This is a genomic window from Nocardia sp. NPDC057227, assembly GCF_042669725.1.
Taxonomy (GTDB): Bacteria; Actinomycetota; Actinomycetes; order Mycobacteriales; family Mycobacteriaceae; genus Nocardia; species Nocardia asteroides_A.
Map to the genome: position 1 here is coordinate 1 of NZ_JBHUXA010000014.1, position 55958 is coordinate 55958.

General features: G+C 71.4%; 52 protein-coding genes and 1 pseudogene (1 of these 53 running past the window's edge). 26 read left to right on the forward strand and 27 right to left on the reverse strand.

Annotated features, from left to right (window positions below):
- Positions 1–36: 36 nt before the first annotated feature.
- The 3 genes from ACFUJ1_RS20085 to sucC form a co-directional block, all read right to left on the reverse strand.
- Positions 37–1191, reverse strand: a complete 1155-nt coding sequence (locus ACFUJ1_RS20085) for a DUF5336 domain-containing protein (protein WP_378647651.1) — start codon at positions 1189–1191, stop codon at positions 37–39.
- A gap of 176 nt (positions 1192–1367) precedes the next feature.
- Positions 1368–2282: a succinate--CoA ligase subunit alpha gene (gene sucD, locus ACFUJ1_RS20090; RefSeq protein ID WP_067653234.1), complete on the reverse strand. Its 915-nt coding sequence runs from the start codon at positions 2280–2282 to the stop codon at positions 1368–1370.
- Between the two features lie 12 nt (positions 2283–2294).
- Positions 2295–3461 carry an ADP-forming succinate--CoA ligase subunit beta gene (gene sucC, locus ACFUJ1_RS20095; RefSeq protein WP_378647653.1) on the reverse strand — a complete coding sequence of 389 codons (1167 nt, stop codon included), beginning with the start codon at positions 3459–3461 and terminating at the stop codon, positions 2295–2297.
- A 635-nt stretch (positions 3462–4096) separates the two neighbouring features.
- On the opposite strand from sucC, the gene ACFUJ1_RS20100 reads away from it, so the two are divergent.
- Complete coding sequence (locus tag ACFUJ1_RS20100) at positions 4097–5317, forward strand: M23 family metallopeptidase (protein ID WP_378647828.1); 1221 nt, start codon at positions 4097–4099, stop codon at positions 5315–5317.
- A 24-nt stretch (positions 5318–5341) separates the two neighbouring features.
- Here the strand turns inward: ACFUJ1_RS20100 and ACFUJ1_RS20105 are convergent, their stop codons facing one another.
- A complete protein-coding gene (locus tag ACFUJ1_RS20105) occupies positions 5342–7903 on the reverse strand; it encodes a UvrD-helicase domain-containing protein (RefSeq protein ID WP_378647655.1) in 2562 nt (853 codons plus the stop codon).
- A 292-nt stretch (positions 7904–8195) separates the two neighbouring features.
- On the opposite strand from ACFUJ1_RS20105, the gene ACFUJ1_RS20110 reads away from it, so the two are divergent.
- The gene (locus ACFUJ1_RS20110) at positions 8196–8513 is read left to right on the forward strand and encodes a chorismate mutase (RefSeq protein ID WP_233021020.1); all 318 of its coding nucleotides are present in this window, start codon (positions 8196–8198) and stop codon (positions 8511–8513) included.
- A gap of 183 nt (positions 8514–8696) precedes the next feature.
- On the opposite strand, the gene ACFUJ1_RS20115 is transcribed toward ACFUJ1_RS20110, so the two are convergent.
- Positions 8697–10148, reverse strand: a complete 1452-nt coding sequence (locus ACFUJ1_RS20115) for an NAD-dependent succinate-semialdehyde dehydrogenase (RefSeq protein WP_378647658.1) — start codon at positions 10146–10148, stop codon at positions 8697–8699.
- A gap of 51 nt (positions 10149–10199) precedes the next feature.
- Positions 10200–11399: an NAD(P)/FAD-dependent oxidoreductase gene (locus ACFUJ1_RS20120; RefSeq protein ID WP_378647660.1), complete on the reverse strand. Its 1200-nt coding sequence runs from the start codon at positions 11397–11399 to the stop codon at positions 10200–10202.
- Positions 11400–11475: 76 nt separating this feature from the next.
- On the opposite strand from ACFUJ1_RS20120, the gene pgi reads away from it, so the two are divergent.
- Positions 11476–13116 (forward strand): glucose-6-phosphate isomerase, encoded by a 1641-nt coding sequence (pgi, locus tag ACFUJ1_RS20125; RefSeq protein WP_378647662.1) that lies wholly within the window; start codon positions 11476–11478, stop codon positions 13114–13116.
- Here pgi and ACFUJ1_RS20130 read toward each other — a convergent pair.
- From ACFUJ1_RS20130 to ACFUJ1_RS20145, 4 genes are all read right to left on the reverse strand, one after another.
- Positions 13085–13594 carry a potassium channel family protein gene (locus ACFUJ1_RS20130; RefSeq protein ID WP_378647664.1) on the reverse strand — a complete coding sequence of 170 codons (510 nt, stop codon included), beginning with the start codon at positions 13592–13594 and terminating at the stop codon, positions 13085–13087. The genes pgi and ACFUJ1_RS20130 overlap by 32 nt on opposite strands.
- A 66-nt stretch (positions 13595–13660) precedes the next feature.
- Positions 13661–14311 carry a nucleoside/nucleotide kinase family protein gene (locus ACFUJ1_RS20135; RefSeq protein ID WP_378647666.1) on the reverse strand — a complete coding sequence of 217 codons (651 nt, stop codon included), beginning with the start codon at positions 14309–14311 and terminating at the stop codon, positions 13661–13663.
- A gap of 55 nt (positions 14312–14366) precedes the next feature.
- On the reverse strand, positions 14367–15989 hold the full coding sequence (locus ACFUJ1_RS20140) for an acyl-CoA dehydrogenase family protein (protein WP_378647668.1): 1623 nt from the start codon (positions 15987–15989) through the stop codon (positions 14367–14369).
- Positions 15990–16000: 11 nt separating this feature from the next.
- Positions 16001–16600, reverse strand: a complete 600-nt coding sequence (locus ACFUJ1_RS20145) for a TetR/AcrR family transcriptional regulator (RefSeq protein WP_378647670.1) — start codon at positions 16598–16600, stop codon at positions 16001–16003.
- 61 nt (positions 16601–16661) lie between these two features.
- On the opposite strand from ACFUJ1_RS20145, the gene ACFUJ1_RS20150 reads away from it, so the two are divergent.
- On the forward strand, positions 16662–17423 hold the full coding sequence (locus tag ACFUJ1_RS20150) for a crotonase/enoyl-CoA hydratase family protein (protein ID WP_378647830.1): 762 nt from the start codon (positions 16662–16664) through the stop codon (positions 17421–17423).
- A complete protein-coding gene (locus ACFUJ1_RS20155) occupies positions 17420–18742 on the forward strand; it encodes a hypothetical protein (RefSeq protein ID WP_378647672.1) in 1323 nt (440 codons plus the stop codon). Before ACFUJ1_RS20150 ends, ACFUJ1_RS20155 begins: the two co-directional genes overlap by 4 nt.
- Here ACFUJ1_RS20155 and ACFUJ1_RS20160 read toward each other — a convergent pair.
- Positions 18729–19400, reverse strand: a complete 672-nt coding sequence (locus ACFUJ1_RS20160) for a pyridoxamine 5'-phosphate oxidase family protein (protein ID WP_378647674.1) — start codon at positions 19398–19400, stop codon at positions 18729–18731. The two genes, ACFUJ1_RS20155 and ACFUJ1_RS20160, sit on opposite strands and share 14 nt — an antisense overlap.
- A gap of 188 nt (positions 19401–19588) precedes the next feature.
- On the opposite strand from ACFUJ1_RS20160, the gene ACFUJ1_RS20165 reads away from it, so the two are divergent.
- From ACFUJ1_RS20165 to ACFUJ1_RS20180, 4 genes are all read left to right on the forward strand, one after another.
- Positions 19589–20959, forward strand: a complete 1371-nt coding sequence (locus tag ACFUJ1_RS20165) for a PLP-dependent aminotransferase family protein (protein WP_378647676.1) — start codon at positions 19589–19591, stop codon at positions 20957–20959.
- Positions 20960–20969: 10 nt separating this feature from the next.
- Entirely contained in the window at positions 20970–21215 is a 246-nt protein-coding gene (locus ACFUJ1_RS20170) for a DUF2630 family protein (protein ID WP_233020549.1), read from the forward strand.
- 2 nt (positions 21216–21217) lie between these two features.
- Positions 21218–22657, forward strand: a complete 1440-nt coding sequence (locus ACFUJ1_RS20175) for a dihydrolipoyl dehydrogenase family protein (protein ID WP_378647677.1) — start codon at positions 21218–21220, stop codon at positions 22655–22657.
- A gap of 88 nt (positions 22658–22745) precedes the next feature.
- Positions 22746–24257, forward strand: coding sequence for a carboxylesterase/lipase family protein (locus ACFUJ1_RS20180; protein ID WP_378647679.1), 1512 nt, complete (start codon positions 22746–22748; stop codon positions 24255–24257).
- Here ACFUJ1_RS20180 and ACFUJ1_RS20185 read toward each other — a convergent pair.
- The 4 genes and pseudogenes from ACFUJ1_RS20185 to cobF all read right to left on the reverse strand — a co-directional run.
- Positions 24250–25116 (reverse strand): Fpg/Nei family DNA glycosylase, encoded by an 867-nt coding sequence (locus ACFUJ1_RS20185; RefSeq protein WP_378647681.1) that lies wholly within the window; start codon positions 25114–25116, stop codon positions 24250–24252. The genes ACFUJ1_RS20180 and ACFUJ1_RS20185 overlap by 8 nt on opposite strands.
- A 162-nt stretch (positions 25117–25278) precedes the next feature.
- Positions 25279–25833: a hypothetical protein gene (locus ACFUJ1_RS20190; RefSeq protein WP_378647683.1), complete on the reverse strand. Its 555-nt coding sequence runs from the start codon at positions 25831–25833 to the stop codon at positions 25279–25281.
- Between the two features lie 133 nt (positions 25834–25966).
- Entirely contained in the window at positions 25967–26395 is a 429-nt protein-coding gene (locus ACFUJ1_RS20195; RefSeq protein WP_378647832.1) for a VOC family protein, read from the reverse strand.
- Positions 26375–27100 (reverse strand): annotated as a pseudogene (gene cobF / locus ACFUJ1_RS20200) (precorrin-6A synthase (deacetylating)); the annotation flags it as partial. The pseudogene cobF and the gene ACFUJ1_RS20195, both read right to left, overlap by 21 nt.
- A gap of 22 nt (positions 27101–27122) precedes the next feature.
- On the opposite strand from cobF, the gene ACFUJ1_RS20205 reads away from it, so the two are divergent.
- The 11 genes from ACFUJ1_RS20205 to ACFUJ1_RS20255 all read left to right on the forward strand — a co-directional run bounded on the left by ACFUJ1_RS20205 (position 27123) and on the right by ACFUJ1_RS20255 (position 34859).
- Complete coding sequence (locus ACFUJ1_RS20205; RefSeq protein WP_378647685.1) at positions 27123–27929, forward strand: thymidylate synthase; 807 nt, start codon at positions 27123–27125, stop codon at positions 27927–27929.
- The gene (locus ACFUJ1_RS20210) at positions 27926–28423 is read left to right on the forward strand and encodes a dihydrofolate reductase (RefSeq protein WP_378647687.1); all 498 of its coding nucleotides are present in this window, start codon (positions 27926–27928) and stop codon (positions 28421–28423) included. Before ACFUJ1_RS20205 ends, ACFUJ1_RS20210 begins: the two co-directional genes overlap by 4 nt.
- A gap of 70 nt (positions 28424–28493) precedes the next feature.
- Complete coding sequence (locus ACFUJ1_RS20215; protein WP_378647688.1) at positions 28494–28823, forward strand: cupin domain-containing protein; 330 nt, start codon at positions 28494–28496, stop codon at positions 28821–28823.
- 27 nt (positions 28824–28850) lie between these two features.
- On the forward strand, positions 28851–29873 hold the full coding sequence (locus tag ACFUJ1_RS20220; RefSeq protein ID WP_378647689.1) for a Dyp-type peroxidase: 1023 nt from the start codon (positions 28851–28853) through the stop codon (positions 29871–29873).
- Entirely contained in the window at positions 29870–30670 is an 801-nt protein-coding gene (locus tag ACFUJ1_RS20225; protein ID WP_378647690.1) for a family 1 encapsulin nanocompartment shell protein, read from the forward strand. The genes ACFUJ1_RS20220 and ACFUJ1_RS20225 overlap by 4 nt, the downstream gene beginning before the upstream one ends.
- A gap of 11 nt (positions 30671–30681) precedes the next feature.
- The gene (locus ACFUJ1_RS20230) at positions 30682–31215 is read left to right on the forward strand and encodes a hypothetical protein (RefSeq protein WP_378647691.1); all 534 of its coding nucleotides are present in this window, start codon (positions 30682–30684) and stop codon (positions 31213–31215) included.
- A 44-nt stretch (positions 31216–31259) separates the two neighbouring features.
- A complete protein-coding gene (locus ACFUJ1_RS20235) occupies positions 31260–32672 on the forward strand; it encodes a TerD family protein (protein WP_378647834.1) in 1413 nt (470 codons plus the stop codon).
- A gap of 21 nt (positions 32673–32693) precedes the next feature.
- A complete protein-coding gene (locus tag ACFUJ1_RS20240) occupies positions 32694–32999 on the forward strand; it encodes a WXG100 family type VII secretion target (RefSeq protein ID WP_378647692.1) in 306 nt (101 codons plus the stop codon).
- A 105-nt stretch (positions 33000–33104) separates the two neighbouring features.
- Positions 33105–33296, forward strand: coding sequence for a WXG100 family type VII secretion target (locus ACFUJ1_RS20245; protein WP_378647693.1), 192 nt, complete (start codon positions 33105–33107; stop codon positions 33294–33296).
- A 1-nt stretch (position 33297) separates the two neighbouring features.
- Positions 33298–34545, forward strand: a complete 1248-nt coding sequence (locus ACFUJ1_RS20250) for a polymorphic toxin type 37 domain-containing protein (RefSeq protein WP_378647694.1) — start codon at positions 33298–33300, stop codon at positions 34543–34545.
- A 5-nt stretch (positions 34546–34550) separates the two neighbouring features.
- Positions 34551–34859 (forward strand): hypothetical protein, encoded by a 309-nt coding sequence (locus ACFUJ1_RS20255; protein ID WP_378647695.1) that lies wholly within the window; start codon positions 34551–34553, stop codon positions 34857–34859.
- A 42-nt stretch (positions 34860–34901) separates the two neighbouring features.
- On the opposite strand, the gene ACFUJ1_RS20260 is transcribed toward ACFUJ1_RS20255, so the two are convergent.
- Positions 34902–35780 carry a LysR family transcriptional regulator gene (locus tag ACFUJ1_RS20260; protein WP_378647696.1) on the reverse strand — a complete coding sequence of 293 codons (879 nt, stop codon included), beginning with the start codon at positions 35778–35780 and terminating at the stop codon, positions 34902–34904.
- A gap of 70 nt (positions 35781–35850) precedes the next feature.
- Here ACFUJ1_RS20260 and dapA point away from each other — a divergent pair, with 70 nt between their 5' ends.
- Positions 35851–36744: a 4-hydroxy-tetrahydrodipicolinate synthase gene (dapA, locus tag ACFUJ1_RS20265; protein WP_378647697.1), complete on the forward strand. Its 894-nt coding sequence runs from the start codon at positions 35851–35853 to the stop codon at positions 36742–36744.
- Between the two features lie 51 nt (positions 36745–36795).
- On the opposite strand, the gene ACFUJ1_RS20270 is transcribed toward dapA, so the two are convergent.
- Positions 36796–37455 carry a TetR/AcrR family transcriptional regulator gene (locus ACFUJ1_RS20270; RefSeq protein ID WP_378647698.1) on the reverse strand — a complete coding sequence of 220 codons (660 nt, stop codon included), beginning with the start codon at positions 37453–37455 and terminating at the stop codon, positions 36796–36798.
- Positions 37456–37661: 206 nt separating this feature from the next.
- Between ACFUJ1_RS20270 and ACFUJ1_RS20275 the strand changes: the two genes are divergently transcribed.
- From ACFUJ1_RS20275 to ACFUJ1_RS20290, 4 genes are all read left to right on the forward strand, one after another.
- Entirely contained in the window at positions 37662–39176 is a 1515-nt protein-coding gene (locus ACFUJ1_RS20275) for an amino acid permease (RefSeq protein ID WP_378647699.1), read from the forward strand.
- Positions 39177–39384: 208 nt separating this feature from the next.
- Positions 39385–40137, forward strand: a complete 753-nt coding sequence (locus ACFUJ1_RS20280) for a DUF1989 domain-containing protein (RefSeq protein WP_378647700.1) — start codon at positions 39385–39387, stop codon at positions 40135–40137.
- Complete coding sequence (locus ACFUJ1_RS20285; protein ID WP_233020569.1) at positions 40134–40751, forward strand: urea amidolyase associated protein UAAP2; 618 nt, start codon at positions 40134–40136, stop codon at positions 40749–40751. The genes ACFUJ1_RS20280 and ACFUJ1_RS20285 overlap by 4 nt, the downstream gene beginning before the upstream one ends.
- Entirely contained in the window at positions 40748–42742 is a 1995-nt protein-coding gene (locus tag ACFUJ1_RS20290) for a 5-oxoprolinase/urea amidolyase family protein (protein ID WP_378647701.1), read from the forward strand. Before ACFUJ1_RS20285 ends, ACFUJ1_RS20290 begins: the two co-directional genes overlap by 4 nt.
- A 43-nt stretch (positions 42743–42785) precedes the next feature.
- On the opposite strand, the gene ACFUJ1_RS20295 is transcribed toward ACFUJ1_RS20290, so the two are convergent.
- From ACFUJ1_RS20295 to ACFUJ1_RS20315, 5 genes are all read right to left on the reverse strand, one after another.
- Positions 42786–43082, reverse strand: coding sequence for an MTH1187 family thiamine-binding protein (locus ACFUJ1_RS20295; protein WP_378647702.1), 297 nt, complete (start codon positions 43080–43082; stop codon positions 42786–42788).
- Positions 43083–43112: 30 nt separating this feature from the next.
- Positions 43113–44459, reverse strand: coding sequence for a hypothetical protein (locus ACFUJ1_RS20300; RefSeq protein ID WP_378647703.1), 1347 nt, complete (start codon positions 44457–44459; stop codon positions 43113–43115).
- Between the two features lie 550 nt (positions 44460–45009).
- Positions 45010–46398, reverse strand: a complete 1389-nt coding sequence (locus ACFUJ1_RS20305) for a glutamate decarboxylase (RefSeq protein WP_378647704.1) — start codon at positions 46396–46398, stop codon at positions 45010–45012.
- 100 nt (positions 46399–46498) lie between these two features.
- Positions 46499–47341 carry an SDR family NAD(P)-dependent oxidoreductase gene (locus ACFUJ1_RS20310; protein ID WP_378647705.1) on the reverse strand — a complete coding sequence of 281 codons (843 nt, stop codon included), beginning with the start codon at positions 47339–47341 and terminating at the stop codon, positions 46499–46501.
- 7 nt (positions 47342–47348) lie between these two features.
- The gene (locus ACFUJ1_RS20315; RefSeq protein WP_378647836.1) at positions 47349–48482 is read right to left on the reverse strand and encodes an MCE family protein; all 1134 of its coding nucleotides are present in this window, start codon (positions 48480–48482) and stop codon (positions 47349–47351) included.
- A 198-nt stretch (positions 48483–48680) separates the two neighbouring features.
- Between ACFUJ1_RS20315 and ACFUJ1_RS20320 the strand changes: the two genes are divergently transcribed.
- Positions 48681–50033, forward strand: a complete 1353-nt coding sequence (locus ACFUJ1_RS20320; protein WP_378647706.1) for a cytochrome P450 — start codon at positions 48681–48683, stop codon at positions 50031–50033.
- A 62-nt stretch (positions 50034–50095) separates the two neighbouring features.
- Here the strand turns inward: ACFUJ1_RS20320 and ACFUJ1_RS20325 are convergent, their stop codons facing one another.
- The 5 genes in view from ACFUJ1_RS20325 to ACFUJ1_RS20345 are tightly spaced (at most 31 nt apart) and all read right to left on the reverse strand, a layout consistent with a single transcriptional unit that may run on beyond the window.
- Positions 50096–51322, reverse strand: a complete 1227-nt coding sequence (locus ACFUJ1_RS20325; protein ID WP_378647707.1) for a cytochrome P450 — start codon at positions 51320–51322, stop codon at positions 50096–50098.
- A gap of 26 nt (positions 51323–51348) precedes the next feature.
- Positions 51349–52524: a dihydrodipicolinate reductase gene (locus ACFUJ1_RS20330; RefSeq protein ID WP_378647708.1), complete on the reverse strand. Its 1176-nt coding sequence runs from the start codon at positions 52522–52524 to the stop codon at positions 51349–51351.
- Complete coding sequence (locus tag ACFUJ1_RS20335) at positions 52521–54182, reverse strand: acyl-CoA synthetase (protein ID WP_378647709.1); 1662 nt, start codon at positions 54180–54182, stop codon at positions 52521–52523. Before ACFUJ1_RS20335 ends, ACFUJ1_RS20330 begins: the two co-directional genes overlap by 4 nt.
- A gap of 31 nt (positions 54183–54213) precedes the next feature.
- A complete protein-coding gene (locus tag ACFUJ1_RS20340; protein WP_378647710.1) occupies positions 54214–55461 on the reverse strand; it encodes a hypothetical protein in 1248 nt (415 codons plus the stop codon).
- 4 nt (positions 55462–55465) lie between these two features.
- Positions 55466–55958, reverse strand: partial view of a nuclear transport factor 2 family protein gene (locus ACFUJ1_RS20345; protein ID WP_378647711.1) — the 3' portion only. 59 nt of this gene lie beyond the right edge of the window; only the last 493 of its 552 coding nucleotides appear in the window; its start codon lies beyond the right edge, outside the window; the stop codon is at positions 55466–55468.

Below are 55958 nucleotides of genomic sequence, written 5' to 3' on the forward strand. Positions count from 1 at the left end.
ATCGTCAGGCGCGCCGGGGCCGGTGCGGCCGCGCTACTACTTGTTGTCGTCCGAGGGGCGGAAGGCCCTGGTGGCCTCGGCGGCCGGGTCGGCGCCCTGTTCCCCGCCGAACGGCTGCGGCTGGGCCTGGCCGCTCTGCGGCTGGGCGGACTGGGCGGGCTGGCTCTGCTGCCCGGCCTGCGGCTGAGCGGACTGCTGCTGCCCGGTCTGCGGCTGGCCGTAGCCCTGGGCGCCGTACTGCGGCTGCTGCTGCCCGCCGAAGTGCTGGGTGGCCTGATCCGAACCGGGGAACGAGCCCTGCTGCGCGCCGTACCCCTGCTGCTGCTGGCCGTACTGCTGGCCGTAGGGCTGCTGCTGCTGCCCGTAGGCGGGCTGGCTCGGCTGGCTCTGCCCGTACGGCTGCTGCTGCTGGACCGGGTACTGCGCCCCGCTCTGCTGGCCGAATGCCTGGGTGGACGGGCTGCCCTGCTGCCCGAACCCGGCCTGCTGGCCCTGCTGCCCGTAGCCGCCCTGCTGGCCGTACCCCGCCTGCTGACCCTGCTGGCCGTACGCGCCCTGCTGACCGTAGGCGCCCTGCTGCCCGAAGTTCTGCTGGCCGAAGTTCTGCTGCGCCGGAGCGGCCGGACGCGGCGCGGGCGGCTTGATGATGCCGAGCTCGAAGAGCACCGCGGCGACCGCGATGGCGGCCTGCACGAAGAGCAGCACCAGGATCACCCAGGCGCCCCACTTCAGCTCCAGCCCCTCGCCCAGGTTGAACGAGACGAAGAGCAGCGCGAAGAACGCCACCACCGCGGCGGCGGCGGCAGGCGGCAGCCAGGCCTGCTTCGGCAGCAGGGAGAAGGCCGCGAGCAGCCCGGCGAAGAGCGCGAAGCCGAGGATCGCCGCCCCGAACGCGGTGTCGAACAGGCTGTTCGACACGTCCGACTCGATCGAGGTGTCGCCGAAGCTCACCGGGGCGGTGGTCAGGAACGGCAGGAAGCCGAGCAGGAAGTTCAGCACGCCGAGCGCCGCGACACCCACCGTCAGCAGGAAGGGCAGCCCCTTGCCCGCAACGCCGGTCGCCGAGGTGCTGGTGGCCGCGCCGGTCGCGCCGGCGCCGGTGCTCGGCGTACCCGCCTGCTGCCCGGTGCTCGGAGTGGCGGAGGGCGGGACGGGGTTGTTATACCCGGAGCCCCCGGTCGGGTAGGACATGTCGTCGTCTCCTTGTCGATGGGTCGAGCGGCGCGGGCCGGTCGAGTCGTGCACGGCTTTCGACGGGTGATTACCCCCGACGCTACTGCAACCCACACCTCGGGTCATCACCAGCCGAGAACAGCGAAGGCCGTCTCCCCGCGGGGGAGACGGCCCTCGATGGCACCCGGTGTGGATCAGGCCGTCACAGCCGCCTTCTCCAGGATTTCGCGGGCCAGCGCGGCGGTCTCGGACGGCGTCTTGCCGACCTTCACGCCCGCGGCCTCCAGCGCTTCCTTCTTGGCCGCCGCGGTGCCGGAGGAGCCGGAGACGATGGCGCCCGCGTGGCCCATGGTCTTGCCCTCGGGGGCGGTGAAGCCCGCGACGTAGCCGACGACCGGCTTGGTGACGTTGGCCTTGATGAAGGCCGCGGCGCGCTCCTCGGCGTCGCCGCCGATCTCGCCGATCATCACGATGAGCTCGGTCTCCGGGTCCTTCTCGAACGCCTCGATGGCGTCGATGTGGGTGGTGCCGATGACCGGGTCGCCGCCGATGCCGATGGAGGTCGAGAAGCCGAAATCGCGCAGCTCGTACATCATCTGGTAGGTCAGCGTGCCGGACTTGGAGACCAGGCCGATCGGGCCCTTGCCGGAGATGTTGGCTGGGGTGATGCCGACCAGCGACTCGCCGGGGGTGATGATGCCGGGGCAGTTCGGGCCGATGATCCTGGTCTTGTTGCCCTTCTCCAGGTTGTAGGCCCACGCGTACGCGGTGTCCTGCACCGGGATGCCCTCGGTGATGACCACGAGCAGCGGGATCTCCGCGTCGATGGCCTCGATGATGGCGTCCTTGGCGAACTTCGGCGGGACGAAGGCGATCGACACGTCGGCGCCGGTCTTCTCGATGGCCTCGGCCACCGAGCCGAACACCGGCAGCTCGACGTCGCTGCCGTCCTTGGCGACGTGCGCGACGGTGGTACCGGCCTTGCGGGCGTTGACGCCGCCGACGACCTGGGTGCCCGCCTTCAGCATCAGCGCGGTGTGCTTGGTGCCCTCGCCGCCGGTGATGCCCTGGACGATGACCTTGGAGTCCTTGTTCAGGAAGATAGACATTGCCGTTATTCCTTACTTGGCCGCGGCCAGTTCGGCCGCCTTGTCGGCGCCTTCGTCCATTGTCTGCGCCAGCGTCACCAGCGGGTGCGCGGCAGCGGCGAGGATCTCGCGACCCTCGTCCACGCGGTTGCCGTCGAGCCGGACCACCAGCGGCTTGGTGGCCGCGTCGCCCAGGATCTCCAGCGCCTTGACGATGCCGTTGGCCACGGCGTCACAGGCGGTGATGCCACCGAACACGTTGACGAACACGCTCTTGACCTGCGAGTCGCCCAGGATGACGTCGAGCCCGGCCGCCATCACCTCGGCCGAGGCACCGCCACCGATGTCGAGGAAGTTGGCAGGCTTGACGCCGTTGTGCGCCTCGCCCGCGTAGGCCACCACGTCGAGGGTGGACATGACCAGCCCCGCGCCGTTGCCGATGATCCCGACCTCGCCGTCCAGCTTGACGTAGTTGAGGTCGTTCTCCTTGGCCTTGAGCTCCAGCGGATCGGTGGCGTCACGATCGGCGAAGGCGTCGTGGTCGGCGTGCCGGAACGAGGCGTTCTCGTCCAGGGTGACCTTGCCGTCCAGCGCCAGGATCTCGTCCTGCGGGGTGCGGACCAGCGGGTTGACCTCGACCAGGGTGGCGTCCTCGGCGACGAAGACCTCCCACAGCTTCTGGATGGTCACGGCCGCGGCGTCGAGCACCTCGGCGGGCAGGTGGCCCTGCTCGGCGATGGAGCGCGCGAAGGCCAGGTCGACGCCCTTGACGGCGTCGACGGAGATCCGGGCCAGCCGGTCCGGCTTGGTCTCGGCGACCTCTTCGATCTCGACGCCGCCCTCGACCGAGCACATGGCGAGGTAGTTGCGGTTGGCGCGGTCCAGCAGGAAGGAGATGTAGTACTCCTCCGCGATGTCCTTCGCCTCCGCGACCAGGACCTTCTTGGTGATGTGGCCCTTGATGTCGAGGCCGAGGATGTTCGTCGCGTGGGTGAACGCGTCGTCCGGGGTGGCGGCGTACTTGACGCCACCGGCCTTGCCGCGGCCGCCGACCTTCACCTGGGACTTGATCATCACCGGCTTGCCGATTTCCTCGGCGATGGCGCGCGCGTCCTCGGCCGTGTCCGTGACGCGGCCCTCCGACGAAGGCACTCCGTGCTTAACGAAGAGCTCCTTCGCCTGATATTCGAAGAGATCCATGTACTCACCGTCTCGTCTGCGTTGTGATGACAACGTCTTTGTTGGGGCCCGACGTCGCAAGCGGGTCGGCTCGGACTCTAATCAGCCGCGCGGAGCGGGAATCGACCGCGTACCACTCGAGTGGCGCAGGTCACGGGGGCGCGGCCGGAGCGGCAAAACCCCCGGTCAACGCTACCGGCGAGTAGGTAGGCAGGTAGAGCCACGGGAGGGTGGGGAGCAGCGCGAGCGCGACACCGACGGCTCGCGTACCCTCACACCGGTGCCCGGCGGGCTGTGCGTCGTTACCGTCCCGTGCGGTGATCAATCTCACATGCTTGGACAGAATGAGCCGAGCACTTGAAGCCTTGTAGTCATTTCGTTACCGTTATGCGGTCGATGTCACAGCAAGGTCACGACACGTGCCAGGTCACGAGGAGGACGGCAAGCTTGTCACAGCACACCACTCCGCAGGTGCACTGCCGCTCTCTCAATGACCGGGTGCCCGGTACCAGGACGATTTACACCTCGATGCTTCTCCTCACCTCCGGTCGGTCCGTCCGATGACCGACGCGCTCTCGTTCGACGCCTTCGCGGGCACCCGCCGCCGTCAGGTCGGCTCGCTGCACCGCTACCGGGACGCCGAGCCGACGGCAGCCGTGCTCCCCTTCCGGCCCGCCGCCCCCGACGACCGAACCGGCCACTGCCTGCCGCACGACGGCACGCCCGGCCACTGGCAGGCCACCGACGGCCGCCAGGCCGGCTCCCGCGATCACGACGCGAGCCGGGGCGGTGCCTGGAACGACGGTGCGCCCGCCGCTCCCGCGTGGGGCGCCGAGCAGGCATGGAACGCCGAGCAGAACTGGAACGACGCTCCCACCTGGAACGCCGACGCCGCATGGGGTGAGCAGCCCGCCACCCAGGAGTGGCACGAGGGCGCCGCCTGGGATTCCGAGCGCAACTGGGACGGCGGCTACGACGAGCCGAGCTGGGGCGCCGACCAGGCGTGGAACCCCGAGCCGCAGTGGAGCCCCGAGCAGACCTGGAGCCCGGACGAGCGCTGGGACGCCGAGCCCGAGGAACCGGCCGAGGAGGCGGGGCCGCGGCCGCGCTACATCGGCTCGCGCGCGGGTCACAAGGCCGGCACCGGCGCACACCGCCTGCCCGCCCCTCCCGGATCGCTCAAGGGCAGGGCCGCTGTCGTCGCCGTCGCCGCGGGCGCTGTCGTCGCCGCCGGTCAGGCCGCGCTGGCCGCCCCCGGTCAGTCCGCGCAGGCCGTCGACTACGAGGCCGCCGGGCAGGTGCACGAGATCGCCGCGCAGTCGATGAGCGTCGCCGACCCGACCACCGCCTCGCCGGAATCGCCGCAGATGCTGAACATCTCCGCGCCAACCGGGCTCGACCAGTTCAGCGACATCCTGCAGAAGGGCGCCAGGTACGCGGAGGATCTGGCAGCGGCCGAATCCGCCAAGTTCCGGCCGCTCTTCGCCAAGTTCACCTCCGGCACCTACACCTCCGGCTACGGCGCCCGCTGGGGCGTGCAGCACCTCGGCCTCGATATCGCCGGGCCGATCGGCACCCCGATCTACGCGGTCGCCGACGGCACCGTGCTGGAGTCCGGGCCCGCCTCCGGCTTCGGCATGTGGGTCCGGCTGCTGCACGACGACGGCACCGTCACCGTGTACGGCCACATCGACACCGCGACGGTGTCGCAGGGCGAGCGGGTGCTGGCGGGCGATCAGATCGCGACTATGGGCAACCGCGGCTTCTCCACCGGCCCGCACTGCCACTTCGAGGTCTGGCTGAACGGCTCGAACAAGATCGACCCGCAGCCCTGGCTGGCCACCCGCGGCATCAGCCTCGGCCAGATGGGCGACTGAGCAACCGCGCCGATCCCGAGCCGGTCAGAGCTTCATCAGTGACCGGCTGAACTGCGGGATGAGGCGGATGGTGCCCGCGGTGCCGAAATCGATGGTCACCGTCGCCAGCGGCCCGACGCCGTCGGCGGCGACCACCCGGCCGAGGCCGTACTTGTCGTCGGTCACCCGATCGCCCACCGCAAGCACCAGGTCGGTGTTGTTCCGCTTGACCCCGCCGCCCGGTGCGGGCCTGCGCGGCCCGCCGCGCACGCCGGGGCGCTCGTCCCAGCCACTGCCGCGGGTCCAATCCCTGGCCATGCCCTCGTCGTCGCCGCGCCTGCGGCCGCGCCCCGCGACCTGGCTCACCGGCTCCAGCCGCTGCCAGTCGATGAGGTGCTGCGGGATCTCCTGGAGGAAGCGGGATTCCGGGTTGCTCACCGGTTGGCCCCAGCCGGAGCGCACCACCGCGCGGGAGAGGTAGAGCCGCTGCCTGGCCCTGGTGATGCCGACGTACGCCAGCCGGCGCTCCTCCGCCAGCTCGGTCGGATCGCCGAGCGCCCGCATGTGCGGGAACTGCCCGTCCTCCCAGCCGGTCACGAAGACAACGGGGAACTCCAGCCCCTTCGCGGTGTGCAGCGTCATCATGGTGACCACGCCGGTGCCCTCGTCCGGGATCTGGTCGGTGTCGGCGACCAGCGAGACCCGCTCCAGGAAGGCGGCCAGCGAGCCCGGGTCGGGTTCGCCCTCCTCGGCCTCCGGCACCAGCCCCTCGGTGGCCGCCGCCTCGGCGTTGTTGTGCGCCTCGGAGCTGAATTCCCGCGCCACGCTGACGAGCTCGTTCAGATTGTCCAGCCGGGCGCCGTCCTGCGGGTCGTCCGACGCCGCCAGTTCGGCGCGGTAGCCGGTGCGGTCGAGCACCGCGTCGACCACGGTGCCGACGTCGAAGTAGGCGGCGTCCGGCTGGGCGCCGAGCGCGCGCACCTCGTCCAGCAGGTCGAGGAAACCGGCGATAGCGCGCTGCGCCCTGGTGTTCAGCAGCGCGACCTTGCCCTCCGCCGCGTCCCGCAGCGCCGCCCCGAAGCCGAGGTCGCGCTGCTCGGCGTGCACCGCGACGCAGGCCTCCGCCCGGTCGCCGATGCCACGGCGCGGGGTGTTCAGGATGCGGCGCATGCTCACCGCGTCCTCCGGGTTCGCCAGCACCCGGAGGTAGGCCACGATGTCGCGCACCTCCTTGCGCTCGTAGAACCGGACGCCGCCGACCACCTTGTACGGCAGCCCCATCCGGATGAAGATCTCCTCCAGGGCGCGCGAGTTGTTGTTGGTGCGGTAGAAGACCGCGACGTCGCCGTAGTTGGCGTCACCCGCGTCGACCAGCCGATCGATCTCCTTGGCGACGAAGGATGCCTCGTCGTGCTCGTTGTCCGCGACGTAGCCGACGATCAGGTCGCCCTCGCCGGAATCGGTCCACAGCCGCTTCTCGCGCCGGTTCTCGTTGCGCGCGATCACCGCGTTCGCGGCGGAGAGGATGTGCTGGGTGGAGCGGTAGTTCTGCTCCAGCAGGATGGTCTCCGCGTCCGGGAAGTCGCGCTCGAACTCCTCGATATTGCGGATCGTCGCGCCGCGGAAGGCGTAGATGGACTGGTCCGCGTCGCCGACCACGCAGAGCTCGCTCGGCGGCACCTCGCTGTGCAGCTCGCGGCCGTCGGCCCCCTGCTCCGGCGCGCCGGTCGCGTGCCCGACCAGCTCGCGGATCAGCACGTACTGCGCGTGGTTGGTGTCCTGGTACTCGTCGACCAGGACGTGCCGGAAGCGGCGGCGGTAGTACTCGGCCACCTCGGGGTGGTTCCGCAGGATCGCGACCGTCTCGCCGATCAGGTCGTCGAAGTCGAGCGCGTTCGCCCCGCGCAGCCTGCGCTGGTACTCGGTGTAGACCTTGGCGACCAGGGTGGGCAGCTCGGACTCGTCGGACTCCGCGTCCGCCACCGCCTGCGCCGGGCCGATCAGCTCGTTCTTCAGGTTGGAGATCGCGGTGGCGAGCAACCGGGCCGAGTACTTCTTGACGTCGATCTCCATGTCCCGGCTGATCATGGTGAGCAGCCGCCGCGAATCGTCCGCGTCGTAGATGGAGAAGTTGGAGTTCATGCCGGGCAGCAGCGCGGCCTGCATGCGCAGGATCCGCACGCAGCTGGAGTGGAACGTGGAGACCCACATGCTCTGCGCGCGCGGCCCGACCAGCCCGGCCACCCGCTCGCGCATCTCGGCGGCGGCCTTGTTGGTGAAGGTGATGGCCAGGATCTCCCCGGTGTGCGCGCCGCGGGCGGCGAGCAGGTAGGCGATCCGGCGGGTCAGCACAGCGGTCTTGCCCGACCCCGCGCCCGCCACGATGAGCAGCGGCGCCCCGGCGTGCACGACGGCGGCGCGCTGCTGCGGGTTCAGCCCCTCGAGCAGGTGCTCGGCCTCGTCCGCGCGCTTGCGCTCGCGCTCGACGCGCAGCCGCTCGCGCTCGTCCTGGCTGAGCGGGGCCTGCGCGGTGAGCGCGACCCGCTTCGCCGGGGCCGGACCCGTTCGATCCGTGTTCGTTTCGTTCTGCGCCACCGTGATGTCCATTGCCCGTCCACGCTACCGGCGCGCACCGACAGAACCGAGCCCGGACCGGGGCTCTCGCCACACACCGGCCCCGCCGGAGCGGGTATGGCAGACTGGGCGCGTGATCAGCAACCCGACCCGCAGCCCGGAGTTCCGGTTGTCCGCAGGCCACCCTTTCCGCGGATCCTGATCCACGTGTGACCGTGCGGGGGGAGAATACAAGGTCCACCAGGTCTGTTTCAGAGTGAAAGAACTGATCGGTAACGACCAGGGGATGACGACCGATCCACGTTCTGACACGAGGAGATGAATGATGAGCACCCCTGCCACCACCGCCGGGTCGAATTCCGCGCCGTCCCCCGGGTCCGACGCGGCGCTCCCGCAGAGCGAGGCCGAGATCGAGACGCTCCGCAAGGAGATCGATCGGCTCGACGCGGAAATCCTCGCCGCCATCAAACGGCGCAGCGAGATCTCCCGGGTGATCGGCCGGACCCGGATGGCCTCCGGCGGCCCGCGCCTGGTGCACAGCAGGGAGATGAAGGTGCTCGAGCGCTTCAGCGAGCTCGGGCAGGAGGGGCACACCCTCGCCATGCTGCTGCTCCGCCTCGGCCGCGGGCGCCTCGGCCACTGAGCTCGGCCCACCCGGCCGCCGGAGCGAGTAACCCGCGCCGTCAACCGGCTGCCCCCGGCACCGGCCCAGCCACCGAGCACCACCGCCCCCGGCGCTGAACCCGGCCGCAACCGGCTCCCACCCCTCCTCGTGAAAGCCGCCCCGGATCTTCGGATCCGGGGCGGCTTTCACATATTTCTCAACTCAGGTGAGCGCGATGTACTTCGTCGAGAGGTACTCCTCGATGCCCTCACTGCCACCCTCGCGCCCGAACCCGGAGGACTTGACCCCGCCGAACGGCGCGGCGGTATCGGAGATCACGCCGCGGTTCACCCCGACCATGCCGCTCTCCAGCCCCTCCGCGATCCGCAGCGCGCGCTCGAGATCCCGGGTGTAGATGTAGGCGACCAGCCCGAATTCGGTGTCGTTGGCGGCGGCCAGCCCCTCCTCCTCGGTCTCGAAGGTGACCACCGGCGCCACCGGTCCGAAGACCTCCTCGCGCAGGATGCGGGCGTCCGGGGGCAGCTCGGCGAGCACCGTCGCGGGGTAGTACCAGCCGGCGCCATCCGGCCGCTCGCCGCCGATCCTGACCTTCGCGCCCTTCGCGACCGCGTCCTCGACCAGCTCCGAGACCGTGTCCAGCTGGTCCTCGCTGACCAGCGGGCCGAGCGTGGTCTCCGGGTCGGTGCCGGGCCCGAGCACCACCGACTCCATCGCCTTCGCGAACTTGGCGGTGAACTCCTCCGCCACTCCGGCCTGCACGTGGAAGCGGTTGGCCGCGGTGCACGCCTCGCCGCCGTTGCGCAGCTTGGCCAGCATGGCGCCCTGCACCGCGGCGTCGATGTCGGCGTCGTCGAAGACCACGAACGGGGCGTTGCCGCCCAGCTCCATGGAGGTGCGCAGGAGCAGCGGCGCGGCCTGCTCGACCAGCTTCCGCCCCACCTCGGTGGAGCCGGTGAAGGTCAGCTTGCGCAGCCGGGAATCCTCCAGCAGCGGCTTGGTGACCGCGGCCGAGCGGCTGGACGGGATCACCGAGAGCACGCCGTCCGGCAGCCCCGCCTCGCTGCACAGCTTGGCCAGCAGCAGCATGGTGAGCGGGGTCGCCGAGGCGGGCTTGACCAGCATGGTGCAGCCGGCCGCGAGCGCGGGGCCGATCTTGCGGGTGCCCATGGCGAGCGGGAAGTTCCACGGGGTGATGGCCAGACACGGCCCCACCGGCTGCTTGTGCACGATGATCCGGCCGGTGCCGAGCGGCGAGTGCTGGTAGCGGCCGTGCACCCGGACCGCCTCCTCGGCGAACCAGCGGAAGAACTCGGCGCCGTAGCGCACCTCGTTGCGGCTCTCCGGCAGCGCCTTGCCCATCTCCAGCGTCATGAGCAGCGCGAACTCCTCGCTGCGCGCGGTGATCGCCTCGAAGACGGCGCGCAGGATCTCGCCGCGCTCGCGGGACGGGGTCGCGGCCCACTCGGCCTGCACGGCGACGGCGGCGTCCAGCGCCTTGACCGCGTCGCGCGGGCCCGCGTCGGCGATCTCGAGCAGGGTGTCGCCGGTCGCCGGGTTGTGCACGGCGAAGGTGCCGCCCTCGACCGGGTCGGCCGGGCCGCCGATCCACAGCGAGGTCGGGACGGATGCGAGAACTTCGAGTTCGGAGGCCATGTCGCCAGCCTAACTACCGCGTGCGTGGTTACCGGGTGGTCCGGGCCGGGCTCACAGCCTGCCGCGCAGCAGCAGGTTCCAGTAGACGCGCGGCAGGACGTAGCGGTCGAAGGCCCAGGCGCTGCGGCGGGGCCGGAGCGGGTCGAGGAACGAGGGCAGTGCCGAGGAGATGGCGCCGCTCCGGTCGAACTCGGCGGCGATGAGCCGGTGCGCGTCGGTGGCGATCGGTGCCACGGTGTACCCGTCGTATTCGCGCAGTGGGTCCCCGGCGCGGGCGGCGACGATATTGTCGGCGAGCACCGCGATCTGGCGGCGCAGGGCACCGCCGGACGGGTCGGTGGCGACCGCGGCGGCGTCGCCGGCCGACCAGACGTCGTCGAAGGTGCGGTGCCGCAGCGACCCGGGATCGATGTCGACCAGCCCGTGCGATGCGTCGGCGAGCCCGGAGGTCTCGATCCACCGCGGGCCGCGGAACGGGGGGACCAGGTGCAGGAGGTCGTAGGGCAGCCGATGCTCGCTCCCCTCCGCACCGACGGTGACCGCCCGGTCATCGGGGTGCAGGGCGACGACGGTGGTGTCGTGCCACACCCGGACATTCAGGGCGGCCAGGTGGGACAGCAGCGCGTCGTCGAGTTTCCGCACGCCGATCAGGTGCGGGCGGTCGACGACCAGCGCGAGGTCGATGGTGTCCAGGATTCCGCGGCGCCGCCAGTGGGCCGCGGCGAGGAACAGCGGCTTGATCGTCGTTCCGGTGCAGCTCACCGGTGCTCTCGGCACCGTGAAGACGACCCGGCTCCCGGGTTCGAGGGTGCGCACGAGTTCCCAGGTCCGCGCCGCCCGGTCGAGATAGTTGCTGGTCACGCCCGGTGCGTCGAGCGCCGCGTCGAGGCCGGGCAGCGCGTCGGTGTCGGGGACCAGCCCGGGAGCAACGACGAGATCGCGATAGCCGACGACCGCACCGGACGCGCAGCGCACCCGGTGCGCCGACGGCTCGACCGCGACCACCGCGTCGCGGATCCAGCTCGCTCCGGCGGGCGTGACCGAACGCTGGGTCCGCTCCGCCTGCGTCAGGCTCGCCTGCCCGCCGCCGACGTAGGACAGCAGCGGCCGGTAGGTGTGCACCGCGTTCGGCTCGATGACGGCGACATCCTCGATCCCGAGCCGGATCAGCCGGGCGGCCGCGCTGATGCCCGCGTTGCCGCCGCCGATGATCACCACGTCGAAGTGCCGTTCGGGTCTGGTCGCCGTCATCGCCCGGACCTACCCCCGCCCCCCGCGTCGAAACGATCCGTGTGACCGCGGCCCGCCCGCTGTAATGTCGGTGGGCGTGAGCAGCGACATCACCGCGTCGGCGGCCTGGCGGAAACTGCACGATCACCACGAGGGCGTCGGGGGGACCCACCTACGCGAATTCTTCGCCGACGATCCGGAGCGCGGGCGCGAGCTCGTCGTCGGAGTCGGCGACCTGCGCATCGACTACAGCAAGCACCGCGTCACCCGCGAAACCCTCGCGCTGCTCACCGAACTGGCGCGCGAGGCGGATGTCGCCGGGCACCGGGACGCCATGTTCCGCGGCGACCACATCAACACCAGCGAGGACCGCGCGGTCGGGCACATCGCCCTGCGCGCCCCCGCCGGGGAGCCGCTGACCATCGACGGCGCCGACGCCACCGCCGAGGTGCACGACGTACTGCGCCGGATGGGCGAGTTCACCGACGCGGTGCGCTCCGGCGAGTGGCGCGGCGCCTCCGGCGAGCGCATCCACACCGTGGTGAACATCGGCATCGGCGGCTCCGACCTGGGCCCGGTCATGGTGCACCGGGCGCTGCGGCACTACGCCGACGCCGGTGTGGACGCCCGCTTCGTCTCCAATGTGGACCCCGCCGACCTGGTCGCCAAGCTCACCGGGCTCGACCCGGCGCACACGCTCTTCGTCATCGCCTCCAAGACCTTCTCCACCCTGGAGACGCTCACCAACGCCACCGCAGCCAGGCGCTGGCTCACCGCCGCGCTCGGCGAGGACGCGGTGGCCAAGCACTTCGTCGCGGTCTCCACCAATGCCGAGCGGGTCGCCGAGTTCGGCATCGACACCGCGAACATGTTCGGCTTCTGGGACTGGGTCGGCGGGCGCTACTCGGTGGACTCCGCCATCGGGCTCTCGGTCATGGCGACGGTCGGGAAAGAGCGGTTCGCCGAGTTCCTCGCCGGGATGCACGCCGTGGACCGGCACTTCGCCACCGCGCCGCCGGAGGCCAACGCGCCGGTGCTGCTCGGGCTGCTCGGCGTCTGGTACTCGAACTTCTTCGGCGCGGAATCCCGTGCCGTGCTGCCGTACTCGAACGACCTCGACCGTTTCCCCGCCTACCTGCAGCAGCTCACCATGGAGTCGAACGGCAAGTCGGTGCGCGCCGACGGCACCCCCGTGCGCACCTCCACCGGCGAGATCTTCTGGGGCGAGCCGGGCACCAACGGCCAGCACGCCTTCTACCAGCTGCTGCACCAGGGCACCCGGCTGGTCCCCGCCGACTTCATCGGCTTCGCCACCCCCACCGACGACCTGCCGACCAGGGACGGCACCGGCAGCATGCACGACCTGCTCATGAGCAACCTCTTCGCGCAGACCAAGGTGCTCGCCTTCGGCAAGACCGCCGAGGAGATCACCGCCGAGGGCACCGACGCCGCGCTGGTGCCGCACAAGGTCATGCCAGGCAATCGGCCGACCACCACGATCCTCGCGCCCAGACTCACCCCGTCGGTGGTGGGTCAGCTGATCGCGCTGTACGAGCACATCGTGTTCGTGGAGGGCGTCATCTGGGGCATCGACAGCTTCGACCAGTGGGGCGTCGAGCTGGGCAAGCAGCAGGCGCTCGCCCTCGAACCGCTGCTCACCGCTGCCGAGGAGCCCGAGCCGCAGGACGACTCCTCCACCGACGCCCTCATTCGCTGGTACCGCGCATCCCGCGGGTGATCGCCCCGGTGGCGACGGCGAGCAGGATGCCGACCACCACCAGGTCGAACACGATCTGCAGCATGGTGACGATGCGCGCCGCCTGCCCGATGGCGTGCACGTCGCCGAAGCCGACGGTGCCCAGCGTGACGATGGTGTAGTACAGCGCGTCGGTGCGCGTCACCAGCCCGTCGAACTGGCCGGGGTCGTTCGTCGCCAGCAGGTAGTAGGTGAGCGCGAAGAAGACGATGGTCACCGTGAGCAGCAGCAGAATGCCGTCCACCTGCCTGCCCGCCCGCTGCGGGGCCGCGGTCAGGCGGCGGATGTGCCGGTCGATCAGCTGGGCCAGTCCGGCCAGGCCCGCGAGGAAGACGAGCACGCCGATGATGCGGTCCTCGAGGTCCAGGTTCAGCGGGATGCCGTAGTAGACGAGCAGGGCGCAGAGGATCGCGATGCCGTTGCGGAGCAGGCGGGTGCGGTGCGAGTCGGGCGGGGGCATCGGTTCATCATGTGTCCGTTGCGGGAGCCATCGCGGTACCCGCGCCGCAGCGGCGTGCGCTGGATATCAGCCGGTACCACGCGGGAACTCGTGGAGTACGAGATCGGCGCGGTGGCGGGTGCGGGCGATCAGGTCGGCGTTGCGCAGGTCGCTGGCGACGACCTTGTGGTGCGCCTCCTGAGCGCTGCGACCGCCTGCGCGGTGCCGCGCCAGCAACCGTTCGGTGAGGAGGTCGCGCGGGGCGTCGAGGTACCAGACCTCGTCCAGGAGGGGGCGGACCTCGGGCCAGGTCAGCAGGTAGTTTCCTTCGACCAGCGCGATGCGCTGGGTCGTGAAGGTGACGCCCGCCGGTGTCGGCTCGTCCCTGGCGCGGTCGAAGGTCGGCCAGGGAACTCGGGTTTCGCTTCGCAGTGCGCGGAGGTTCGCCACGAATCCCTCGACGTCGAAGGTGTCCGGCTCGCCCTTGCGCTCCCGCGCGCCGCGCTCGTCCAGGACGGCGTTCGGCAGGTGGTAGCCGTCCATCGGGGCGATCTCCGCGTCCGGCGCGAGGGCGGTGCGCAGCGCCTCGGCCAGGGTGGACTTGCCGGTGCCCGGCGGGCCGGTGATGCCGAGCAGGAAGCGGCGGTCTCCCGTTCCGGCGCGGGCCCGGACTCGGCTGGCGAGTTCACCGAGCACCGGGATCGACCCATCGTGCGAGATTCCCCGGGGCCCGGTCATAGCAGGATGTATACACCCGGTTCGGCTACCAGCAGCTGCGGTAGTACTCGCACTGTCAGCTCACGAATGCCCGCTCGATGATCGACTGCGTGTCGACGCCGACCGGGAGGGTGCCGAAGGCGATGCCCCAGTCGTCACCGAGCCGGGTGGCGCAGAAGGCGTCGGCGACGGCGGAGTGGCCGTGCCGGACCAACTGGGCGCCCTGCAGGACCAGGGCCATGAGCTCGATGACGCGGCGGGCGCGGTACTCGATGTCGGAGAAATCCGAGAGCTCCTTGCCGACGCGGTCGATGACGTCGTCCAGGCGCGGGTCGGCGCCGCGGGCGAGCGAGACCTCGGCGAAGTACGCCTCGACCGACTCCGGCTGGCGGGCCATGGCGCGCAGCGCGTCGAGCGCGGCGACATTGCCCGACCCCTCCCAGATGGACATGAGCGGCGCCTCGCGGTAGAGCCGCGGCATCCCGGACTCCTCCGCGTACCCGTTGCCCCCGAGGCACTCCAGCGCCTCGGCGGCGTGCGCGGGGGCCCGCTTGCAGACCCAGTACTTGGTGATGGCGAGCGCGATCCGGCGCAGCGCGGCCTCGGCGGGGTCGGTGCCCGCCCGGTCGGTGGCGCCCGCCAGCCGCAGCATGACGGTGGTGGCGGCGTCCGACTCGATCACCAGGTCGGCGAGGACGTTGCGCATGGCGGGGTGGTCGATCAGGGGCTTGCCGAAGGTCTGCCGGTGCCTGGCGTGGTGCACGGCGTGCACGGCGCCGACGCGCATGCCGGTGGCCGAGCCGATCACGCAGTCCAGCCTGGTCATGTTGACCATCTCGATGATGGTCTTCACGCCTGCGCCCTCGGGGCCGACCAGCCAGCCGGTGGCGTTCTCGTACTCGATCTCGGACGACGCGTTCGACCTGTTGCCGAGCTTGTCCTTGAGCCGCTGGATCCGGATCGGGTTGCGGGTGCCGTCCGGCAGCACCCGGGGCAGCAGGAAGCAGGAGAGCCCGCCGGGCGCCTTGGCCAGGGTGAGGAACATGTCGGACATGGGCGCGGAGGTGAACCACTTGTGCCCGACGATCCGGTACCCGCCGTCCGGCCGCGGGGTGGCGGTGGTGGTGTTGGCTCGGACGTCCGAGCCGCCCTGCTTCTCGGTCATGGACATGCCCGCGATCAGCCCGGTCTTGCCGGACGGCTCGCGCAGCCCGAAGTCGTAGCTGCGCGAGCCGAGCAGCGGCTCGAAACGGGCGGCGAGCTCGGGGTTGTGCCGGAGCGCGGGAATCACGGCGTAGGTCATGGAGATCGGGCACATGTGGCCCGCGTCGGCGACGCCCCAGGTGTAGAACTTGGCGGCCCGCGCGACGTGCGTGCCCGGCCGGTCGTCCAGCCAGGGCGAGCCGTGCAGGCCGTGCTCGACGGCGACCGCCATGAGCTGGTGCCAGGCCGGGTGGAACTCGACCTCGTCGATCCGGTTGCCGTAGCGGTCGTGCGTGCGCAGCACCGGCGGGTAGTCGTTCGCCAGCCTGCCCCACTCCTGCGCCTCGGCGCCGCCTGCGCGCAGGCCGAGCGCGCGGACCTCGGGCTCGGCCCAGCCGCCGCCCTCGCGGTGCAGCCCCTCGAGCAGGGCCGGGTTGCGGGAGACGTCGAACGGGACGAGCTCGGGCACCTGGTTGAAGACGTCGTGGGTGTGCATGGTCGCTCCTCTCAGCGGAGGCCGAGCGCGCGGAGCGCGAAGGCCACCAGGTCGTCGATGACGGCGGCGTCGGCGGGTTCGGCGGCGAGCGGGCCGACCAGCACCTCGCCGATCGCGCCGACCAGTGCCGCCGCGGTCACCGCAGGCCGCTGCGGCGGTAGTTCGCCGCGGGCGATGCCCGCCGCGACCGCGCCCTCGAAGGTTTCGGCGAAGGCGCGCCGGAAGTGCAGCCGCTCGGCGTCGACGGCGGCGTCCACCGGCTCGGCGAGCAGCACGTAGGCCAGCTTGGGGTTGCGCAGGGCGCGGCCGGCGAAGGTGTTGACCGCCGCCGAGACCCGGTCCGCCGCCGAGAGCTCTTCGGCGTTGGCGGCCGAGCGCACCGCGGCGACCTCGCGCGTGACCACCTCGAGGAAGACGGCGCGCACCAGCTCGGTCTTGCCCGCGTAGTGCTTGTAGACGGTGCCGGTGGCGATCTCGGCCTCGGCGGCCACCGCGGCCATCGAGAGCCCGGCGAAGCCGTCGCGGGCGAGCACCCGACCGGCGGCCTGGGTGATCAGCCCGGCCTTGGCATCGAGCCGAGCCTGCACGGCGGGTGTTCTGCGGTACGCCACCCAAGAAGTGAATCATCCGTTCACTTCTTGGCGCAAGGGGTAGGGTCGACCCGTGAATGCTGTGCGGGTAGAACGCTCCGGCCCCGTGACCACGGTGATCCTGGATCGCCCCGAGGCGCGCAACGCGGTGGACGGCCCCACCGCCGCCGCGCTGAGCGCCGCCTTCCGCGAGTTCGACGCGGACGAGGAGGCGGCCGTCGCCGTGCTCTGGGGCGCCAACGGGACGTTCTGCGCGGGCGCCGATCTGAAGGGGCTCGGCACCGAGCGTTCGAACATCGTCACCGAGGACGGCGACGGCCCGATGGGGCCGACCCGGCTGGTGCTGAGCAAGCCGGTGATCGCCGCCGTCGCGGGGTACGCGGTGGCGGGCGGGCTGGAGCTGGCGCTCTGGTGCGATCTGCGAATCGCGGAGGAGGACAGCACCTTCGGCGTCTTCTGCCGGCGCTGGGGGGTACCGCTCATCGACGGCGGAACGGTGCGGCTGCCGCGGATCGTCGGGCAGGGGCTGGCCATGGAGCTGATCCTCACCGGGCGGGCGGTGGACGCCGCCGAAGCGCTCGCCATCGGACTGGCGAACCGGGTGGTCCCGGCCGGGCAGGCGCGGGTCGCCGCCGAGCGGCTCGCGCTGGAGCTGGCCGGGCTGCCGCAGGCGTGCCTGCGCTCGGACCGCATGTCGGTGCTGGAGCAGGAGGGGCTGGACGAACCCGCCGCGCTGCGCGCCGAGTACCAGCACGGGTTGCGGGCGCTCGCGGGCGGCGCGCTGGAGGGGGCGCGGCGGTTCGCCTCCGGGGCGGGCAGGCACGGGGAGACCGCCTCGTCGTGACGGCACGGCTGAGCGTCGTCGACGAGATCTTTCTGCGGACCCATCGCGGGCTGGGCACGCCGATCGTCCTGCAGGGGGTGTGGCGGACCGCGGAGCGGGTGCCCGTCGGGGTGCTGTGGGCGCTGCGCGAGGGGTTGCGGACCGGGGAGCTCGGGCGGCGGGTTCGAAGCGCGCGGGTGCCTGGGGCGCGGCGCGCCTGGGTGCGGAATGTGCGGGGGTTGCCGCTGGTGCTGTACGGGGTGATTCCGGTTGCGGGGCTGCTGGATTGGGCCGATGCGCGGGGTGGCGAGCTGGATCCGTCGCGCGGGCCGGGGTGGCGGTTGGCGTACGCGCCGCTCGCCGATGGCGGGGCGGTGGTGTCGCTGACCTGCTCGCACGTGCTGGCCGATGGCCGCGCGCTGGTGCTGGCGGCGGATCGCGCGCTGCGCGGGGTCGCGGGTGCGGTCGAGGCCCTTCCGCTGGACGCGCGGGGTGACTGGGCGGATGCCGGGCGGCAGTGGAGTGTGGTGCTCGAGGGAACCGGGCGGGCGTGGTGGAACAGGGTGCGAACCGAGATGGCCAGGGGTGTGCGGCGGGTCGTCGAGGCGCAGCCACGGCGGCCTGCCGAGACCCTCGCCCGGAACGCACTCCCGGCGGACCGCCGGGCACCGCGGCTCCGCACCTCATCGGCGGGCACCGGCAACGCCACCGTCACCTTGGTTGCCCAATCCCCGGTCGAAACCTGGGATTCCATCGCCACGAACTCCGGCGGCACCCCGAACAGCCTGTTCGTCGCGGTGATCGCGCACACCCTCTGGGAACTCGGCTACCAGCCCGACGAACTCACCGCGAGCCTCCCGGTCGACACCCGCGCCGAGCCGCGGGTGGACAACGACCTCGCCGTGACCGCCGTCCGGATCACCCGCTCCGACACACCGAAAGACCTGCGCGAGAAGACCCGCGCCGCCTACGAGTACCGGATCACCAGCCCGGCCGGGATCCCGGAGGAGATCCTCCAGGTGATCCCGGACCGCCTGGCGCACACCCTCGCCGCCGGTGCGGGCGAGCGCGACATCCTCTGCTCGAACATCGGCCCGCTCCCCGGCTCCATCGGCGCGCTCGGCCCGAGCCGCTGCACCGGCATGGCCGCCCGCGCCATCCACCCCGGCCTGCGCCGGGACCGCCTGCCGCGCACCCGCCTGGCCGGCTACCTCTGCCACCTCGGCGGCGAATACACCCTGGCCCTGGTGAGCCTGGAACCCGAGCGCAGCCGCGCCGACCTGCGCGCCGCCCTGCTGCGCGCCGCCGAACCCTTCGGGCTGCCGCTCACACCGTGGTGACGGCCACCCGGCCGAGCACCGAATCCGGCACCGGCACCCCGGGTTCCAGGTCGGCCGAGGAGACCGGCGGGTCGAAGACCTGACGCAGCGGAAGCACCCCGGCCCAGACCCCGCCCGCCGCGATGTCGTCGGCGTCGTCCATCGGGCCGCCGGTGCGCACCTTGACCGACGCCTCGGTGAGATCCAGCGCGAGCACCAGCGTCGCCGCCAGCTCCTTGGCGTTGGGCGGACGCACCCGCTCCCAGGAGCCGGGGGCGGTGTGCTCGACGACCACGCGCAGCGCGTGCAGCCGCTGCTCGGGGTCGGTGAGCCGCTCCGGCCTGCCGTGGATCACGGCGGAGCGGAAGTTCATCGAGAAGTGCATGGCCGAGCGGGCGTAGACGATGCCGTCCACCTGGGTGACGCTCACGCAGACATCGCCGGTGAGCGCGGCCCGCATGTTGCCCGCCCCGGTGGAGCCGTGCAGGTAGAGGGTGTCGCCGTCGCGGCCGTAGACGGTCGGCACCACCAGCGGGGCGCCGCCGAGGACGACGCCGAGGTGGCAGAGCGCGCCCGCGTCGAGCAGGGCGTCGAGTTCGGCGCGGTCGGTGCGGCCACGTTCCCGGCTGCGGGTGAGCTGGGATCGCGGGGTCGGGGCGAGCGGGGCGCGTTCGGTCATGGTTCCAGCGTGCGCGAGCGAGTGGCATTATCGAAGGGCCAATCCCCGGGCACTTCGGAAGACCACTTCGCGGGTCCACACGGACTCCGGCCGCGCTGTGGCGAGTGCCGGCTCCCGCAGCGGGCGGGTGCGGCCGGGTTGGCGCAGCGCGACCTCGACTCGGGACGATCGAAGGAGGACCGGACCGGATGACCACCCCCGCTGACGATCTACCCCTCACCATCGACCGGATGAGCGCGGTCCCGCTCGCCGTCCAGGTCGCGGACGGCCTGCGCGGCGCGGCGGGCTCCGGTGTCCTGCGCCGGGGCGACCGGCTCCCTTCGTCCCGGGCACTCGCGACCCGGCTCGGGGTGAGCCGCACCGTGGTCGCCGCGGCGTACGACCGCCTGCACGCCGAGGGCTGGCTCGGCGGGCGGCAGGGCTCGGGCACCTACCTGCTCGCCGCCCCCGCCGCGGCCCCGGCGACCCCGGCGCCACTGCCGTCCGAGACCGAGCCCGGCGGGCTGATCGACCTCGCCCCCGGCGCACCGTGCGCGGCCGTCATCGACCGCGCGGCTTGGCGCCGGGCCTGGCGCGCCGCCGCCGACCGGCCGCCGGCCACCAGGCGCGACCGCGCAGGCGAGCCCGCCTACCGCAGCGCCGTCGCCGAGCACCTGCTGCGCCACCGCGGCCTGGCCGCGGGCCCAGAGGTCACCGTGCTGGCGACCACCGGCACCGGCGCCGCCGTCTCGGAGATCGCCGCCGCCGCGCTGCCGCCCGGCGCGACGGTGGCCGTCGAGGACCCCGGCTACCAGCGCGCGGTCGGCGGCCTCCTGGCGGCCGGGCTGCGGGTGCTCCCGGTGCCGGTGGACGACGGCGGGCTGCGCGTCGACCTGATCCCGGAGGGTGTAGCGGCCGTCTACTGCACCCCCGCGCACCAGTTCCCGCTCGGCAGCCGGATGAGCGCCGAGCGCCGGGTGCGCCTGGTCGACCTGGCCCGCGAGCGACGGCTGCTGGTGCTGGAGGACGACTACGACGGCGAACTCCGCTATGACACCGCCCCGCTGCCGCTGCTCGCCGCGCTGGCCCCGGACGTGGTGGTGCACCTCGGCACCACCAGCAAGATCCTCTCCCCCACGCTCGGCGCGGGCTGGCTGGTCGCCGCCCCGGAGGTGGCCGCCGCGGTGCTCGACCACCGCGACCGCACCGGAACCGCGCCGTCGCCCGCGGGCCAGCTGGTCCTCGCCGAACTCGCCGCGCACGGCGACCTCGCCGGCCACCTGCGCAAACTGCGCCGGGTCATGCCTGCCCGCAGGGCAATGCTGCTATCCCACCTGACCGGGCTGGAAGTGCTCGGCGACGACGCGGGCTCGCACGTCGTCGTCCCGCTCCCCGACGCCGCCGCCGAACAGGCCGCGGTGGCCGCCGCCAGGGCCCGCGGCGTGCTCTTCGACGGCCTGGCCCGGCACCACCTGGGCGCGCGACACCACTTCGGCGTCGCGCTCGGCTACTCGGCGGCGAGCGAATCGGAGCTCGCCGTCGCCGCTCGGATAGCGGGCGAGTGCCTGCGGCGGTCGTAGCATGGGCGGCATGAGCGAACAGGACCTCCTGGCCCGTATCCGTGAACTGGTCGACCGGGAGCACGAGCTCCGGTCGCAGGCCGAGAACCGGGAGATCGATCCGGAGACCGAGCGCCGCAAACTCGCCGAGCTCGAGGTCACCCTCGACCAGTGCTGGGACCTGCTGCGGCACCGCCGGGCCCGGCTGGACGCGGGCGAATCCCCCGACGACGCCGAGGTGAACCCGCCCGGCCAGGTCGAGAACTACCTCCAGTAACCGTGGCCGACACCACGGACGAGTTCGACGTCATCGTGATCGGCGCGGGGCCTGCGGGCGAGAACGCCGCCGCCTACGCCATCGCGGGCAGCGACCGCACCGCCGCGCTGGTCGAGCGCGAGCTGGTCGGCGGCGAGTGCTCCTACTGGGCCTGCATTCCCAGCAAGGCGCTGCTCCGCCCCGGCCACGTGCTCGCCGCGGCCAGGGCCATGCCCGGCGTCACCGCCGACGGCCTCGACGTGGCCGCGGTGCTGGCCCGCCGCGACTCCTTCACGCACCGCGACGACACCGGCCACGACGACTGCTCCCAGGTCGACTGGGCCGAGGACAACCGGATCACGGTGGTCCGCGGGCACGGCCGGCTCGCGGGCGAGCGCGCCGTCGAGGTGGGCGGCCGCACCCTGCGTGCCAGGCACGCCGTCGTGCTGGCCACCGGTACCACCGCCGCCGTGCCCGATGTCCCCGGCCTGCGCGCGGCGCTGCCCTGGACCTCCCGGGACGCCACCGCCGTCACCGAGATCCCCGGCCACATCGCGATCATCGGCGGCGGCGTCGTCGCCTGCGAGGCCGCGACCTGGCTGGCCGCGCTCGGCGCGCGGGTCACGCTGCTGGTGCGCGGGCAGGCGCTGCTCGCCGGTAACGAGCCGTTCGCGGGCGAGCGGGTCGCGGCCGAGCTCACCGGCACCGGGCGGGTCGAGATCCGCTTCGGCGCGCAGCCCGAGCGGGTGCTCCGGCCGGATGCCGCCGACACCGCCGAGGGCCGGATCCACGGCGGCCTGGTCACCGTCGAGCTGGGCGGTGGCGAATCCGTCACGGCGGACGAGATCCTGGTGGCCGCGGGCCGTGCCCCGCACACCGGCGACCTCGGGCTCGCCACCGTCGGGCTGGAGCCCGGCTACATCGCGGTCGATGACCAGCTCACCGTCGACGGGGTGCCCGGCGAGTGGCTGTACGCGGTCGGCGACGTGAACCACCGGGTCGCGCTCACGCACATGGGCAAGTACCAGGCCAGGGTGGCGGGCGATGTGATCGCCGCCCGCGCCGAGGGCCGCCCGCTGGACAGCTCCCGCTACACCGCGCTGGCCGATCACGACCTCGCGCCGCAGGTGGTCTACACCGCGCCGGAGGTGGCGGCGGTCGGGCTCACCGAGGCCGCGGCCAGGGAGCGCGGGCTCACGGTCTCGGCGGTCGAGCTCGACATCGCCGTTGCCGGTTCTTCGCTGGCAAGAGACGACTACGCCGGGCACGCCAAGCTGGTGATCGACGAGACCACCGACACCCTGGTCGGCGCCACCTTCGTCGGCCCGGACGTCGGCGAGCAGCTGCACGCCGCGACCATCGCGGTGGTCGGCCGGGTGCCGCTGGCGACGCTGTGGCACGCGGTTCCGGCGTTCCCTGCGGTCAGCGAGTTCTGGCTGCGGTTGCTGGAGGCGCGGCGGTAGCGCTGGCACTCGGTGCCGACAGGGTCTGCGGTACCGCCGGTTCCGGTTACCCCTGTCGGCAAGCGCTCGCGCTGGATACCATCGGGGCATGGTGGCAACGACAGACATCACGATCGCCGACGGAGTAGTCCGCGGTCGTCGCGGTCGTCGCGTACTGCGCTGGCGATCCATTCCGTACGCGGCCCCGCCCATCGGCGACCAGCGCTTCCGGGCGCCGCAGCCGGTGCAGCCGTGGACCGGTGTCCGGGACGCGACCGAGTTCGGGAACGCGGCCATGCAGCACCGCGAGGGCGCCAGGATCGGCCCGCGCGGGTACCAGCCGACCAGCGAGGATTCGCTGACACTCAATGTCACGGTGCCCGCGCGGGAATCCGCGTCGCCGCGGCCGGTGCTGGTCTTCATCCACGGCGGCGGGTACCTCTTCGGCACCTCGGCGCTCGGGCTCTACTCCGGTGCCAGGCTGGCCCAGCGCGGCGACGCCATCGTGGTCTCGCTGAACTACCGGCTCGGCGTCTTCGGCTACGTGGACTTCAGCGAGTACAGCAGCGAGAGCCGGGCCTACGAGAGCAATCTGGGGCTGCGCGACCAGGTCGCCGCGCTGCGCTGGGTGCGCGACAATATCGCCGCCTTCGGTGGCGACCCGGGCAATGTCACGATCTTCGGCGAATCCGCGGGCGCGCACGCCGTGCTCGCGCTGCTCAGCACTCCGGAGGCAGGCGGCCTCTTCCACCGCGCGATCTCCCAGAGCCCGCCCGCCGACTGGGCGATGACCGCCGACGACGCGCGCACCTTCGCCCGCCGCTGCCTGGACGAACTGAGCATCTCCCCGGAGGCGGCGAACAAGGAGCTCAGCACGGTCGACGGGCACGATCTGCGCCGCGCCTTCAACAAGGTCGCGCGCCGGGTGGTGCACGAGCGCCGCGGCCTCTTTCCCACCGCGCCGGTGGTCGACGGCGACTACCTGCCGCTCCCGCCGGTGCAGGCCATCGAGGAGGGCAAGGCGCACCGGGTGCCGCTGATCATCGGCACCAACCGGGACGAGGGCACGCTCTTCGCCAAGTTCGCCGACGAGCTGCCGACCACCCCCGACCGGCTGCGCTCCGCGCTGGAGTCGGTCGGCGCCGACCAGGAGCGGATCGCCGCCGCCTACCCCGGCTTCGCGGAGAACCCGCGGGTCGCGGTCCGGGCGGGTGGCGACTACGTCTTCTGGCGGCCGTCGCTGCGGGTCATGGCCGGGCACAGCAAATACGCCCCGACCTACGCCTACCGCTACGACTTCGCGCCGCGCGCCCTGCACCTCGCCGGGCTCGGCGCCACCCACGCCTCCGACCTGATCCCGGTCTTCGGCGGCGGCGACGGCCCGCTCGGCCGCGCCATCACCGCGGCGGGCGGCGGCAGCGGGCTGCGCGCCGTCACCAGGCAGTTCCAGGAGAACTGGGTGGAGTTCGCGCGCACCGGTTCGCCGCTGCCCTCCTGGCCCCGCTACACCGAGGAGCGGCGCAGCACCCTGATCATCGACGACCCGACCCGGGTCGAACACGATCCGGAGCCGACGAAGCGGCTGGCCTGGCAGGGCGTCGGGGTGCCGAGCCTCACTTGAGCAGCCGGGACATCCGGCGGTCGGCGAGAATCCGGCCGCCGGTCTGGCAGGTGGGGCAGTACTGGAACGAGCGGTCCACGTAGGACACCTCGCGCACGGTGTCGCCGCAGACCGGGCAGGGCTCGCCGGTGCGGGCGTGCACCCGCATGCCCGAGCGCTTCTCGCCCTTGAGCCGGGCGGCGTCCTGCCCGACCGAGCGCCGCACCGCGTCGGTGAGCACCGCGCGCATGGCCGCGTACAGCTCGCCCGTCTTCGCGTCCGGCAGCGTCTTGGTATTGGCGAACGGCGAGACCTTGGCGGTGTGCAGGATCTCGTCGGAGTAGGCATTGCCGATGCCCGCCAGCAGCGTCTGGTCGACGATGGCGGTCTTGATCCGCTGCGAGGTGCCGTGCAGGATCGCGCCGAACTCGGCCTCGGTGAGCGCGAGCGCATCCGGGCCGAGCCGCGCGATGCCGGGCACCTGCTGCGGATCGTCCACCACGTACACCGCGAGCCGCTTCTTGGTGCCCGCCTCGGTGAGGTCGAAGGCAGGCGTCGCCCCCTCCGGGGTGAAGAAGTGCACCCGCAGCGCCAACGGCCCCTTCCCCGGCTTCGGCGGCGTCGCGCTCGGCTCGTCGATCCAGCGCAGCCAGCCGCCCCTGGACAGATGCGTGAGCAGCCACAACCCGCCGCAATCCAGCCCGAGGAACTTCCCGAACCGCCCCGCCCCGGTCACATCCCGCCCGGAGAGCGCCGTGATCGGCGGCTCGAAGGTCTTCACCGCGCTCAGCGCCGCCACATCGATCCGCCCGACCACCGCACCGGTCGCATGCTCCCGCAGGAACTGCGCCAGCGCCTCGATCTCCGGTAGTTCGGGCACAGGGCCAGGTTACCGGCGTGCCCCGACAGGTGCGGGGATGGCGAGGCGGGGAGTTGCACCCCGGCGACCCGACGTGGAGACTAGTTGTCGATGCCGTATCCCCTGGGGTGCGGAAGTGAGGCCGGGCCCCCTGATGGAATCAGGCGCCCGGCCTTCGCGCTGTCAGGGGTCGACCTCGACGATGTCGACGACCGTGCTCAGCGCCTCCCAGTACCGGTGCCTGCCATCGAGCCACCAGGTCAGCGCGCCCGCGACGACATCGGCCGCCCACAGCGCCGGGTCGTCCGATGCCTTCGTCCAGCCGACGGTGACCTCTCGGCGGAACCCCGGTTGCTTGCGCAGGGTCACCAGCAGCGCGCGGTCGCGCGCGTCCTGTTCGGCACGGCGGGATTCGAAACAGATCGCGTCGACGCCGCGCTCGGAAAGGACGCGCAGCAACACCTTCAGGCAGAGCCTCCGAGCACGCTCCGGCCCGACCTCGGGATCATGCAGGTAGACCGTGACCACCCCGGACATCGGCAGCGCGGCAACGGCTTTGGCGATGTGCTCGAGCCGCTCGTCGCGCCAGTGCACGCGCGGTGTCCTGCCGTACCGCAGGGCGAGCATGGTCTCCCGCACCTCGGCCAGCGCGGACTCGGGCACGATGACCGCGGCGAGGGTGTAGACGCACGCGCCCTCGAGCGATCGGCGCCGGGCGGACTCGTCGACGACAAGCAAACAGCATCGGGAACGGACCTTCCGGAGCGGTGGCTGGTGCACGTCGGCGCCACCGTCCTGCGCGAATCCCCCGGTCCGGCCCCCCGTGCGGTAGGGCACACCGTACAAGCAGGCGGCGACCGCCACCAATCCGTCAGCTCGGCACCGTCAGCTGCCAGACGTGACCGTCGGGGTCGGCGAAGGTGGCGGTGAAGCCCCAGGGCTGGGCGGCGGGTTCGGTGATGACGGTGGCGCCGGCCGCGCGGGCCCGGTCGAGGGTGGCTACGACCTCGGCTTCGGTGGGGAGGGTGAGGGCGAGGAGGCATTCGCTGGTGCCGGGGGCGGCGGCCGCGCGGTCGCCGAGTACCCAGCCGAAGCCGCCGGTGGGGATGAGCATGAGGGTGGTGCGGGCGTCGAGGCGGTATTGCAGCGGCTCGGGGACGCCGTCGTCGGCGAGTTCGCCGAAGGGTTCGAGGGCGAGTACCTCGCGGTGGAAGGCGACGGCGCGGCGGCGGTCCTCGGTGGGCAGCGCGATCACCACGGGCGGGACCTGGGTGCTGCTGCGGAGCAGGTAGATGTCCATGATCCAGCCCTTGGCGGCGCGCAGCTCGGCGCGGCGGGAAACGATGCGCGGGCCGACCTCGGCGAGCGGCCCCTCGATCAGCTCCTCGTCCGGCATGCCGAGGTAGGCACCCCACCAGATGTGCACACCGTCCGGCGCGAGGGTGGTCCACGCGCAGTCGCCGTCCAGCATGACCAGCGTCGGGTCGTTGCCGAGGCCGTCGGCGCGGAGCCTGCGGCCGGTGGTGATGTGCACCGGCTCGCCGATGCCGTGCAGCACCGTGCGGTGCGCCGCCGCCAGCGCCTGCGCGCTGGTGACGCCGGGGATCACGGTGTACTCGAAATCCTGGGTGCCGCGGATGGTCTCGATCAGCCGCAGGGTGCTGTCGTAGAGCGAGGGGTCGCCCCAGACCAGGATGCCGCCGACCCCGTCGACGGCCGCGAACTCGGCGGCGAGCAGCGCGGCGCGGCGGCGGTGCCAGTCCTCGACCGCGCCGCGGTAGTCGGCGGGGTCGCGATCGCGCGGAGGGTCCTGCACCTCGACCACCCGGTGCCCCGGCTTGGCGTGCCGGTCGAGGATGGTGGCGCGCAGATCGAGCAGTTCCCGCTTGTCCTCGCCCTTGCCGATGACGAAGAAGGTGTCGACCCGGCCGATCGCCGCGACGGCCTGCAGGGTCACCTGGTCCGGGTGGCCTGCGCCGATTCCGATCACGTGGAGCGTCCGCATGCGCCGAGACTAGAGTCGACGTGTGACGACTGCGCCGGACACCCAGTACGAGGACCTGCTCCGCCTGGTCCTGAGCACCGGAACCGCCAAGGGCGATCGCACCGGCACCGGCACCCGCAGCGTCTTCGGCCACCAGCTGCGCTACGACCTGAGCGCCGGGTTCCCGCTGGTCACGACGAAGCGCGTGCACCTCAAGTCGGTGGTCTACGAGCTGCTCTGGTTCCTCCGCGGCGACTCCAACGCGCGCTGGCTGCAGGAGCGCGGGGTGAAGATCTGGGACGACTGGGCCGGCCCGGACGGCGAACTCGGCCCGGTCTACGGCGTGCAGTGGCGGTCATGGCCCACCCCCGACGGTCGCCACATCGACCAGATCGCCGGCGTGCTGGAGACCCTGCGCACCGACCCGGACTCCCGGCGCATGCTGGTCTCCGCGTGGAACGTCTCCGAACTGCACAAGATGGCGCTCGCGCCGTGCCATGCGCTGTTCCAGTTCTACGTCGCGGACGGCAAGCTCTCCTGCCAGCTGTACCAGCGCAGCGCCGACCTCTTCCTCGGCGTCCCGTTCAATATCGCCTCGTACTCCCTGCTCACGCACATGGTGGCGCAGCAGGCCGGGCTCGGCGTCGGCGAGTTCGTCTGGACCGGCGGCGACTGCCACATCTACGACAACCACGTCGCGCAGGTCACCGAGCAGCTCGGCCGCGACCCCTATCCCTTCCCCGAGCTGCGGCTGCGCGCGGCGGATTCGCTGTTCTCCTACGACTACGACGATGTCGAGATCCTCGGCTACCAGCACCACCCGACCATCAAGGCGCCGGTGGCGGTGTGACCGCGCGGACCGTCGGGCTGATCTGGGCGCAGACCCCGGCCGGGGTCATCGGCAGGGACAACGGAATTCCGTGGCGGGTGCCGGAGGACGTCGCGCACTTCAAGGCGACCACCGCCGACCACCCGGTGATCATGGGCCGCCGCACCTGGGATTCGCTGCCCGCGCGGTTCCGCCCGCTGCCCGGCCGCCGCAATATCGTCGTCACCAGGCAGCCGGAGTGGCGCGGCGACGGCGCCGAGCCTGCCCCCTCGATCCCGGCCGCGCTCGCGCTGGCGGGCACCGGCACGGTCTGGGTGATCGGCGGCGCCGAGATCTACCGGGACGCGCTCACCGCCGCCACCGACCTCGCCGTCACCGAGGTCGATCTGGAGGTGGCGGGCGACAGCTTCGCCCCCGCCCTCGGCGCCGAATGGTCCGCCGACGACGTGCCGTGGGAGCTGTCCGGCACCGGCGTCCGCTACCGCATTCGCCGGTATCGGCGCGCGGACGGCTGAACCCGGCATATCGCCGCCGGGGGTCGGGCATACTCCAGAACATCAGCACCTGTCGGCGCGAAAGGTTGTCATGGACAAGAAATCGCTCACTGCGGTGGCCCGGCAGCAGCTGAAGCTCGCGGCGACCGCGACCAGCGGCCGAAGCTCGCAGACCCTGTTCGGGGGACACGCCAATGCCCTGCGGCAGACCGTGGTCGCGCTCACCGCGGGGCAGAGCCTGGGCGAGCACGACAATGCCGGGGAGGCGACGCTGCTGGTCATCAGTGGGACGTTGATCCTGATCAGCGGGACCACCGAGTGGAAGGGGTCGGCGGGCGACCTGCTGGTTGTCCCCAGGGCGCGGCACAGCGTGCAGGCTGTGGATGATGTGGCGTTTCTGCTGACCGTCGCGAAGTCCTGAGCGCGCCGACGCTCTAGGCTGGCGGGCATGGGTGAGCCACAGCCGATCCTCGAACCGCTCACACCGGCCGCCATCTTCCTCGTCGCCACGATTGCCGAGGGTGGCGAGCCGGTGGTCCGTGACCTGCTCGCCGACCTGCCCGGGCTCCGCCGCTCGGTCGGCTTCCGGTTGCCAGGCGCCGGGCTGACCTGCGTCGCCTCCATCGGGTCGGCGGCGTGGGACCGGCTCTTCGCCGGGCCGCGCCCGGCCGAGCTGCACGAGTTCCGAACCTTCCAGGGCGCGGTGCACAGCGCCCCCTCGACCCCGGGCGACCTGCTTTTCCACATCAAGGCCGAGGTGCACGACGCCTGCTTCGAGCTGGCCATGGTGATCGGCGACCGGCTCGGTGACGCGGTGCGGATCGTGGACGAGACGGTCGGCTTCCGCTACTTCGAGCAGCGCGACCTGCTCGGCTTCGTCGACGGCACGGAGAACCCGGAGGGCGCCACCCCGCAGTCGGACGCCGGCCGCACCGCGCTGATCGGCGACGAGGACCCGGATTTCGCGGGCGGCAGCTACGTCATCGTGCAGAAGTACGTGCACCCGATGGACAAGTGGCGGGCGCTGCCGGTGCCGGAGCAGGAGAAGGTGATCGGCCGCACCAAGCTGGACGACTTCGAGATGGCCGACGAGGTGAAGCCGCCGGATTCGCACGTCGCGGTGAACACGATCATCGACGAAGACGGCACCGAGCGGCAGATCCTGCGCGCCAACATGCCGTTCGGCAGCGTCAAGGACGGCGAGTTCGGCACCTACTTCGTCGGCTACGCGGCCACGCCCAGCGTCACCGAGCGGATGCTGGAGCGCATGTTCACCGGCACCCCGGACGCCGCCTACGACCGCATCCTGGACTTCTCCGTCGCGGTCACCGGCACGCTGTTCTTCACGCCGCCGAACGACTTCTTCGACGACCTGCCCGATCCGCCGGAGCGGCCTGCGGCATCCGCCGTTGCCCGACCGGCCGACGGCTCGCTGGGAATCGGCACGCTGAAAAGGAGCACCAACCGATGAACAACCTGCACCGCGAACTCGCGCCGATCACGCCGGAGGCCTGGGCGCAGATCGAGGAGGAGGCCACCCGCACCTTCAAGCGGCATATCGCCGGGCGCCGCGTGGTCGACGTCTCCGGGCCGTTCGGGGTGGACTACAACGCCGTCGGGCTCGGCCGCACCAGCCCGATCGCCGCGCCGGACGAGGGCGTCGAGGCGCGGCAGCGGGTGGTGGCGCCGCTGGTGGAGCTGCGGGTGCCGTTCACGCTCTCCCGCGAGGAGCTCGACAATGTCGAGCGCGGGTCGCAGGACACCGATCTGGATCCGGTCAAGGACGCCGCCCGCAAGATCGCCTTCGCCGAGGACCGCGCGGTCTTCGAGGGGTACCCGGCCGCCGGCATCAAGGGCATCAGGGCCAGCGCCTCGAACCGGCCGATCGCGCTGCCCACCGACATCAGGCTGGTGCCGGAGGCGGTCGCGCAGGCGCTCTCCGCGCTGCGGCTGGCCGGCGTGGACGGGCCGTACTCGGTGCTGCTCAGCGCCGAGCTCTACACCGAGGTCTCGGAGACCTCGGACCACGGCCACCCGATCCGCACGCACATCGAGCGGCTGCTGCCCGACGGCGAGATCATCTGGGCCCCCGCCATCGACGGCGCCGTCGTGCTGACCGGCCGCGGCGGCGACTTCGACCTGCGCGTCGGCCAGGATCTCTCGATCGGCTACCTGACCCACGACGCCGAGTCGGTGCGGTTGTACTTCCAGCAGAGCATCCAGTTCCTGGTGTACACCTCCGAGGCCGCGGTCTGCCTCTCCGCGTGATGGACGACGCGGTGACGACGGAGCACCCGGCCCCGGTGCGGGCCGGGGTGGTCCCCGGTTCCCGGATCGCGCTGTACGCCGCGGCGGCGGTGCTGGTGACGGCGGTGCCCAGCGCCGCGGTGGTCGCGCTCTTCGGGGTGAACCGGGTGGTCACCGGGGTGCTGCTCGGCGGGGTGCTCGGGATCGCGGTGCTGGTCACGCTGTTCCGGCGCGATGCCGTGGTGCTCACCGAGCGCGGGATCGAGCGGCGCACCCCGTGGTCGGCGCGGCCGCTGGACTGGGAGCGGGTGGTCGGCGGGCGGTTCACCCTGGACGAGAAGCAGCGCTGGGCGCTGGCGCTCGACCTCACCGGCGACGCCGAGCTGGTGCTGCTCTCCATCCCGCCGGTGCTGCGGCCGGTGAGCAACGCCTACGAGATGCGCAAACGCGAGCAGGTGCTGCAGGTGCGGCAGCTGCTGCGGGAGAAGCGGATCCCGATCACCGTGCTGCCGGAGATCGCAACCGCATTACAACGGCACTGGCGCCTGGCACCCCCCGCCCGCTGACCGGTATACCTGGTGCGGGGCGAGACGCGGAGGCTGAAGTGTCGATGAAGAAGGGCGCCAATGTCGCGGTGCCGACCTCGGTGCTGCGGATCGAGGTCTCGGCGGCGCCGGACGTCGCCGCGCTGTTGCTGACCGGGGGGCGGGTGCGCAGCGACGCCGACTTCGTGTTCTTCAACCAGCCGGCGCACCCGTCCGGGGCGGTGCACTACGAGCGTGCGCACATGCTGGTCGCGGATCTCTCCCGGATCGAGGACGAGGTCGACGCCGTCGTCCTCGCCGTCGCCGGTGACGAGCCGCTCGGCGCGCTCGCCGCGCGGGTGCTCGATTCGACCACCGGGGCCGAGGTCGCCGTCTTCGAGTGCCGGGGCGAAGGGGAGAACGCGCTGGTCGTCGGGGAGCTGTACCGGCGCGGGGGCGGGTGGAAGTTCCGTGCGGTCGGGCAGGGGTACACCTCCGGGCTGGAAGGGCTGGTCGTGGCGCACGGGGTTTCGGTGGACGAGGACGGGCCCGATGCCGAGGTGCCGTCGGGCGCCGCGGCGGGGGTGCCCGGCGCCGGGGCGGCCGCGGGCGGGCCGGGTCCGGTTGCCGGGGGCGCGCCGGGGGCGCGGGACAGCGCGGCTCCGGCGCAGTGGCCGACACCGGCTCAGCAGTATCCCGCCGCTGATCCGGTTGCGCCGCAATTCTTTTCGGCTCCGGCGCGAAACGCGCCGACCCTGCCCAACCCGGGCCCGGTCGGCGGCGGGGTGCCGCACCCGACGATGGTCAACCCGAACTCGCGGGGCGGGGCACCGCAGCCGACGATGGTGAACCCGCGCGCGAACGCGCCCTACCCCACGGCACCGGTCACGGTGACCGAGGAACTGCCGACCCTGTCGCTGACCAGCGTCGGCGCCACCTCGGGGCTGCTCAGGGTCAACCTGAGCTGGTCGATCCCCACCATCCGCGGTATCGCGGGCCGCGGCGCCCCCGAAAGCCCCCTCGACCTGGACCTGTGCTGCCTGTGGGAGCTGCAGGACGGCAGCAAGGGGATCGTGCACGCGCTCGGCGAGTTCGGCACCCTCTCCGGCCCCCCGTTCCTGAAACTCGACACCGACGACCGCACCGGCCGCCCGGACGGCGAGAACCTGCTCATCGACCTCGACCACACCCGCGACTTCCGACGCATCCTCGTCTTCGCCTCGGTCTACGAGGGCGCCGACGACTTCCGCGGCGTCACCGCCACCGCCACCCTGCACCCGGTGTACGGAGCGCCCATCGAGCTGAGCGTCGCGGGCTGTACCGACAACTCGCGCAAGGTCGCCCTCGCCATGCTGGAGAACGTCGCAGGCGACCTGGTGCTGCGCCGCGAGGGCCGCTTCATCCCCCCGCCGACCCGCCCGCCCTTCTTCCTGAACATGGCGGTGGACGAGGCGTATTCGTGGGGTTTGGCCTGGGTGAGCGCACCGGCCAAGGAGTAGGGTGACGCACCGGGAGGGGATATGACGGGTGACGCACCGCTCCGGGTGGTTCCGGAGGATGTCCAGGCGATCGGCCGGTACGCCGCCGATGTCGCCGAGCAGCTGAAATCGGGGGCGGGTTCGCTGGACGGCGAGGTGCAGGCGCTCTTCGGCACCTGGCAGGGCAGCGCCGCCGACGCCTACCGCACCGGCTGGGACGAGATGCGGGACGGCGTGCTGCAGACCTTCGACGCGCTCAGCGATCTGGCGGCGAAGCTGGGCGCGAGCGTGGCGGCCCAGCAGGAACAGGAGACGTCGAGCTCCGCGACCCTGCTGAACGTGGACTGACATGTCCGACGAGTTCGCCTTCGACCTCGAGCACATCGACCGGGTGACCGCGCCCGCGGCTTCCAGGAGTTCCTCGCCGGGCACCTCGACGAGCTGGACCGCCGGGTGCAGGAGCTGGTGCAGGCCGGGAAGTGGACCGGCGCGGCCGCGACGGCCTACGCCGAGGAGCACCGCGAGTGGCTCACCGCGACCAGGGAACTGCTGGACGGCCTGGCCCGGATGGAGGAGACCGCGCGCGTGGCCCGCGATTCCTATGCCGAGGCGTCCGCGGTGAACCTGCGGATGACCGGGGGCTGACATGGCCTCGGTCGCGCCGCACTCCTACTACACCGCCGCCGACGCCTGCTACCAGCTGTCGCGGGAGTTGCAGACGGCCTACAACCCGCTGCAGACGGTGCTGCTGGAGACCGGCGGCATGGCTGGCAGCTACCCGGCGGTGCTGGCCTGGTCCGCGAGTTACGACGAGCACGCAGCCGCCTTCACCCTGGCGGCCACCAACTTCGTCAACGCGCTCCAGCATTTCGCCGACATCCTCATCGCCTCCGGCTACAACTGGGAGTGCGCGAACTACGCCGCCAATCGGGATCCGAACAAGGGCATCGGCCCGGCCTGCCCGCGCACCATCCCCTCGGAGACGCCGTACGGGGTGAGCACCGTGACCGGGGTCGCGTCCTCCCGGAACAACGGCCCCGGGCTGGAGAGCGACTTCCCGGAGCTGTTCGACAAGGTGACCGCGCAGATCGCGGGCGGCGAGGTCCCGGACGGCGACACCGACAAGCTGGACCGCGCGGCGAAGGCGTGGAAGGCGTACGTCGACAACGACACCGTCTTCGCCGCGGAAGCGCGGCTGCGGCTCATCGCCGACGGGCTGCAGCGGTTCGACGCACCCGACGTCCCCAACCTGATCGAACACCTCCGGACGCTCTCCACCAACGCCGGGCAGCTCCGGCTCGCCGCCGACGACCTGGCGAAATCGACGGCGAGCCATCGCACCGCGCTCGTCGCGATGCGGGCGGAGATCAGCACGCAGATCGCGGCGACGCTCGTCGTGGCGTCCGTGGTCATCGCGGTGGCGCTGGTGGCGGTCCGGAATCCGCGGGCGCTCGCGGCCGAGGGGATCGCCATCGACGTCACCGCGACCGCGATCGTCCGGATCGCGGGCACCTTCTTCGCCACCCTCGGTGGAATCCAGTTCGGCACGGCGACCCTGGCGACCGGTGCGCTCGCCACCATCACCGGGCTGACGATTCTCTCCATCGCCGGGGACGCCACGTTCAACGCGAATCGCAAGCCACCGGCCGACGCCTACGATCCGGACGGGGCGAAGGCACCCGGAAAGCCCGGAGACACCGAGGGGTTCGTGCCGCCCAAGGGCGGCGAGCAGTGGGTGCCGTCCCCCAACGGCAGGGGCTTCGGTTGGCTCGACGCCGATGGCAAGGTGTGGGTTCCCACCGGAAAGGGTTCCACGGCCCACGGCGGCCCGCACTGGGATGTCCAGGACGGGAAGAGTTACGACAATGTCTATCCCGGCGGGAAGAGGCGATAACCGACATGACCGATGTGGTACTCGAAGCTACGGGTGTTCTGTACTACTCGTACAACGACGAGGCGGCATTCTTCGAATGGCTCGACAAGGTCGGCTGTGTCGCGTCGTACCGCGGCGAGTTGCGGACGCTACACATCACCCTCGAGTTCGACACCGTCGATGAAGAGGACCTGCGCGACCTCGTCGCCCTCTATCGGCGATACGACATCGACCTGCGCGAACTGCGGGTTCTGAACGCGGACACGGTCGGGCCCTGGTTCAGCGACCCCGCTCGGTCCTGGCACGACGAGGTCTTCGGAGCAGGTTCGCTCTGACCCGTTTCACCGAACTCCGCACCCGGTGCAGAGTTTTCGAATTCATACCCCGCCGCAGCGATCGGCGGCGCCACGGAGCGCGGTACGGGCAGCAGCGACGGCGGGATGCCCACCGGTGCCGCGGCGATACGCCAGGTGCGTCCGGCGCTGGATCGGCAGCGGGGTGAGCACCACGCCGTCCGGCGCACCGGCGGTTCCGAGGTCGGGGACGAAGGCGACGCCCTGACCTGCCGCGACCAAGGCGAGCACCGCGCCGAAATCATCGGCGTGGTGCCGGATGCGCGGGGTGAAACCGGCCGCCTCGCAGGCGCGCACGGTGAGCGCGTGGCACAGGGTGCCCGGCGTCCCGGCGATCCAGGCGGAATCGCGGTGCGCGGCGAGCGGTTCCGCGGTGCGGGCGGCCAGGTGGACGGTCTCCCGGAGCAGCGGTTCGGTCTCCAGCCCGGGGTCGGCGCGCACGGGGACGTAGTCGTACTCCTGGACCAGGGCGATATCGAGCCGCTCGCCGCGCAGCGCGTCCGGTACCGAGGCCGGGTCCAGTTCGGTGACCATGAGATCGAGTCCGGGGTGCGCGCTGCTCAGCGCCACGATGGCGGGGGTCAGGATGGCGGGCACGGCGGAGGGGAAGACGCCGATGCGCAGGGTGCCGGTGAGCGCCGCTGCCGCGGTGGCGAGTTCGGCGGCGGCCCGCTGCAGGGTCGCCAGGATCTCCTCGGTGCGCTCGACCAGCCCGCGCGCGGCGGGGGTCAGCGCGACCCGGCGGCCGGTGCGCTCCAGCAGCGGCACCCCCGTCTCCCGTTCCAACGCGCTGAGCTGCTGCGACACCGCCGACGGGGTGTAGTTCAGCGCGTCGGCCACGGCGGCGATGGTGCCGCGGTGCGCCAGTTCCCGGAGCAGCCGCAGCTTGCGGACATCGAGCATTAGCTGAGCTTAACCTCGACATCGCGAACCTGAACTGGACCTGATGAGTGATCGGGGCGAAGGTCGAACCATGCTCCGCACCGGCCTGTACGTCCCGCTGATCACCCCGTTCACCGCCGCCGGCGAACTCGCACCCGACGCGCTGGAGGCGCTCGCGCACGCCGTGCTCGCCGACGGCGCCACCGGGCTGGTCGCGCTCGGCACCACCGCCGAAGCCGCGGCGCTCACGCCGGAGGAGCGCGGCACCGTCATCGAGATCTGCGCGAGCGCCTGCGCCGAGTTCGGCGCACCGCTCATCGCGGGCGCGGGCACGAACACCACCGCCGCCTCGATCGAGCAGCTCGCGGGGCTGGATCCGCGGATCGGCGCCGCGCTCACCGTGGTCCCCTACTACACCCGGCCGTCCGAAGACGGTGTGGTCGAGCACTTCCGGCTGCTCGCCGCCGCGGCCTCGGTGCCGCTGATCGTCTACAACATTCCGTACCGCACCGGCCGCACGCTGAGCGCGGAGACGCTCGGCCGGATCGCCCGCATCCCGAACATCGCCGGTTTCAAGCACTCCACCGGCGGCATCGACGAGACCACCATCGCCTTCCTCGCCGACCTCCCCTCCGACGTCTCGGTCCTGGCGGGCGACGACCTCTTCACCGCACCACTGCTCGCCCTCGGCGCGAGCGGAGCCATCCTGGCCTGCGCCAATATCGCCGCCAGCCCGTACGCCGACCTCATCACCGCCTGGCACGCGGGCTCGATCGAGCACGCGCGGCAGCTCGGCCACCGGCTCGTCCCGCTCACCCGCGCCCTCTTCGCCGAGCCCAACCCGACCGTACTCAAGGCCGTGCTCGCCGCCGAGGGCCGCATCCCGAGCCCGCACGTCCGCCTCCCCCTGCTCCCCGCGCGCCCGGAGTCGACGGCCACCGCTCTGGCCTGCGTGGACCGGCTCCGGCTGCTCCCGCGGGGGTGACCGGACGCCGGGCGGCATGACCTGGTCCGCGACCCGCGGACAACCTCGGCGCTACCCTCGCGTGCCGGCGAGCGATTCCAGTAGCGCGACGGCTTCCGCTCGCACCGCGCCCTCGGCTCCGAGCACCCGCAGCACCGCCTCCGGAATGGTGTGCTCCGCGTACTCCGGCGCGACCCCTTCGTCGGAGCGAATATTGATCACCGTCTCCACCAGCCGGAACGGAAGCACCTCCGCACCGGGAACGGCGCCGAGGTCGGCGAGGACGCGCCGGGCGAGCTCCTCGTAGTGCCCGCGCAACTCGTCCCGGCGCAGGCGGAAGGCGGCGAACCGCTCGGTGCGCAGCTCGGGGAGCAGGTAGAGCGCGCCGAGATTCCAGCGCGCGGCACACAGCTGCCTGACATCGAAGAGCGCGAGCGCGTAGAGCCGAACAGCAGCCGAAGCAGAGTGCGCGGCCAACCCCTCGGCGAATTCCAGTGGCCCGGCGACGGTGTCGGCGAGCAGCGCGTCCAGGATGTCGTCCTTGGCGGCGAAGTGGTGGTACAGCGAGGCCTGCCGGATGCCGACCGCGTCGGCGACCGCGCGGGTCGAGGTATTGGCGTAGCCCTTGGTGGTGAAGAGCTCCCCCGCGGCGTCCAGAATCTCGGCCCGCGGCGTCTGCCCGTGCCTGCGCCGCTGCTCGAGCCGCGGGCGCCCCGGTCCGAGGTTCGTCACGCAGCCATTCTGGCACTGCGCCGGAGCGAACCCATCTCGCACCACCCTGACCTGCATGGAGAGATTCCTGTCATCCGACAGAAACTCACGCAACGCAGACGTTACGGCGCTTGACCGGAGCGATACACAGCGGTCACCGGGAACGCGATCGGCGGGTCAAAACTGTCACCCGATAGATATTTCGGCCCGTCCCGAAGGAACCGATCATGGCCACCACCCTGGAACCCACCGCCCCCGGGAGCCCGCCGTCCGACACCCGCGACGGCGCCGACCTCGCGACGTTCGGCTACGAACCGGTGCTGCACCGCAAGCTGGGGCGCTACGCCTCGTTCGCGGCAGGCTTCTCGTTCGTCTCCATCCTCACCACGATCTTCCAGTTCTTCGCCTTCGGGTACTCGTTCGGCGGCGCCGCCTTCTTCTGGACCTGGCCGCTGGTCTTCGCCGGCCAGTTCCTGGTCGCGCTGAACTTCGCCGAGCTGGCCGCCCGCTACCCCATCTCGGGCTGTATCTACCAGTGGTCACGCCGGCTGGCTGGCGAGATGGTCGGCTGGTTCGCCGGCTGGCTGATGATCATCGCGCAGATCGTCACCGCGGCGGCCGCGGCGATCGCGCTGCAGGTGGTGCTGCCGAGCATCTGGAGCGGGTTCCAGATCATCGGCACCGACACCGCGCTGACCTCGCACGACGGCGCCATGAACGCGGTGCTGCTCGGTAGCGCGCTGCTGGTGGTGACCACGGTGATCAACGTGATCGGCATCGACCTGATGGCGCGGATCAACTCCATCGGCGTGACCATCGAGATCGTCGGCGTGCTCGCGATCATCGGGCTCTTCTTCACCAGCGCGGAGCGCGGGCCGGATGTCGTCTTCGACACCTCGCAGGCGGTCGAGGGGCCGTACTGGATGGCCTTCCTGATCTCCGGGCTGATGGCGGCGTACGTGATGGTCGGCTTCGACTCGGCCGGTGAGCTCTCCGAGGAGACCAAGAACCCGCGCCGGGTCGCGCCGCGCACCATTCTCACCGCGCTCACCGCATCGGCGCTCGGCGGCGGGCTCATCCTGGTCGGCGCGCTGATGGCGGCGCCGAGCCTGGACGACGGCGCGCTCGCCGAGGGCGGGCTGGCCTACGTGCTCACCGCCAAGCTGGACAGCCCGGCCGGAACGGTGCTGCTCGGCTGCGTCGCGGTGGCGATCATGGTGTGCACGCTGGCCGTGCAGACCGCCGGTTCGCGGCTGCTGTTCTCGATGGCGCGGGACGGCAAGCTGCCCTTCGCCAAGGCGCTGGCCGCGGTGCACCCGCGGTACGGCACGCCGGTGCTGCCCGCCATCGTGATCGGCGCCGTCGGGATCGCGCTGCTGGTGCTGAACCTGGGCAACTCGGCCATCTTCGCCACCCTGGCCAGCGTCGGTATCGCCACGCTCTACCTGGCCTACCTGCTGGTGACCACGCCGCTGCTGGTGCGCCGGTTCCGCGGGTGGCAGAGCGAGCCGGGGCTGTTCGGGCTCGGCCGCTTCGGGATTCCGGTCAACCTGCTCGCGGTCGCGTGGGGCATCGCCATGACGGTGAACCTGGCCTGGCCGCGGGCCGAGGTGTACACGCCGGAGGGCGGCTCCTGGTGGATGCTCTGGGCCGCGCCGCTCTTCGTGCTGCTCGCCGTCGGCGTCGGCTTCGCGATCTACCGCACCGTGGCGGACAAGCCCGCCCCCGCCCTCGTCCCCTGATCCGCGCGGCGGTGGCGATGCCGGTCGCCACCGCCGCGGCGGTGCGGTGGCTGCCGACCCGGCGGCCGCCCCTGGCCGCCGCCCGGCGCACGCCCCTTGGCGGCCGCGCTGTGTGGCCGTGCCGGATTCGACCGCCGGGTCGGTTCACCCGGTCCGGCCACCACCACCGCAGGGCAGAGCACACTCTCGCGAACTACCAGGAGCCTCGATGACCAGCACCGATTCGACTACGGCCGCCAGGGCGCACGCCCGCGCGCAGGCATCCGCCGCCGCGCTCACCGAACCCGAACTGCCCGCGGACGTCGATCCCGCGAAGGTCGTGCTCCGCGACCGCATCCCGGCGGGCGGCTACCTGACGAGAGTCCTTGCCCGCGGCACCCGCCTCCGCCTCACCGACCCCACCGGCACCGCCTGCGCGCACCTCCTGCTGCTGCGCGCCGAGGCCCCGTGGGAGCGGCTGAACGTCGCCGACACACTCAAGGTCCCGTGGCAGGCGTACCTCGGCACCGGGCACCCGCTCCTCTCCGACCAGGGCCGGGTGCTAGCCACGGTGCTCGCCGACACCTCGGGCCACCACGACGCGCTCTGCGGCCCGACGCCCGAGGTCCGGCACGCCCTGCGGCTCGGCGCGGCCAAACACGGGCTCGCCCCCGCCGACGTCGGGCCGACGCTCTCCTTCTTCCGCGGGGTCCGGGTGGACACCGACGGCGCGCTGGTGAGCACCGGCAGCGCCGCGCCTGGCGCCGCGCTCGACCTGCTGATCCACCTGCCGGTCACCGTGCTGCTGGCGACCGGCGGCCACCCGCTGGACGAGCGCCCGGCCGCCGAACTGGACGTGGTCGCCTGGGCCGCCCCGGCGGACCTGACACTGCAACCCAATTCGGACCCGGAGTACCTGCGGGCCGTCGACAACACCGAGGCGGCTTGGACCGCTTCCCGCGACCAGGGGGTCCCGGCATGACCAGCACCGAAACGCTCGTCCTCGACGAGACCGTCGCCGCCTGCGCCCCCTGGTCCACCGTGGTGCGCGCCGGCGAGCAGCTGCGGATCATCGACCTGCACGGCAACCAGGCCGTCGACTGCCTGCTCTACTCCGCCGCCGACCCAGCCGGCGAGCGGTACAGCGCGCAGGCGACCGTGACCGCGCAGCGCAATATCTTCCTGACCACCGGCAGCGTGCTGCGCACCGACTCCGGCGCCGCGCTCATGACGGTGCTCGCCGACGAGGTCGGCAACCACGACACCCTGGCGGGCGCCTGCTCGCAGGAGTCGAACACGCTGCGCTACGGGCAGCACACCAGGCACCAGCACGCCTGCGTGGAGAACTTCCTCACCGAGGCGCTGAAGTGGGGGCTCGGCAAGCGCGACCTGGTCTCGAACATCAACTGGTTCATGAACGTCCCGGTGGAGCCGGACGGCACGCTCGGCATCGTGGACGGGCTCTCCGCGCCGGGCAAGTCGGTGACGCTGCGCGCCGAGATCGACACCCTGGTGCTGGTCTCCAACTGCCCGCAGATCAACAACCCGTGCAACGGCTTCGACCCGACGCCGGTGCGCATGGTGGTGACCCGATGAGCGTTCTCACCGACTCCGTGCTCCTGCCGGACGACCTGGCGCAGGTCTCGACCGTTACCGTCGTGCGTCCCGGTCCGCTGAGCACGATCCAGGACTGGCCGGGCCGCACCGGGTACTGGCACGTCGGCGTCCCGCCGTCCGGCCCGATGGACGATCTCTCGTTCCGACTCGGCAACCGCTCGGTCGGGAATCCGGAGGGCGCACCCGGCCTCGAGTGCACCCTGGCCGGACCGACCCTGCGCTTCGAGCGCGCCACCGCGGTCTGCGTGACCGGCGCCCCCGCTCCGATCACCGTGAACGGCGATCCGGTTCCACAGTGGCGCGCGGTGACCGTGCCCGCGGGCGGCACGCTCGAGGTCGGCGCGGTGACCGGGCCGGGGCTGCGGGTCTACGTGCTGATCGCGGGCGGCCTCGACCTGCCCGAATACCTCGGCAGCAGCGCGACCTTCACGCTCGGCAAGTTCGGCGGCAGCACCGGCGGAATCCTCCGCGCGGGCGAGACACTGCCGCTCGGCGAGCCGGTCAACGCGACCACCGGCGCGGTGCCGATGGAGCACCAGCCCGCGCTCACCCGGCACTGGCAGCTGGCCGTCACCGAGGGCCCGCACGGCGCCCCCGAGTTCTTCACCCGCGCCGATATCGACACCCTCTACGCGACCCCCTACGAGGTGCACTTCAACTCCGACCGCACCGGCGTCCGGCTGATCGGCCCGAAACCGGCCTGGGCCCGCCCGGACGGCGGCGAGGCCGGGCTGCACCCGTCCAATATCCACGACACCCCGTACTCCGTCGGCGCACTCGACTTCACCGGCGACACCCCCATCCTGCTCGGCCCGGACGGTCCCAGCCTCGGCGGTTTCGTCTGCCCGGTCACGGTGACCGCCGCCGACCGCTGGAAGCTCGGCCAGCTCGCCCCCGGCGACACCGTGCGCTTCGTCCCGGTGCGCAGTGCCGCCACCGCCCCGCTGCGCGCGCTCGGCCGGGAACGTCGCGCCGGTTTCCCGATCGTGCTCAGCGCCGGCGGCGACGGCGACAACGGCGTGCTGCGCCGCGGCCACGTCGACGACGAGACCTCGGTGACCTACCGGCGCGCGGGCGACCACGGCGTCCTCGTCGAATACGGCGAAATGACCCTGGACCTCGCGCTCCGCGCCCGCGTGCACGCGCTGCACCAGCACCTGCTCGCCGACCGCCCGCGCGGCATCACCGAGCTCACCCCTGGCATCCGCTCGCTGCAGATCCGGGTCGATCCGGCGCTGCTCCCGGTCCCCCGGCTGCTCGACCTGCTCGCGGAGGCGGAATCCGCCATCCCGGCGGCCGGCGACCTGGTGGTCCCCAGCCGGACCGTGCACCTCCCGCTCTCCTGGGACGACCCAGCCACCCGCGAGGCCATCACCCGCTACATGCACGGCGTCCGCGCCGACGCGCCCTGGTGCCCGTGGAACATCGAGTTCATCCGGCGCGTCAACGGTTTGGACTCGGTCCAGGAGGTGTACGACACCGTCTTCGATGCCGAGTACCTCGTACTCGGACTCGGCGACGTCTACCTGGGCGCCCCGGTCGCCACCCCCACCGACCCCAGGCACCGCCTGGTCACCACCAAGTACAACCCCGCCCGCACCTGGACCCCCGAGAACGCCGTCGGCATCGGCGGCGCCTACATGTGCATCTACGGCATGGAAGGGCCGGGCGGGTACCAGTTCGTCGGCCGCACCACCCAGGTGTGGAACCACCGCGCCACCGGTTCCGACGACCCCTGGATGCTGCGGTTCTTCGACCGGATCCGCTGGTACCCGGTCGAAGCGGACGAACTGCTCGACCTGCGCGCCGACTTCACCGGAGACGTGCGCACCGAGGACGGTTCCTTCTCGCTCGCGGAGTACCGCGGGTTCCTGGATGCCGAGGCGGATTCCATCGCGGAGTTCCGGGGTCGGCAGGAAGAAGCATTCGGGGCCGAGCGGGAGTCCTGGCGGCGGGCGGGTGAGCTGTAGGGGTCCGGTAGCGACGCGCAGTGCTCTGAGCTGACTCCCACGGTCAGCTTGCGCCCAGGTGCCGCTCGATCGATTCGACCTTCCCTGTCATCGCATCGGTGACGCCGGGCCGGATGTCGCCCTTCAGAACGATGCCGGCTCGCGGCGCGACAACCAGCACAGCGTCGATGGCCTGCTTGATCACCCCCATCACCTCGTCCCACTCTCCCTCGATGGTTGTGAACAGAGCATTGGTCTCGTTGGGTAACCCGCTCGCGCGGATGACCCGCACCGCTTCGGCAACTCCCGCACCGACGCTTTCGCCGTTCCCCATGGGCGTGATCGAGAACGCGATGATCACCTGTGCCTCCTACTTCGCTGGTCTTCGTGACTATGAGGCGGGAAGGAGATCGGCGATGTCGCGGTGGAGTTCGGCGGCACCGATCACCTGCTTCTGCTGAGCGTGCTTGGCGGCCTGCCGAACAGTTCGAAGTCCGTCGATGATTCGAGCGGAGCCGGTTCCAACGGCGTCGCCGAGCGCTTGCCGGCCGAGGAGCACCCCCTCGTCACCATCACCGTGCCGAAGCTGCAAGGCGGACAGTTGCATCAGGCCGAGTCGTCTCGAGCGAATCTGTTCGTCGGGAAGCGTCAGCGCGACGCGCAGCCTGCCGATGGTTCGCTCCACTTCGGTCTCTCGCCGGTAAGCCAGATCGAATACGCCCTGGGCTGCATCGCCGCGAAGCATAGCGTCGCTGTAGTAGGCGCCGAAGCCTTCGTGGTCGACATCCGGGTGGTCATCGCCCCGGGATTCGGCGAACAGCTGCTCGGCGTGCTCGACAGCCCGCAGGCATTCGACGGCATTGCCGAGCTGACCGAAGGCGCGGGCTTGTACCGCCGCGATGTCGGCCCGACGTAGCAGCGACAGCCGATCGGGCCGCATACCGGCCATGCCGAGCATCGTCAGCGCGTCGTCGGCCTGACCGAGGAAGATGGCCTGCCGCGCCAGACAGGTCAGGATGGCGGCCCGAAGCCACCAGGCATCGGATTGTTCAGCGCAGTGCCATCCGGCGTGGAAGCTGGCCTTCGCCGCAGCGTGATTACCGCGGTCGTAGTGCGCCCAGCCGACGACCCGAAACAACGTCCCCGCTGCTTCGTGCATCGCCCGGTGGAGCGGTTGCGGCATTTCCGTTCGCAGGTAATCGGCTACGGCGCGCACCTGGTTCACCATCTCGTCACCGACCGGCAGGCCCGAATCGTCAGCGGAACGGAAAACCGATGCCCATGCCGATACTCGCTGCACGTGCGCCATCCCGACGCGAGCGGGAAGCTGGTCGAGCGGGCCTGCGGCAGCAGCGATCATCTCGTCGCTGAGCATTGTTGCCGACACGGCGAGCACCCCCCGCAGGAAGTCATTGCGTCGCACATCATCCGCCTGAAGCGCTCGGGACCATGTCACTTCATCATAGGGCGACCGAGCAGGCCCGGCCGGTGTGGACTTCCTGCCACCTCGCCGCCGCCCCTGCCAGGCAGCTTCGCCTTCGGCGACGATCTGCTCGAACCGGGCGCGGTCATCGGCGGTCGCCCGTTGCGCGTAGGCGGTATCGAGAATCGCCTGCGTACCCGGACGTGGCACGACCGTGCCGAGTCCGCGTCGCCAGTTCGCGACGGTCGTTATTTCGACTCCGAGCAGAGCGGCGAAATCCCGCACCGAACAGCGCATGGCTTCCTGTAGGGCCACGGCTTCGAATCCGGTCCACGCCCGCCCTCTGACCACATTTCCCCCTACGTCACCACTCGTCGAGCCGGGCGAACGCGAACTACACGCCAACGCTATCGCAACAGCGCGTACTTCGCCTGAAACACGCTGCCGGGCAGTGTAAATGCCGGTACCCGGTGCCGGGGAGACGCCTGGAATCGAGTCAGGCGCACCGACTGCCCTGCGGTGCGGTAGGCCGGTGGCGAAAGCCCTCGGTGCCGGGTATCTCCGCTTCTCCCAGTCCTTACGCGGCGCACTGCACACGGAGGCTCTCAGCTCGATGTCCACGAAAAAATCGCCTGCTACGGATGGAATCACCGAACTCGGTCCACCACGTCGAGTCCGACACATACATATCGAATCCGGCCCCCTGAGCTTGGACTTCATCGCCGGCGCCGAACACGCTCGAGATGTCTCCGACGAATTGGCGCCATGCTTCCCGGAAGTCATTGTGACCGTGGATGACGATATCTATCCGGGTTTGCCGCCCCTACCTTGCGCGAGATTGTGGGAGTAACGCGATCGGCCGAAGTCAGGTGTGCGCGAAACCGGCGGTGTCGTGCTGCGGGTGCTCCTGGGCGCGCAGCCGCGGCATGACCTCCTCGAGAGCCTCGAGCAGCAGGTCCGCGAGGTCGTGGGTGAATCCGTTGCGCACGACGATGCGCAGCGCCGCGAGATCCTCGCGGTCGGCCGGGAAGGTGTAGGCGGGGACCAGCCAGCCGTGTTCGCGCAGGGCCGCGGAGACGTCGAAGACCGAGTAGCCGGTCTCGCCGTCGGCCAGGGTGAAGGCGAAGACCGGGAGTTCGCTGCCGTCGGTGAGCAGGCGGAACGGGCCGAGCGCGGCGATCCGCTCGGCCAGGCCGGTGGCGACGTCGCGGCAGTACTGCTGGATGCGGGTGTAGCCGGTGCGGCCGAGCCGCAGGAACGAGTAGTACTGGGCCACCACCTGGGCGCCGGGGCGGGAGAAGTTGAGCGCGAAGGTCGGCATCTCGCCGCCGAGGTAGTTGACCCGGAAGATGAGGTCGTCGGGGAGCGCGGGGGTGTCGCGCCAGAGCACCCAGCCGACGCCCGGGTAGACCAGGCCGTACTTGTGGCCGGAGGTATTGATCGAGGCGACGCGCGGGAGGCGGAAGTCCCACTCCAGGTCCGGGTCGCAGAAGGGGGCGATCATCGCACCGGACGCGCCGTCCACGTGCACCGGGATGTTCCAGCCTTTGTCCTTCTCCAGCTGGTCCAGCGCGGCGCAGATCTCGGCGACCGGCTCGTAGCTGCCGTCGAAGGTGGAGCCGAGGATGGCGACGACGCCGATGGTGTTCTCGTCGCAGTACGGGAGCGCGGCCTCGGCGGTGAGGTGGAAGCGGTCGCCCTCCATCGGCACCAGGCGGGGCTCGACGTCCCAGTAGTTGGCGAACTTGTCCCAGCAGACCTGGACATTGCCGCCCATCACCAGGTTCGGCCGGTCGGCCGGAAGCCCGGCCGCCCTGCGCTGCTGCTGCCACCGACGCTTGAGCGCCAGCCCGGCCAGCATGCATGCCTCGCTCGACCCGGTGGTCGAACAGCCGGGCGCGGTCGCCGGGTCGGGAGCGTGCCACAGGTCGGCGAGCATGTGCACACAGCGCTGCTCCAGCTCCGCGGTGCGCGGGTACTCGTCCTTGTCGATCATGTTCTTGTCGAAGCACTCGCGCATGAGTTCCTGCGCGGCGGGCTCCATCCAGGTGGTCACGAAGGTCGCCAGGTTGAGCCGGGCATTGCCGTCCAGCATGAGCTCGTCGTGCACCACCTGGTACGCGACCTCGCAGTCCAGCTCGCCCTCCGGCATGCGATCCCGCGGCACGGTGATCGGCTCCCTGGTGAACACCGGGTTGACCGCCACCTCCTTCGGCCGGCGGGGGTGCGGGTCGGACGGGTGCGACAGCGGCATAGCGGCTCCTGCCTCTCGGCCGGGCGATCCGGTGGGCCCAGCGTATCGGCAGGTCGGCAGCGTTCCCCGCTTCCGCGCTACCCGGCGTGCCGGTCCAGGTTCACTGCACTTTGCGCTCCAGTTCGTCCAGGCTCCACGGTGGCTCGCCGTTGTGGTCGCGGTAGGCGACGATGCTGGGGGTGGGGCGGTCGAAGCGGCCGACGAAATTGCCTGCGGCGATGAAGATCTGGCCGGTGATGTCCTTGGCTCGGTCGGTGGCCAGGTAGAGGTAGAGCTGGGCTGCGTAGTCGGGGGGTGGGGCGTCGAGGGCGCCCTGGGTGGAGAGTTCGTCGAGCATTCCGCGCTGGTGGAGCTCGTGGATCTTGGCTTCGTAGGCGGCACCGGTGGAGAGGCGGGTGCGCGCGCCGGGGCACACCACATTCGCGCGGATGCCGTGTTCGCGGAGTTCGGCGGCGATGGCGAGGGTCAGGCTGGTCACCGCGCCTTTCCCGGCCGCGTAACCGGTGCCGCCGTAGTCGCCGAGGTAGGCGAAGGAGCTGGTGTTGATGATGGTGCCGCGGCCCTGCTCGACCATCAGCGGGGCGGCGGCTCGGCAGGTGGCGAAGACGGTTTCCAGGTGGGAGTCGAGGAGGGTGCGCCACTCCTCGGGGCGCACGGTGAGGATCGATGACCCGTCCGGCTCCGCGATCCCGGCGCAGTTGACCAGCACGTCCACGGCGCCGAACTCGGCGACGCAGGTGGCGACCAGCTGTTCCGCAACAGAGGCGGCCGACCCTGGTACGCCGACAGCACCGAGCTCGGACGAAACGCGATCGACCGCGGCGGGATCGCGGCCGTTCACCACCACCCCGGCCCCCGCGGCGGCCAGCGCGGCGGCGACGGCGCGGCCGATCCCGCTGGTGCCGCCGACGACTACGGCACCGCGGCCGGACAACTCGGGCATGGATCTCCTAGGGGTTTCCGACGCCGGGCATACCGGCGAAGAGCAGGCGGAATACCGACGGCAGGTTGGGGGTGACCTGCGTGGAGGGCACGAAGGGCCGACCCTCGTTGGTGTCGGTGACGATGTAGTCGGCGTGGCTGTTCGGCGCCCGGTCCAGCACGCCGCTGCAGTTGGGACCGCCGGTGGCGTTCACCTTCGGCAGGTCCTCCGGGTACTTGTAGGCGGGGGCGCCGTACATGAAGCTGGCGAAGAACGAGGCGCCCGGCTTGTTGCCGCCGAAGAGCGACTCGGCCAGCGGCATGGCGTTGTTGATCCCGACCACCAGGCAGTACAGCACCGGCTTGTACTCGAGGAGCAGTTCGGCGGTGGGGCGGAGCAGGGCGATGGACTCGGTCAGCGCCCGCTCGTTCTCGCCGAGCACCGCGGTGCCGGTGTCGGCGAGCCCGATCAGCCCGAGCAGCATGGCGTCGAGGTCCTGCGAGCGCTCCTCGATGGTGGCGGCGGTGACGGTGGTGTTGTCCACGGTGCGCAGCAGGTCAGGGGCGGTATCGGCGTAGAGCCCGGTCACCTGGGCGGTGGTGGCGAGATCGCGCTCCAGCGCGGGCAGGCTGGGGTTCAGCTCGGCGAGGTAGGCGTCGGAGCGGGTGAGCAGGTCGCCGAGTTTGGCGCCGCGCCCGTCCAGCGCCTGGCCGATGGCGCTCAGCGTGGCATTGAGCTTGGCCGGCTCCACCGCGGCGAGCAGCCTGCTCAGCCGCTGGAAGAGGGTGTCGAACTCGACCGTCACCGCAGCCGCGCGCAGCAGCGTGCCGGGCCGCATGGCGGTCGGCGCGGGATCGGAGGGGATGACGAAGTTCACGTACTTGGCGCCGAACACCGTGGTCGAGCGGATGTCGACGGTGGCATTGCTCGGCACCAGCTCAAGCCGCTCCGGATCCACCCGCAGCTCCAGCCGCGCGGTGTCGCCGATCGACTCGACCGAGGCGACCGAGCCGATCTCCACCCCGCGCACCCGGACCTTGGCGTCCGGATCGAGCACCAGCCCGCTGCGCGGCGCCTCGACGGTGAGCGCGACGGTGTCGGTGAACCGCCCGGCGAAGAGGGCTAGCGAGAGCCCGGCCACGGCTAGTAGGAGGGCGACCATCGCCAGCGCCGCCACCTTGTAGCGGATGAGCGACCAGAACACAGCAGCCTGCGTTTTTGCCGACGCTTCATTGCGTTTCTGCACGGTTCACCTCTCGCCGGACGAGCGCTTTCTTCCTTGCTTGGCCGGGAAGGCCGTAGTACTGTCCAGACAGGTGTCCATCATATGCCTGGACAGCAACCTGGGGAAGGATTTCCGATGAGTCCGGTGAAACCGCGACGGGTCTCCGGTGGCGAGCACGAGCACGGCCATCTCGAGGAGTTCCGCACCGACCCGATCGCCCTGATGAAGCGCATCCGCGAGGAGTGCGGCGACGTCGGCTCGTTCCAGCTGGCGGACAAGAAGGTGCTGCTGCTCACCGGCGCGGAGGCCAACGAGTTCTTCTTCCGCTCCGCCGACGAGGACCTGGACCAGGCCGCGGCCTACCCGTTCATGAAGCCGATCTTCGGCGAGGGCGTGGTCTTCGACGCCAGCCCGGAGCGGCGCAAGGAGATGCTGCACAACTCCGCGCTGCGCGCCGACCAGATGAAGGGCCACGCCGCGACCATCGAGCGCGAGGTCGAGCGGATGCTGGCGAACTGGGGCGACGAGGGCGAGATCGACCTGCTCGAGTTCTTCGCCGAGCTGACCATCTACACCTCGTCGGCCTGTCTGATCGGCACCAAGTTCCGCGAGGAGCTGGATATCCGGTTCGCCAAGCTCTACCACGAGCTGGAGCGCGGCACCGACGCGCTCGCCTACGTCGACCCGTACCTGCCGATCGAGAGCTTCCGCATCCGCGACGAGTCGCGCGCCGCGCTGGTCGAGCTGGTGCAGGGGATCATGGATCAGCGGCGGGCGAACCCGGCGGCGGGCAAGGAGGACCGGGACCTGCTCGACGTGCTGATCTCGGTCCCGGACGACGACGGCACCCCGCGCTTCGACGCCAGCGTGATCACCGGCATCTTCATCTCGATGATGTTCGCCGGGCACCACACCACCTCGGGGACAGCGGCCTGGTCGGTGATCGAGCTGCTCCGGCACCCGGAGGTGCTCTCCGGCGTGGTGAAGGAGCTGGACGAGCTGTATGCCGACGGGTCGGCGGTGAGCTTCAACGCGCTGCGCCAGATCCCGAACCTGGAGGCGGTGCTCAAGGAGACGCTGCGGCTGCACCCGCCGCTGATCATCCTGATGCGGGTCGCGCGCGACGCCTTCGAGGTCTGCGGCACCGAGATCACCGAGGGCGACCTGGTGGCGGCCTCCCCTGCCATCTCGAACCGGCTGCCGGAGGACTTCCCGAACCCGGACTCCTTCGACCCCGGCCGCTACATCGACCCGAACCAGGAAGACCTGGTCAATCGCTGGACCTGGATCCCGTTCGGCGCGGGCAGGCACCGCTGCGTGGGAGCGGCGTTCGCGCTCATGCAGCTCAAGGCGATCTTCTCGGTGCTGCTGCGGGACTGGGAGTTCGAGATGACGCAGCCCTCGGAGAGCTACCGCAACGACCACAGCAAGATGGTGGTGCAGCTGGCCCAGCCGTGCCGGGTGCGCTACCGGCGTCGGCAGCGCTGAGAACAGGCGGGGCCCGCCGCGCGCGTGACGCGTGGCGGGCCCCGTCTCGTTCCGGTTCGAGTTCACTCGAAGGCGACCTGCCAGCTCTTGATGCCGTTGATCCAGCCGTTGCGCAGCCGCACCGGCTCGCTCACCTCGCGTACGTGCGGCATGACGTCCGCGATCGCATTGAACATCAGATCGATCTCCAGCCGGGCCAGATTGGCGCCGACGCAGTAGTGCGTTCCGGTGCCGCCGAAGCCGACGTGCGGGTTGGGGTCGCGGCCGATGTCGAAGGCGAAGGGCTGGTCGAAGCCGTCCTCGTCGAAATTGGCCGAGCCGTAGAAGAGCCCGATCCGCTCGCCCTCCCTGATCTGCTGCCCACCCAGCTCCAAGTCCTTGGTGGCGGTGCGCTGGAAGACGGTGACCGGGGTGGCCCAGCGGACGATCTCGTCCGGCGCGGTCTTGGGCCGCTCGGCCTTGTACCGCTCCCACTGCTCCGGGTGGTCGACGAAGGCCTTCATGCCGTGCGTGATGGCGTTGCGGGTGGTCTCGTTGCCAGCGACGGCGAGCAGGATGACGAAGAAGCCGAACTCGTCCGAGGCCAGCCCCTCGCCGTCGATATCGGCCTGGATCAGCTCGGAGACGATGTCGTGCGCGGGGCTGGCGCGGCGCTGCTCGGCCATGTTCCAGGCGTAGCCGAGGATCTCGGCGGAGGCGACGGTCGGGTCGCCGTACTCCGGGTCGTCGTAGTTGAGCATGGCGTTGGACCAGTCGAAGACCTTCCTGCGGTCCTCCTGCGGCACGCCGAGCAGCTCGGCGATGGCCTGCAGCGGCAACTCAACCGCGACCTGCTCGACGAAGTCGCCGCCGCCGCTCTTCTTGGCGGCGTGCACGATCCGGTCGGCGCGCTCGGCCAGCGCCGCGCGCAGGCTCTCCACCGCGCGCGGGGTGAAGCCCTTGGAGATGATCCGGCGGATCTTGGAGTGCTTGGGCGGGTCCATGTTCACCAGCAGCGCGCTGGTCAGCTCCATCTGGTCGATGGTGATGTCGCCGGGGAGCCGGATGATCGAGCCCTTGCGCTGCGAGGAGTACAGCTCGGGGTGGCGCGAGATCTCCTTGATGTCGGCCAGCTTGCTGACCACCCAGTAGCCGCCGTCGAAGAAGCCGCCCGAGTTCTCGTCGGTCTGCGCGTTCCACCACACCGGCGCGGTGCGCCGCAGCGTCGCGAACTCCTCGACCGGGCGGCGGCTTTCCCACAGCGCGGGATCGGTGAAGTCGAAGCCGGTGGGCAACGAGGGTGCGGACATCTCTACCTCCTGGGGATACGGAAAGCTCACCGGGCCGGGGATCGGTCGCTCCGGTGTGCGCGATGCAGGTGCGGGGCGGCTCGGCCCGCCGTGAGCGGCAGGTCGAGGTACGTGCGCACGCCGGGGTCGGCGGCGACGACGTACGGGATGCTGTTCACGCAGTGCGCGGCGGTGGCGACGATGCCTGGGTGCCGTTCCACGGCGCGGGAGGCGCCCGGTGCGGGCGTGCCGTCGCTGGATCCGGGCGTGCGCTCCCGGGCAGCGGCTGCCGTGTCCGCGTTCGTCGACGCGCGCTCGTCCTGCGCGTGGGCGTGCATGCCCGCGATCGTCGTGAACGAGCCCGGGTCGCCGGCGATCTCGATCTCGTAGCGCTCGCCCGCGGCGCCGAACTCCCACGGCGGGTCGAGCGCGGCCTCGCCCATGAACCAGTTCACCGCGGCGGTGATCACCGGCTCGCCGGCGACGGTGCCCTGCCAGCGCAGGCGTTGCGCGGCGACCCGGCCGGGCTCGATCACCCCGATCGGGGAGTCGATGGGCGCGGTCGCGACCGCGGCCTCGTGCGTGACCCGGAGCTCGGGGTCCAGGTCGAAACCGAGGGCGTCGGCGATCAGCCGGACCGACTGGCGGTAGCCGGAGCCGAGCGCGTCGGCGGTGCCGGACGAGGTCGCCTCCTCCGGCGTGCCGCCGAACTTCATCCAGTACCTGACCACGTCGGGGGCGGCGTAGGTGCGGATGTCGGAGAACTCTTCCGCGCGCACCGACGTCACCGAGCCGGAGAGCGCGGTGAGCGCGAGCGGGATCTTCTCGGTGATGCCGCCGGGGTGGATGCCGGTGCCGTGCAGGGTGACGCCGTGCTCGCGGCAGAGCGCGTCGTAGCGCTCGCGCTGCTTCGCGTCGGGGTAGAACCAGCCGAGCGGGGTGACCACGTTCTTGCCGGAGGCCAGGATCGCGCGCAGCGTCTTGCCGTCGGCCATGAGCGGGCTGTAGAGCACGCAGTCGGCGTCGGTGGCGAGCAGCGCCGCCGCATCGGTGCTGGCCGTGACCCCGATCGGGTCGCGGCCGACCAGGGTGCCGAGGTCGGTGCCGTCCTTCTCCGCGCTGTGCACCCAGGCGCCCGCGAGTTCCAGTTCGGGGTGGTCGAGGATGGTCTCGATCGCGGCCCGGCCGACGCCGCCGGTGGCCCACTGGATCACCCGGATCACGCCGGGGCCCCGCCCTCGGCGAGCGCGGCGCCGCTCGACACCGCCGCCTCCGGCACCCGGTGGTCCGGCTCCCGCTCGGCGACGTGGTCGCGCGCCCAGCCGTAGTCGGGCTTGCCGCTCGGCGCCCGCAGCACGCTGTCGGTGATCCACAGCGAGCGCGGGATCTTGTACCCGGCCAGGTGCTGCCTGGTGTGCGCGCAGAACTCGGTGAAGTCGAGCTCGGCGCCGTCGGTGAGCGCGACCACCGCGGCGACCGTGTTCCCCCAGCGCTCGTGCGGCAGCGCGACCACGGTGGCGTCGAAGACCGCGGGATGCGCCTTGACCACGCTCTCCACCTCTTCGGCGAAGACCTTCTCGCCGCCGGTGTTGATCACCATGTTGCCGCGGCCGATCAGCGTGATCGAGCCGTCCTGCTCGCGCCGCGCCCGGTCGTCGGTGATCACGATGCGCTCGCCGTCGACGGTCTTGAACAGCCGCTCCGACTTGACCGGGTCCTTGTAGTAGCCGAGCGGCACCTGCCCGGTCTTGGCCAGCCACCCCTCGGCGCCGGGCGGCACCGGGGCGCCGTCGTCGTCCACGATCACCGCGCCGCGCCCGGTGTTCACCCGCGGCCCGCGCGCCGGATCCTCATCCTTCTGCGCGAAGCCGATCCCGCCGAAGCCGGTCTCGGAGGAGCCGATGGAGTCCGAGATGACCGCGCCGGGGAAGAGCTCGAGCAGCGCGTTCTTGGTGGACTGGGAGAGCAGCGCCGCGCCGGAGGCGATGGCGATCACCGAGGAGACGTCGACCGGGTGCTGCCGGTAGGCATCGATCAGCGGCCGCGCCATGGCGTCGCCGGTGATCACGATGACATTGGGCTGCTCGCGCTCGACCTGCCGCCAGACCCGCTCCGGGTCGAAGCGGCGCTCGAAGATCACCGCGTGCCCGCACCACAGCGCCAGGAAGGTCGGCATCATGGCGGCGGCATGGATGAGCGGCGGCAGGATGTAGTAGATCGCCTGGCCGCCCGCCGCGCCGGTGCGGGACTGCTGGTACTCGTCGGTGACGTACTCGTTGGTGTAGAAGTCGATGCCGCCGCCGAGCACCCGCCACATGTCCTCCTGGCGCCACATGACGCCCTTGGGCAGGCCGGTGGTGCCGCCGGTGTACATCATGAACAGGTCGTCACCGCTGCGGTTGGCGAACGGCCGCCAGGGCGCGCCCGCCTTCATGACCGTCTCGTAGCGCAGCGCGTCGATGCCGAACTCCCAGCTCGCCACGTCGTCGTCCACGCAGATCACGTGCCGCAGCCCCGGCACCGCTTCGCGCGCCGCGCGCACCTGTTCGCCGTAACAGGCGTGGTAGAGCAGCACCTCGAGGTCGGCGTTGTCGTAGAGGTAGGTCAGCTCGGCCGGGCCGTACCGGAAGTTGACGTTGATCGGGACCGCGGAGAGCTTGAAGCAGGCGATCAGCGTCTCCATGGTCTCGATGCTGTTGTGCATCTGGAAGCCGACGTGGGTGCCGGTGCCGACCCCGAGCGTGGCCAGGTAGTGCGCCAGCTGGTTCGCCCTGGTGTCCAGGTCGCGGAAGCGGAGCCTGCGGTCGCCGAGGATCAGCGCGGTGCGCTCCGGCATCGCGTCGACGGCGTGTTCGAAGAGGTCGGCGAAGTTGTTGGCCATGTCGCTTCCGTCTCGTACTGGTTTCCGGAGCTCACACCACGGTGAGCGGGAGGGGGATCCCCCGGTCGGTGAAGGTCCAGTCGGCGCCGGTGCTGAACCGGGTCACCGCCACCTCGGGCGCCTCTCTGTGCGGCTTGTCGGTCAGCTCGACCTCGACGCTCCAGCCGTCCGCCGCGCTCTCGGCGCGGCAGCTGAACCGCGGGTTCACCCCGCGGACCAGCGCGTCCAGCGGGCCGAGGTGCTCGGGGTCGAGCATGGCGGGCCAGGCGCCGTCGGTCTGCGCGCCGGACTCCGCCGGGAACCACAGGGCCAGCCCGCCCTCCCGCGGCCGGATCTCGATCCCGGTGTAGGACACCGGGTTCAGCACCGGGTGCGCGCGCAGCACGGTGGCCAGCCCGGCGTAGTCGTGGCCGGCGCCGAGCGCGGCACGCAGCCGCTCGGAGGCGACGCCCGCGATCCCGGCCAGCGTCTTGCGGGCGATCTCGGAGGCCGCCGCCAGGTCGGTGCGCTCGTTGATCGCCACCAGGAAGCCGAGCGTCAGCAGGTGCTGCTGCAGGCAGACCTCGTCGGCGATCCGGACCAGCGCGGAGCGGGAGAAATCCGGGAACCGGACGTCGCTGAGCAGCGGGCCGGAGTAGTCGGCCGCGCCCTCGTCGGCCGGGTCGATCGGGGCCAGCTCCAGCCCGGCGGCCACGGTCTCCGCCACCAGCGCCGCGTTGCGCGGTACCGGGGGCGGCTCGTGCGCCGGGTCGATGATGACGGTCCACGCGCACATGGGTTTCCGGTCCGCGGGCTTGCGCGGCGGGCGGTGGATCGGCCGCACCTGGGCGTGCGGGTTGGTGGCGAGCGCGGTGGCGTCGAAGGTGGGGTCCTCGATGTCGTGGCACATGGAGACGACGTACTTGTCCCCCATCGGCTCGACGTCGATCAGCGCGCCGCAGTGGTCGAGCCAGAACTCGCCGTGGTCGCGGTCGGTGACCTCGAACCGGAAGTCCATGAACTGCGGCGGTGCGCCGATATCGAGCTGCAGCCCCTTGAAGATGGTGACCACGTCGTCGCCGGTGTAGCGCAGCGCGCGCTGCATGCGCCTGGTGTAGATCGGGCTGGCGAGCTGCCACTCCTCGATCGCCACCTCGGTCATCCCCTCGCGGCCGAAGGCGCCGATCACGTGCACCATGCCGGAGCGGTCGATGAGCTGGCCGCAGAGCAGCAGCTCGGGCACGATCGCCGCGAGCTGCGCGCGGGTGAATTCCTGGAATCCGCTGACGGGCTGAGTCATCGGACTACCAGATCGGAACCGGCGACGAGCCGATCTTGTACCAGCCGGGCAGCGGCTCCTTGGCGGTGGAGCGCTCGATCCGCTTCAGCATCCCCGGCGAGAGCGCGTTCGCGGTGATCATGTCGAGGAACAGCGCGGAGACATTGCCGAAGTCGAAGAAGTCGCGCTGCCAGGACCACTGGAAGTCGCCGCCGTACTTGAACCAGCTGCCGCCGATCCCGTCCACGGTGTACTTGCCGCCGTCCGGGCGGGTGGCGTCGGCCACCTGCTTCCACAGCCCGATCACATTGCCGGAGCGCTCGTCCACCACGAAGTCCTGGTAGGGGTAGGTCCACCCCTCCAGCCCCTCCATCTCCTGGCCGAGCGCCAGCTCCCGGATCTCCTCCCGGCCGACCGCCATGAACTCCTGCTTGGGGCCGTAGTTCCAGCCGTAGGTGGCGTCCGTGGTGTAGAGCTCGGCGAGCGGGCGCCAGTCGCCCTTCTCCTCGGCGCGCTCG

Bases quoted from the DNA above. Each gene is read 5' to 3' on its own strand.
- ACFUJ1_RS20085 (WP_378647651.1), bottom strand. From the start codon at position 1,191: ATGTCCTACCCGACCGGGGGCTCCGGGTATAACAACCCCGTCCCGCCC.
- sucD (WP_067653234.1), bottom strand. From the start codon at position 2,282: ATGTCTATCTTCCTGAACAAGGACTCCAAGGTCATCGTCCAGGGCATC.
- sucC (WP_378647653.1), bottom strand. From the start codon at position 3,461: ATGGATCTCTTCGAATATCAGGCGAAGGAGCTCTTCGTTAAGCACGGA.
- ACFUJ1_RS20105 (WP_378647655.1), bottom strand. From the start codon at position 7,903: ATGGACATCACGGTGGCGCAGAACGAAACGAACACGGATCGAACGGGT.
- ACFUJ1_RS20110 (WP_233021020.1), top strand. From the start codon at position 8,196: ATGAGCACCCCTGCCACCACCGCCGGGTCGAATTCCGCGCCGTCCCCC.
- ACFUJ1_RS20115 (WP_378647658.1), bottom strand. From the start codon at position 10,148: ATGGCCTCCGAACTCGAAGTTCTCGCATCCGTCCCGACCTCGCTGTGG.
- ACFUJ1_RS20120 (WP_378647660.1), bottom strand. From the start codon at position 11,399: ATGACGGCGACCAGACCCGAACGGCACTTCGACGTGGTGATCATCGGC.
- ACFUJ1_RS20130 (WP_378647664.1), bottom strand. From the start codon at position 13,594: ATGCCCCCGCCCGACTCGCACCGCACCCGCCTGCTCCGCAACGGCATC.
- ACFUJ1_RS20135 (WP_378647666.1), bottom strand. From the start codon at position 14,311: ATGACCGGGCCCCGGGGAATCTCGCACGATGGGTCGATCCCGGTGCTC.
- ACFUJ1_RS20140 (WP_378647668.1), bottom strand. From the start codon at position 15,989: ATGCACACCCACGACGTCTTCAACCAGGTGCCCGAGCTCGTCCCGTTC.
- ACFUJ1_RS20160 (WP_378647674.1), bottom strand. From the start codon at position 19,400: ATGACCGAACGCGCCCCGCTCGCCCCGACCCCGCGATCCCAGCTCACC.
- ACFUJ1_RS20165 (WP_378647676.1), top strand. From the start codon at position 19,589: ATGACCACCCCCGCTGACGATCTACCCCTCACCATCGACCGGATGAGC.
- ACFUJ1_RS20170 (WP_233020549.1), top strand. From the start codon at position 20,970: ATGAGCGAACAGGACCTCCTGGCCCGTATCCGTGAACTGGTCGACCGG.
- ACFUJ1_RS20180 (WP_378647679.1), top strand. From the start codon at position 22,746: ATGGTGGCAACGACAGACATCACGATCGCCGACGGAGTAGTCCGCGGT.
- ACFUJ1_RS20195 (WP_378647832.1), bottom strand. From the start codon at position 26,395: ATGGACATCTACCTGCTCCGCAGCAGCACCCAGGTCCCGCCCGTGGTG.
- ACFUJ1_RS20215 (WP_378647688.1), top strand. From the start codon at position 28,494: ATGGACAAGAAATCGCTCACTGCGGTGGCCCGGCAGCAGCTGAAGCTC.
- ACFUJ1_RS20220 (WP_378647689.1), top strand. From the start codon at position 28,851: ATGGGTGAGCCACAGCCGATCCTCGAACCGCTCACACCGGCCGCCATC.
- ACFUJ1_RS20225 (WP_378647690.1), top strand. From the start codon at position 29,870: ATGAACAACCTGCACCGCGAACTCGCGCCGATCACGCCGGAGGCCTGG.
- ACFUJ1_RS20235 (WP_378647834.1), top strand. From the start codon at position 31,260: ATGAAGAAGGGCGCCAATGTCGCGGTGCCGACCTCGGTGCTGCGGATC.
- ACFUJ1_RS20240 (WP_378647692.1), top strand. From the start codon at position 32,694: ATGACGGGTGACGCACCGCTCCGGGTGGTTCCGGAGGATGTCCAGGCG.
- ACFUJ1_RS20250 (WP_378647694.1), top strand. From the start codon at position 33,298: ATGGCCTCGGTCGCGCCGCACTCCTACTACACCGCCGCCGACGCCTGC.
- ACFUJ1_RS20255 (WP_378647695.1), top strand. From the start codon at position 34,551: ATGACCGATGTGGTACTCGAAGCTACGGGTGTTCTGTACTACTCGTAC.
- ACFUJ1_RS20260 (WP_378647696.1), bottom strand. From the start codon at position 35,780: ATGCTCGATGTCCGCAAGCTGCGGCTGCTCCGGGAACTGGCGCACCGC.
- dapA (WP_378647697.1), top strand. From the start codon at position 35,851: ATGCTCCGCACCGGCCTGTACGTCCCGCTGATCACCCCGTTCACCGCC.
- ACFUJ1_RS20275 (WP_378647699.1), top strand. From the start codon at position 37,662: ATGGCCACCACCCTGGAACCCACCGCCCCCGGGAGCCCGCCGTCCGAC.
- ACFUJ1_RS20280 (WP_378647700.1), top strand. From the start codon at position 39,385: ATGACCAGCACCGATTCGACTACGGCCGCCAGGGCGCACGCCCGCGCG.
- ACFUJ1_RS20285 (WP_233020569.1), top strand. From the start codon at position 40,134: ATGACCAGCACCGAAACGCTCGTCCTCGACGAGACCGTCGCCGCCTGC.
- ACFUJ1_RS20290 (WP_378647701.1), top strand. From the start codon at position 40,748: ATGAGCGTTCTCACCGACTCCGTGCTCCTGCCGGACGACCTGGCGCAG.
- ACFUJ1_RS20305 (WP_378647704.1), bottom strand. From the start codon at position 46,398: ATGCCGCTGTCGCACCCGTCCGACCCGCACCCCCGCCGGCCGAAGGAG.
- ACFUJ1_RS20310 (WP_378647705.1), bottom strand. From the start codon at position 47,341: ATGCCCGAGTTGTCCGGCCGCGGTGCCGTAGTCGTCGGCGGCACCAGC.
- ACFUJ1_RS20315 (WP_378647836.1), bottom strand. From the start codon at position 48,482: ATGGTCGCCCTCCTACTAGCCGTGGCCGGGCTCTCGCTAGCCCTCTTC.
- ACFUJ1_RS20320 (WP_378647706.1), top strand. From the start codon at position 48,681: ATGAGTCCGGTGAAACCGCGACGGGTCTCCGGTGGCGAGCACGAGCAC.
- ACFUJ1_RS20325 (WP_378647707.1), bottom strand. From the start codon at position 51,322: ATGTCCGCACCCTCGTTGCCCACCGGCTTCGACTTCACCGATCCCGCG.
- ACFUJ1_RS20335 (WP_378647709.1), bottom strand. From the start codon at position 54,182: ATGGCCAACAACTTCGCCGACCTCTTCGAACACGCCGTCGACGCGATG.
- ACFUJ1_RS20340 (WP_378647710.1), bottom strand. From the start codon at position 55,461: ATGACTCAGCCCGTCAGCGGATTCCAGGAATTCACCCGCGCGCAGCTC.